The sequence below is a fragment of the Streptomyces sp. MRC013 genome, assembly GCF_023614235.1.
In the GTDB taxonomy this organism is placed as follows: domain Bacteria; phylum Actinomycetota; class Actinomycetes; order Streptomycetales; family Streptomycetaceae; genus Streptomyces.
In genome coordinates, this window is sequence record NZ_CP094264.1 from 2,624,698 (window position 1) to 2,682,368 (window position 57,671).

The 57,671-nt window shown below is 71.4% G+C and carries 47 protein-coding genes and 4 pseudogenes (2 of these 51 only partly in view); 23 read left to right on the plus strand and 28 right to left on the minus strand.

From position 1 onward, the window contains the following. Positions 1-1,120, plus strand: partial view of a serine--tRNA ligase gene (serS, locus tag LUW75_RS12085; protein ID WP_250335613.1) — the 3' portion only. It extends 158 nt beyond the left edge of the window; the window shows 1,120 of its 1,278 coding nt (coding positions 159-1,278); its start codon lies beyond the left edge, outside the window; the stop codon is at positions 1,118-1,120. Further along, positions 1,117-1,923: an HAD family hydrolase gene (locus tag LUW75_RS12090; protein WP_250335614.1), complete on the plus strand. Its 807-nt coding sequence runs from the start codon at positions 1,117-1,119 to the stop codon at positions 1,921-1,923. The genes serS and LUW75_RS12090 overlap by 4 nt, the downstream gene beginning before the upstream one ends. Positions 1,924-1,990: 67 nt before the next feature. Here LUW75_RS12090 and lpdA read toward each other — a convergent pair whose 3' ends face one another. The 5 genes from lpdA to LUW75_RS12115 form a co-directional block, all read right to left on the minus strand. Further along, the gene (gene lpdA, locus LUW75_RS12095) at positions 1,991-3,394 is read right to left on the minus strand and encodes a dihydrolipoyl dehydrogenase (RefSeq protein WP_250335615.1); all 1,404 of its coding nucleotides are present in this window, start codon (positions 3,392-3,394) and stop codon (positions 1,991-1,993) included. A gap of 119 nt (positions 3,395-3,513) precedes the next feature. Continuing rightward, positions 3,514-4,236 carry an ABC transporter permease gene (locus LUW75_RS12100; protein ID WP_250335616.1) on the minus strand — a complete coding sequence of 241 codons (723 nt, stop codon included), beginning with the start codon at positions 4,234-4,236 and terminating at the stop codon, positions 3,514-3,516. A gap of 15 nt (positions 4,237-4,251) precedes the next feature. Then, the gene (locus LUW75_RS12105; RefSeq protein ID WP_250335617.1) at positions 4,252-5,163 is read right to left on the minus strand and encodes an ABC transporter ATP-binding protein; all 912 of its coding nucleotides are present in this window, start codon (positions 5,161-5,163) and stop codon (positions 4,252-4,254) included. Next, positions 5,160-6,038, minus strand: a complete 879-nt coding sequence (locus LUW75_RS12110) for an ABC transporter permease (RefSeq protein WP_250335618.1) — start codon at positions 6,036-6,038, stop codon at positions 5,160-5,162. The genes LUW75_RS12105 and LUW75_RS12110 overlap by 4 nt, the downstream gene beginning before the upstream one ends. Further along, positions 6,035-7,006 (minus strand): ABC transporter ATP-binding protein, encoded by a 972-nt coding sequence (locus tag LUW75_RS12115; RefSeq protein WP_250337637.1) that lies wholly within the window; start codon positions 7,004-7,006, stop codon positions 6,035-6,037. Before LUW75_RS12115 ends, LUW75_RS12110 begins: the two co-directional genes overlap by 4 nt. Positions 7,007-7,235: 229 nt before the next feature. On the opposite strand from LUW75_RS12115, the gene LUW75_RS12120 reads away from it, so the two are divergent. The 3 genes and pseudogenes from LUW75_RS12120 to LUW75_RS12130 all read left to right on the plus strand — a co-directional run. Then, entirely contained in the window at positions 7,236-9,026 is a 1,791-nt protein-coding gene (locus LUW75_RS12120) for an SDR family oxidoreductase (protein WP_250335619.1), read from the plus strand. Positions 9,027-9,243: 217 nt separating this feature from the next. After that, positions 9,244-9,786, plus strand: a complete 543-nt coding sequence (locus tag LUW75_RS12125) for an RNA 2'-phosphotransferase (RefSeq protein WP_250335620.1) — start codon at positions 9,244-9,246, stop codon at positions 9,784-9,786. A gap of 53 nt (positions 9,787-9,839) precedes the next feature. Continuing rightward, a pseudogene (locus LUW75_RS12130) lies at positions 9,840-9,959 on the plus strand (LLM class flavin-dependent oxidoreductase); the annotation flags it as partial. 51 nt (positions 9,960-10,010) lie between these two features. Here the strand turns inward: LUW75_RS12130 and LUW75_RS12135 are convergent. The 4 genes and pseudogenes from LUW75_RS12135 to LUW75_RS12150 all read right to left on the minus strand — a co-directional run bounded on the left by LUW75_RS12135 (position 10,011) and on the right by LUW75_RS12150 (position 12,612). Beyond that, a pseudogene (locus tag LUW75_RS12135) lies at positions 10,011-11,228 on the minus strand (IS3 family transposase). Between the two features lie 109 nt (positions 11,229-11,337). After that, the gene (locus LUW75_RS12140; RefSeq protein WP_250335621.1) at positions 11,338-11,739 is read right to left on the minus strand and encodes a DNA-binding protein; all 402 of its coding nucleotides are present in this window, start codon (positions 11,737-11,739) and stop codon (positions 11,338-11,340) included. Then, positions 11,736-11,984, minus strand: a complete 249-nt coding sequence (locus LUW75_RS12145) for a type II toxin-antitoxin system CcdA family antitoxin (RefSeq protein WP_250335622.1) — start codon at positions 11,982-11,984, stop codon at positions 11,736-11,738. The genes LUW75_RS12140 and LUW75_RS12145 overlap by 4 nt, the downstream gene beginning before the upstream one ends. A gap of 55 nt (positions 11,985-12,039) precedes the next feature. After that, positions 12,040-12,612, minus strand: a complete 573-nt coding sequence (locus tag LUW75_RS12150) for a hypothetical protein (RefSeq protein ID WP_250335623.1) — start codon at positions 12,610-12,612, stop codon at positions 12,040-12,042. A 359-nt stretch (positions 12,613-12,971) separates the two neighbouring features. Here LUW75_RS12150 and LUW75_RS12155 point away from each other — a divergent pair, with 359 nt between their 5' ends. Together LUW75_RS12155 and LUW75_RS12160 are read left to right on the plus strand one after the other, a co-directional pair. After that, positions 12,972-13,868 carry an LLM class flavin-dependent oxidoreductase gene (locus LUW75_RS12155; RefSeq protein ID WP_250335624.1) on the plus strand — a complete coding sequence of 299 codons (897 nt, stop codon included), beginning with the start codon at positions 12,972-12,974 and terminating at the stop codon, positions 13,866-13,868. 168 nt (positions 13,869-14,036) lie between these two features. Then, positions 14,037-14,861: an HAD family hydrolase gene (locus tag LUW75_RS12160; RefSeq protein ID WP_250337638.1), complete on the plus strand. Its 825-nt coding sequence runs from the start codon at positions 14,037-14,039 to the stop codon at positions 14,859-14,861. Between the two features lie 17 nt (positions 14,862-14,878). Here the strand turns inward: LUW75_RS12160 and cydD are convergent, their stop codons facing one another. The 4 genes from cydD to hisC form a co-directional block, all read right to left on the minus strand. Further along, the gene (gene cydD, locus LUW75_RS12165) at positions 14,879-18,475 is read right to left on the minus strand and encodes a thiol reductant ABC exporter subunit CydD (protein ID WP_250335625.1); all 3,597 of its coding nucleotides are present in this window, start codon (positions 18,473-18,475) and stop codon (positions 14,879-14,881) included. Between the two features lie 25 nt (positions 18,476-18,500). Beyond that, positions 18,501-19,502: a cytochrome d ubiquinol oxidase subunit II gene (gene cydB / locus LUW75_RS12170; protein WP_250335626.1), complete on the minus strand. Its 1,002-nt coding sequence runs from the start codon at positions 19,500-19,502 to the stop codon at positions 18,501-18,503. A 16-nt stretch (positions 19,503-19,518) separates the two neighbouring features. Then, the gene (locus tag LUW75_RS12175; RefSeq protein ID WP_250335627.1) at positions 19,519-21,024 is read right to left on the minus strand and encodes a cytochrome ubiquinol oxidase subunit I; all 1,506 of its coding nucleotides are present in this window, start codon (positions 21,022-21,024) and stop codon (positions 19,519-19,521) included. Between the two features lie 527 nt (positions 21,025-21,551). After that, positions 21,552-22,637, minus strand: a complete 1,086-nt coding sequence (hisC, locus tag LUW75_RS12180) for a histidinol-phosphate transaminase (RefSeq protein ID WP_250335628.1) — start codon at positions 22,635-22,637, stop codon at positions 21,552-21,554. A gap of 403 nt (positions 22,638-23,040) precedes the next feature. On the opposite strand from hisC, the gene LUW75_RS12185 reads away from it, so the two are divergent. Both LUW75_RS12185 and LUW75_RS12190 read left to right on the plus strand, forming a co-directional pair. Next, positions 23,041-24,156 (plus strand): LacI family DNA-binding transcriptional regulator, encoded by a 1,116-nt coding sequence (locus LUW75_RS12185; protein ID WP_250335629.1) that lies wholly within the window; start codon positions 23,041-23,043, stop codon positions 24,154-24,156. Between the two features lie 258 nt (positions 24,157-24,414). Then, positions 24,415-25,626: a metallophosphoesterase gene (locus tag LUW75_RS12190; RefSeq protein ID WP_250335630.1), complete on the plus strand. Its 1,212-nt coding sequence runs from the start codon at positions 24,415-24,417 to the stop codon at positions 25,624-25,626. 491 nt (positions 25,627-26,117) lie between these two features. Here the strand turns inward: LUW75_RS12190 and thiC are convergent, their stop codons facing one another. Next, positions 26,118-27,896, minus strand: a complete 1,779-nt coding sequence (gene thiC / locus LUW75_RS12195; RefSeq protein WP_250335631.1) for a phosphomethylpyrimidine synthase ThiC — start codon at positions 27,894-27,896, stop codon at positions 26,118-26,120. A gap of 219 nt (positions 27,897-28,115) precedes the next feature. Between thiC and LUW75_RS12200 the strand changes: the two genes are divergently transcribed. Further along, positions 28,116-29,480 (plus strand): YibE/F family protein, encoded by a 1,365-nt coding sequence (locus tag LUW75_RS12200; RefSeq protein WP_462933724.1) that lies wholly within the window; start codon positions 28,116-28,118, stop codon positions 29,478-29,480. Positions 29,481-29,587: 107 nt separating this feature from the next. Here the strand turns inward: LUW75_RS12200 and LUW75_RS12205 are convergent, their stop codons facing one another. From LUW75_RS12205 to LUW75_RS12220, 4 genes are all read right to left on the minus strand, one after another. Continuing rightward, on the minus strand, positions 29,588-30,022 hold the full coding sequence (locus LUW75_RS12205; RefSeq protein ID WP_250335632.1) for an SsgA family sporulation/cell division regulator: 435 nt from the start codon (positions 30,020-30,022) through the stop codon (positions 29,588-29,590). 138 nt (positions 30,023-30,160) lie between these two features. Continuing rightward, entirely contained in the window at positions 30,161-30,703 is a 543-nt protein-coding gene (locus tag LUW75_RS12210) for a helix-turn-helix domain-containing protein (RefSeq protein ID WP_250335633.1), read from the minus strand. A gap of 239 nt (positions 30,704-30,942) precedes the next feature. After that, positions 30,943-31,164, minus strand: coding sequence for a DUF5326 family protein (locus tag LUW75_RS12215; protein WP_250335634.1), 222 nt, complete (start codon positions 31,162-31,164; stop codon positions 30,943-30,945). Positions 31,165-31,322: 158 nt separating this feature from the next. Beyond that, a complete protein-coding gene (locus tag LUW75_RS12220; RefSeq protein WP_250335635.1) occupies positions 31,323-31,640 on the minus strand; it encodes a cupin domain-containing protein in 318 nt (105 codons plus the stop codon). Positions 31,641-31,690: 50 nt separating this feature from the next. On the opposite strand from LUW75_RS12220, the gene LUW75_RS12225 reads away from it, so the two are divergent. The 5 genes from LUW75_RS12225 to LUW75_RS12245 all read left to right on the plus strand — a co-directional run bounded on the left by LUW75_RS12225 (position 31,691) and on the right by LUW75_RS12245 (position 35,664). Next, a complete protein-coding gene (locus LUW75_RS12225; RefSeq protein WP_250335636.1) occupies positions 31,691-32,071 on the plus strand; it encodes a phage holin family protein in 381 nt (126 codons plus the stop codon). Further along, positions 32,071-33,213 (plus strand): cystathionine gamma-lyase, encoded by a 1,143-nt coding sequence (locus tag LUW75_RS12230; protein WP_250335637.1) that lies wholly within the window; start codon positions 32,071-32,073, stop codon positions 33,211-33,213. The genes LUW75_RS12225 and LUW75_RS12230 overlap by 1 nt, the downstream gene beginning before the upstream one ends. Positions 33,214-33,420: 207 nt before the next feature. Then, positions 33,421-34,314 (plus strand): LysR family transcriptional regulator, encoded by an 894-nt coding sequence (locus LUW75_RS12235; protein WP_250335638.1) that lies wholly within the window; start codon positions 33,421-33,423, stop codon positions 34,312-34,314. 61 nt (positions 34,315-34,375) lie between these two features. Beyond that, positions 34,376-34,855, plus strand: a complete 480-nt coding sequence (locus tag LUW75_RS12240; protein ID WP_250335639.1) for an NUDIX domain-containing protein — start codon at positions 34,376-34,378, stop codon at positions 34,853-34,855. 356 nt (positions 34,856-35,211) lie between these two features. Continuing rightward, a complete protein-coding gene (locus LUW75_RS12245) occupies positions 35,212-35,664 on the plus strand; it encodes a GNAT family N-acetyltransferase (protein WP_250335640.1) in 453 nt (150 codons plus the stop codon). A 20-nt stretch (positions 35,665-35,684) separates the two neighbouring features. On the opposite strand, the gene LUW75_RS12250 is transcribed toward LUW75_RS12245, so the two are convergent. From LUW75_RS12250 to dnaB, 3 genes are all read right to left on the minus strand, one after another. Then, positions 35,685-37,055, minus strand: a complete 1,371-nt coding sequence (locus tag LUW75_RS12250; protein ID WP_250335641.1) for a serine hydrolase domain-containing protein — start codon at positions 37,053-37,055, stop codon at positions 35,685-35,687. Between the two features lie 722 nt (positions 37,056-37,777). Further along, entirely contained in the window at positions 37,778-38,413 is a 636-nt protein-coding gene (locus LUW75_RS12255; RefSeq protein ID WP_250335642.1) for a LysE family transporter, read from the minus strand. A gap of 292 nt (positions 38,414-38,705) precedes the next feature. After that, positions 38,706-40,190, minus strand: coding sequence for a replicative DNA helicase (gene dnaB / locus LUW75_RS12260; protein ID WP_250337640.1), 1,485 nt, complete (start codon positions 40,188-40,190; stop codon positions 38,706-38,708). Positions 40,191-40,632: 442 nt separating this feature from the next. Between dnaB and LUW75_RS12265 the strand changes: the two are divergent. Next, a pseudogene (locus LUW75_RS12265) lies at positions 40,633-41,971 on the plus strand (MATE family efflux transporter). 102 nt (positions 41,972-42,073) lie between these two features. Here the strand turns inward: LUW75_RS12265 and rplI are convergent. The 4 genes from rplI to rpsF all read right to left on the minus strand — a co-directional run bounded on the left by rplI (position 42,074) and on the right by rpsF (position 43,748). Next, positions 42,074-42,520 (minus strand): 50S ribosomal protein L9, encoded by a 447-nt coding sequence (gene rplI / locus LUW75_RS12270; RefSeq protein ID WP_010467849.1) that lies wholly within the window; start codon positions 42,518-42,520, stop codon positions 42,074-42,076. Between the two features lie 17 nt (positions 42,521-42,537). After that, complete coding sequence (gene rpsR / locus LUW75_RS12275; protein ID WP_005315025.1) at positions 42,538-42,774, minus strand: 30S ribosomal protein S18; 237 nt, start codon at positions 42,772-42,774, stop codon at positions 42,538-42,540. 44 nt (positions 42,775-42,818) lie between these two features. Further along, positions 42,819-43,385 carry a single-stranded DNA-binding protein gene (locus tag LUW75_RS12280; protein ID WP_250335643.1) on the minus strand — a complete coding sequence of 189 codons (567 nt, stop codon included), beginning with the start codon at positions 43,383-43,385 and terminating at the stop codon, positions 42,819-42,821. Between the two features lie 72 nt (positions 43,386-43,457). After that, positions 43,458-43,748: a 30S ribosomal protein S6 gene (gene rpsF, locus LUW75_RS12285; RefSeq protein WP_004950685.1), complete on the minus strand. Its 291-nt coding sequence runs from the start codon at positions 43,746-43,748 to the stop codon at positions 43,458-43,460. Between the two features lie 277 nt (positions 43,749-44,025). Here rpsF and LUW75_RS12290 point away from each other — a divergent pair, with 277 nt between their 5' ends. The 3 genes and pseudogenes from LUW75_RS12290 (at position 44,026) to LUW75_RS12300 (ending at position 46,717) form a co-directional block, all read left to right on the plus strand. Continuing rightward, a complete protein-coding gene (locus LUW75_RS12290) occupies positions 44,026-44,340 on the plus strand; it encodes a hypothetical protein (RefSeq protein ID WP_250335644.1) in 315 nt (104 codons plus the stop codon). A gap of 110 nt (positions 44,341-44,450) precedes the next feature. Next, positions 44,451-45,568 (plus strand): annotated as a pseudogene (locus tag LUW75_RS12295) (lipid II:glycine glycyltransferase FemX). A 117-nt stretch (positions 45,569-45,685) separates the two neighbouring features. Next, positions 45,686-46,717 (plus strand): alanine racemase, encoded by a 1,032-nt coding sequence (locus LUW75_RS12300; RefSeq protein ID WP_250335645.1) that lies wholly within the window; start codon positions 45,686-45,688, stop codon positions 46,715-46,717. Here LUW75_RS12300 and LUW75_RS12305 read toward each other — a convergent pair. Beyond that, positions 46,714-48,201, minus strand: coding sequence for a glycosyltransferase family 87 protein (locus LUW75_RS12305; RefSeq protein ID WP_250335646.1), 1,488 nt, complete (start codon positions 48,199-48,201; stop codon positions 46,714-46,716). The two genes, LUW75_RS12300 and LUW75_RS12305, sit on opposite strands and share 4 nt — an antisense overlap. A gap of 124 nt (positions 48,202-48,325) precedes the next feature. After that, the gene (locus LUW75_RS12310) at positions 48,326-51,058 is read right to left on the minus strand and encodes a transglycosylase domain-containing protein (RefSeq protein WP_250335647.1); all 2,733 of its coding nucleotides are present in this window, start codon (positions 51,056-51,058) and stop codon (positions 48,326-48,328) included. 357 nt (positions 51,059-51,415) lie between these two features. On the opposite strand from LUW75_RS12310, the gene LUW75_RS12315 reads away from it, so the two are divergent. From LUW75_RS12315 to LUW75_RS12325, 3 genes are all read left to right on the plus strand, one after another. Further along, positions 51,416-52,108: a PadR family transcriptional regulator gene (locus tag LUW75_RS12315; protein WP_250335648.1), complete on the plus strand. Its 693-nt coding sequence runs from the start codon at positions 51,416-51,418 to the stop codon at positions 52,106-52,108. 50 nt (positions 52,109-52,158) lie between these two features. Beyond that, positions 52,159-53,241: an inositol-3-phosphate synthase gene (locus tag LUW75_RS12320; RefSeq protein ID WP_250335649.1), complete on the plus strand. Its 1,083-nt coding sequence runs from the start codon at positions 52,159-52,161 to the stop codon at positions 53,239-53,241. Positions 53,242-53,330: 89 nt separating this feature from the next. Then, positions 53,331-54,653 carry an MFS transporter gene (locus LUW75_RS12325; protein WP_250335650.1) on the plus strand — a complete coding sequence of 441 codons (1,323 nt, stop codon included), beginning with the start codon at positions 53,331-53,333 and terminating at the stop codon, positions 54,651-54,653. 16 nt (positions 54,654-54,669) lie between these two features. Here LUW75_RS12325 and LUW75_RS12330 read toward each other — a convergent pair whose 3' ends face one another. Further along, entirely contained in the window at positions 54,670-56,112 is a 1,443-nt protein-coding gene (locus LUW75_RS12330) for a CCA tRNA nucleotidyltransferase (RefSeq protein ID WP_250335651.1), read from the minus strand. A 179-nt stretch (positions 56,113-56,291) separates the two neighbouring features. Between LUW75_RS12330 and LUW75_RS12335 the strand changes: the two genes are divergently transcribed. Beyond that, positions 56,292-57,671, plus strand: partial view of a DUF6049 family protein gene (locus tag LUW75_RS12335; RefSeq protein WP_250335652.1) — the 5' portion only. It continues 969 nt past the right edge of the window; only the first 1,380 of its 2,349 coding nucleotides appear in the window; its start codon is at positions 56,292-56,294; its stop codon lies beyond the right edge, outside the window.

Consider the following 57,671-nt stretch of genomic DNA (forward strand, 5'->3'; position numbering starts at 1 on the left):
GTCGCTCGGCAAGCTGATCCCCAAGGCGTCCCCCGAGGAGAAGGCCGAACTGCTCAGGCGGGCCGAACAGCTCAAGGCCGACGTCAAGGCCGCCGACGCCGAACAGCACGAGGCCGACGAGGAGGCCCGGCGCCTGCTGCTCCGGCTCGGCAACCTCGTCCACCCGGACGTCCCGGTGGGCGGCGAGGAGGACTTCGTCGTCCTGGAGACGCACGGCACGATCCGCGACTTCGCCGCCGAGGGCTTCGAGCCGAAGGACCACCTGGAGCTCGGCGAGGCGCTGGGCGCCATCGACGTCGAGCGCGGCGCCAAGGTGTCCGGCTCGCGCTTCTACTACCTGACGGGCGTCGGCGCCCTGCTGGAGCTCGCACTGGTCAACGCGGCAATCGCGCAGGCCACGGAGGCCGGGTTCGTCCCGATGCTCACGCCGGCGCTGGTCCGCCCGCGCGCCATGGAGGGCACCGGCTTCCTCGGCCAGGCCGCGGAGAACGTCTACCACCTGGAGAAGGACGACTTCTACCTGGTCGGCACCTCCGAAGTGCCCCTCGCCGCCTACCACATGGACGAGATCCTCGACGCCGACAGGCTGCCGCTGCGGTACGCCGGCTTCTCCCCCTGCTACCGCCGCGAGGCCGGCACGTACGGCAAGGACACCCGCGGCATCTTCCGCGTCCACCAGTTCGACAAGGTCGAGATGTTCTCGTACGTCGCGCCGGAGGACGCCGAGGCCGAGCACCGGCGGTTGCTGGAGTGGGAGAAGCAGTGGCTGACCGCGCTGGAGCTGCCGTTCCAGGTGATCGACGTGGCCAGCGGCGACCTGGGCGCCTCCGCCTCGCGCAAGTACGACTGCGAGGCGTGGATCCCGACGCAGGGCAGGTACCGCGAGCTGACCTCCGCGTCGAACTGCGACAGCTTCCAGGCCCGGCGCCTGTCCGTGCGCATGCGCGACGGCAAGAAGGTCCAGCCGCTCTCGACGCTCAACGGCACGCTGTGCGCCGTCCCGCGCACGATCGTGGCGATCCTGGAGAACCACCAGCTGGCCGACGGCTCGGTCCGGGTGCCCGGGATCCTGCGGCCGTACCTCGGCGGACGGGAGCTGCTGGAGCCCGTGGCCAGGTGAGCCCCTTCCCCTACCGGCTCGTCGCGACGGACCTCGACGGGACGCTGCTGCGTCCCGACGGGACCGTGTCGCGGCGCACCCGGGACGCGCTCGCCGCCGCCGCGGCGGCGGGCGCCGCGCACATCGTGGTCACCGGACGCTCCGTGTCCTGGACCCGCCACATCCTCGACGACCTCGGCTACGACGGCCTCGCCGTGTGCGGCCAGGGCGCCCAGGTCTACCACGCGGGCGAGCACCGGCTGCTGACGTCGGTGACGCTGGACCGGCGGCTGGCGGCGCTCGCCCTGGCGAAGCTGGAGGCCGAGATCGGTCCGCTGGCGCTGGCCGCCGGCCTCGACGGCCCGGACGGCGAGTTCCTGGTCGGTCCCGGCTACCGGCTGCAGGACGACACCGTGCCGTGCCTTCCCCTGGAGGACCCGGCGGACCTGTGGTCGGCGCCGCTGAACAAGGTGTACGTCCAGCACCCCGGCCTGGACGACGACGCCCTGGCCGCCGCCGCGCGCCGGGTCGTCGGCGACCTCGTCGACGCCGTCGTGGCGGGCGCGGGGATAGTGGAGATCCTGCCGTTGGGCCTCAGCAAGGCGACCGGTCTCTCCCTGGCGGCCCGCCGCCTGGGCCTGGGGGCGGCGGACGCGATCGCGTTCGGCGACATGCCCAACGACATCCCGATGTTCGCCTGGGCCCGGCACGGCGTCGCCATGGCCAACGCCCACGACGCCCTGAAGGACGTGGCCGACGAGGTCACCGGGGCCAACGACGCGGACGGCATCGCCGCGGTGCTGGAGCGGCTGCTCTCCCGCTGAGTCCGGGCAGGGGACGGCCGCCGGCGCGCGGCGGCCGCCCCGCGCCCGGGGTCCGGCGCGGGGGCCGTCAGAGGTTGATCATGTGCCCGGCGAGGCCGTGCACGGCGTCCTTCACCGCCTCGCCCAGCGTCGGGTGGGCGTGCACGTTGCGCGCCACCTCGTGGACCGTGAGGTCCCACCGCTGGGCCAGCGTCAGCTCGGGCAGCAGCTCCGTGACGTCGGGGCCGATCAGGTGGGCGCCGATGATCTCGCCGTACTTCGCGTCGCTGATCAGCTTCACGAAGCCCGTCGAGTACCCGAGGCCGTGCGCCTTGCCGTTCGCGGTGAAGGGGAACTTGACGACCTTGACGTCGAAGCCCTTCTCCCGCGCCTGCTCCTCCGTCCAGCCGAAGCTGGCGATCTGCGGCTGGCAGTACGTCGCGCGCGGGATCATCGGGTAGTCGAGCTCCATCGTCTCGGCGCCCGCGATCGTCTCGGCGGCCACGATCCCCATGGACTCCGCCGTGTGCGCCAGCATGAGCTTCGCGGTCACGTCGCCGATGGCGTAGACGTGCGGCACCGACGTGCGGCAGCGGCCGTCCACCTCGACGGCGCCGCGCTCCGTGAGCCGCACGCCCGTCGCCTCCAGGCCGTAGCCCGTGACGTTCGGCACGAAGCCGATCGCCTGCAGGACCATATCGGCCTCCAGCACCCGCTGCGCGCCGTCCTCGCCCGCGACCGTGACGCGGACCTGCGGACCCGACTCGTCGATCGCCTCCACGCGCGTGGAGGTCAGGACGTCGATGCCCATCCTGCGGTACTGCTTGGCGAGCTCCGCCGAGACGTCCCTGTCCTCCAGCGGTGCCATCCGGTCGAGGAACTCGACGATCGTGACCTTCACGCCGTAGTTGCGCATCACGTACGCGAACTCGATGCCGATCGCCCCGGCGCCCGCGATGACGACGGAGCCCGGCGGCTCCTCCTCGAGGATCAACTCCTCGTACGTGACCACGCGGTCGCTGCGGCGCGTACCGGGCAGCAGGCGCGGGGTGGCCCCGGTCGCGATGATGCAGTCGTCGAACGAGATCGTGGTGGTCGAGCCGTCCGCCCCGGCCACCCGGAGGGTGTGGGCGTCGAGGAACGTGCCCCGGCCCGTGAACTCGGTGATCTTGTTCTTCTTCATCAGGTAGTGGACGCCCTTGACCCGGCCGTCGGCGACCCGGCGGCTGCGCCGGAACGCCTCGCCGTAGTCGAAGGAGACCCGGCCCTCGACCCTGATGCCGAACGTCTCCGCCTCATGGGTGAAGATGTGCGCCAGCTCGGCGTTGCGCAGCAGCGCCTTGGTCGGGATGCAGCCGACGTTCAGGCAGACGCCGCCCCAGTACTTCTCCTCGACCACCGCGACGCGCTTGCCCAGCTGGGCCGCGCGGATCGCGGCGACGTAACCGCCGGGGCCTGCTCCGAGCACAACGACGTCGAAGCGGTCTGACATGGCTTGCTCCCCAGGGTGTGAGTGCGGGTCGTGCGGGCCTGTCGTGCCCGTGGCCCACAGTAATCCCGCCCGGTCCCGTCCGCCGCGCCGTCCGCCGCCCGGGGGAGGCCCCGGCGGGCCTACTCCTCGCCCGCCAGGACGAGGGTCCGCAGCTTCCGGCCGGCGAGCCAGGTGGCGGCGGCGGTCACCACGACCAGCAGGACCGCCGCGACCGGCAGCGTCACGTCGGAGGAGACGAGCCCCTCGCCGCGGGTCACCTCCTCGGCGACCGCGAGGGCCCACTGCTGGACGCTCAGCGTCCGCACCCCGGAGACGAGGCCGCCGAACAGGTTCTCCCAGACCAGCGTGTAGACGAGGCCGAGGACGACGGCGTGCCGGCTGACCGTGCCGAGGAGGAGGAAGAGGGCGCTGTACGCGATCGAGGCGACGAGCGCGGCGACGGTGTACGCGACCGCGACCTGCTGGCCGTTGCCGTTGAGGACCAGGCCGGCGACCAGGGTGGGGACGGCCGAGAAGACCATGGTCACCGCGACGGCGACCACCAGCTTGGTGAAGATGATCACGGGGCGCTTCACCGGCTTGGCGAGGAGGTAGACGACCGAACCGTCGTCGATCTCCGGGCCGATCGCGCCCGTGCCCGCGATGACGCCGATCAGCGGCACCATCGTGGCCAGCGCGAACCCGCCGAGCAGGTCGGCGGCGATCTGGTCGTCGGCGCCCTGGAAGAGGCGGACGGCCGCCGAGACGGCGACCAGCAGGGCGGGGAGGGCGAAGAGGACGGCGGCGCGGCGGCGGCCGAGCAGGCCCCGGTAGGTGAGCCGGGCGACTGTGGGGTGGTACATGGTCGAGGGCTCCCTTCAGGCCGCGACGAGGTAGGAGAAGACCGACTCGAGGGACTCGTCCGAGGGTGAGACCGTGAGCAGCCGGATGGAGTGCTCGCGGGCGACCCGCGGCAGCAGTTCGGTGAAGCGGCCGAAGTCCACCGCCTGCACGCGCAGGCCCCCCTCGCGCACGTCCACCTCGATGCCGGCGGTCGACGGGTCGGCGATGAGCGCGGCGGCCAGGGCCCGGTCGTCGCTGGAGCACACCAGGTAGCGGTGCGGGCGGTCGGTCATCAGGCGGCGGATGCGGCGGAAGTCGCCGCTGGCCGCGTGCCGCCCGGCGACGACGACCTCGATGTGGGAGGCGAGCTGCTCGACCTCCTCCAGGATGTGCGACGAGAACAGGACCGTGCGGCCGTCCGCGCCCATGTGCCGCAGCAGGTCCATCAGCTGCATGCGCTGGCGCGGGTCCATGCCGTTGAACGGTTCGTCGAGGAGGAGGACGGAGGGGTCGTGGACGAGGGCGGAGGCCATCTTCACCCGCTGCCGCATGCCCTTGCTGTACGTGCCGATCTTCCGGTCCTGCGCGTACTCCATCTCCACGGTGGCGAGCGCGCGCCGCGCCTCCGCGTCGCCGAGGCCGTGCAGTTCGGCGTTGGCGACGACGAACTCGCGTCCGGTGAGGAAGTCGTACATCGCCTCCCGCTCCGGCACGACGCCGATGTGGCGGTAGACGGACTCGTTGCGCCAGACCGGCTCCCCGTCGAGGGCGACGGTGCCGGTCGAGGGGGCGAGGAAGCCGCCCATCATGTTGATGAGGGTCGACTTGCCGGCGCCGTTGGGGCCGAGGAGGCCGGTCACGCCGGGGCCGACGGTCATGGTGACGTCGTTGACGGCGACGACGTTGCCGAACCAGCGGGACGCGTGGTCGATGCGGAGGGTGGTCACAGTCCGACCTTTCGGTAGCGGCGCATCAGGGCGGCGTACGAGCCGGCGATGAGCGCGAGGACGACCAGCAGGTACACCGTGCCGGCGGCGGTGCCCGGCCCCGTCTCGCCGGGGAAGGACGTGGTGGCGCCGAGGAAGGCGGTCTGCACGCCGTCGACGAGGGTGGTCGGCGAGAACAGGCCCAGCCAGACCACGGCGTCCGGGTTGCCGGTGGACCAGGCGATGGCCTGGACGGTGGTGACGGCGCCGTACGAGATGAACAGCACGGCGATCACGGCGGCGACGCCGAAGCCGCGGCGGGGCGTCAGGGCGGCCAGCAGCAGGCCGATCCCGCCGAAGAGGAGGGAGAGCAGCGCCACGGACACCAGCCCCTGGGCGAAGTCCCCGGTCTGCTCGGCGAAGTCCATCTTCGCCAGCAGCGCCCCCGCGTAGAGGACGAGCAGCGGGGAGGCGGTCAGGACGAACAGGGCGGACGCCATCGCGCCGTACTTGGCGAGGACGTAGTCGGCGCGCTCGATGGGACGGGAGAAGTACAGCGGGACGCTCCGGAAGCGCAGGTCGCGCGAGACGGACTGCGGCGCCTGGGAGGCCACGTACAGGGCGATGACCAGCTGCATGTAGATCGCGTAGCTCGTGTAGTCGACGCTCAGGGAGCGGGACTTCGCGAAGACGGCGATCGCGACGACGATCAGCGCCGGTACGCACATGACGCCGAAGAGGAGCATCGGCAGCACCTTCGACTTGGCGCTGCGGCCGAGGCCGTACGCCCCGCGCAGGGACTGCGCGTACAGGGACCTGCGGGCGTAGGCGCGGCCGAGGCGGGGGCCCTCGTACTCGCGGTATCCGATGTCGTGGATCCGGGTCTCGGTACTCACCGGGTCTGCACCTCCGGGGACTGGCCGGCCGCCGCCGTGCCGGGGCGGAACACCTCGGCTATGCGGTGGCGGCGCTGCTCCATGCGGACGAGGCCGAGCCCCAGCTCGGCGACGGTGTCGCGCACGATGTCGTGGATCTCCTCGCCGGCGGCCTCCAGCAGCAGGACGTGGCCCGCGCCGGGCAGGCCCTCCTCCGCGCGCGCGTGGAGCGCGACCCCGGCGGCGGTGAGCGCCGCGCGCAGGGCCGCCGTGCCGTCGGGGTGGGCGTCGGAGTCGGTGACCTCGACGGCGAGGGTCGTCGTGGTCCGGGTGAAGTCGCTGGTGGAGCTGGAGCGCAGGAGGCGGCCGCCGTCGATGACGACGACGTGGTCGCAGGTCCGCTCCAGTTCGCCGAGCAGGTGCGAGGTGACCAGCACCGAGATGCCGAAGTCCGTCCAGACCCGGCGGATCAGGCCCAGCATGTCGTCCCGGCCGACCGGGTCGAGGCCGTTCGTCGGCTCGTCGAGGAGGACCAGCCGGGGGTCGTGGACCAGCGCCTGGGCGAGCTTCACCCGCTGCTTCATGCCGGTGGAGTAGCCCCCCATGGGGCGGTACCGCTCCTCGTACAGACCGACGTGGCGCAGGATGTCGGCGGTGCGCTCGCGGGCGGAGGCGGGCGGGAGCCCCGACATGCGCGCCATGTGGACGACGAACTCGGTGGCCGAGACGTCCGGCGGCAGGCAGTCGTGCTCCGGCATGTAGCCGACGCGCTCGCGGATGGCGGGACCGTCCGTCGCCACGTCGAGACCGAGCACCTCGGCGCGGCCCTCGGTGGCGGGGGACAGGCCCAGCAGGATCTTGATCATCGTCGACTTGCCGGCTCCGTTGGCACCCACGAGTCCGGTCACGCCGGGCCCGATGTCCAGGGAGAGCCGGTCGAGGGCGGTCACCCGGGGGAACCGCTTGCTGAGGCTTTCGGTGGCGATCACAGTCACGTTCCGACCGTAGTGGCGTACGCCGCGGCGCACGTCAGCCCTGACGGCTGGATCCCCGTCCGACTCCAGGAGTACGCGCCCGTACGGGAGGGACGGGTCCCTTCGGGTTCCGCGCGGGCCGGCCGCGCATCCCCTGCGCCGCCCCCGGGCATCGTCACGTTCGTCGGTGCCGGGGGGTCGGAGGGCGGGCCGCGTGCGGCGCCCGCGGGACGGGAGGAGTGGCGTGAGTCTGCCGAGGGGCGCCCGCGAGCGCCGGATCCGTACGGGCGGGGTCGAGCTGTGCGTCGCCGAGCTGGGCGATCCGGACCGCCCGGCCGTGGTCCTGGTGCACGGCTACCCGGACTCCAAGGAGGTGTGGTCCGGGGTCGCCGCGCGGTTGGCCGACCGGTTCCACGTCGTCCTGTACGACGTGCGGGGGCACGGCCGGTCGACGGCGCCGGTGCCGCTGCGCGGGGGGTTCGCGCTGGAGAGGCTGACGGACGACTTCCTGGCGGTGGCGGACGCGGTCAGTCCCGGCCGCCCGGTCCACCTGGTGGGGCACGACTGGGGTTCGGTGCAGGGCTGGGAGTTCGCCACGGCCGGGCGCACGGAGGGCAGGATCGCCTCCTTCACGTCGGTGTCGGGGCCGTCCCTGGACCACCTCGGCCACTGGATCCGGGAGCGGGTGGGGCGGCCGACGCCGCGTCGCGCCGGCCAGGTGCTGGAGCAGGGCGCCAGATCCTGGTACGTGTACCTGCTGCACGTGCCGGTGCTTCCGGAGCTGGCCTGGCGGGGACCGCTGGGCAGGCGGTTCCCCGGCGCGCTGCGGCGGGCGGGGAAGGTGCCCGGGGAGGGCTACCCGACCGGGTCGCTGCCGTCCGACGCGGCGCACGGCACGTGGCTGTACCGGGACAACGTCCGCTCCCGTACCCGGCGGCCCCGCCCGGACCCGTACGCGCACGCGCCGGTGCAGCTGGTCACGCCGACCGGGGACCCCTTCCTGTCGGAGCGGCTCCACGACGACCTGGCCCGGTGGGCGCCGCGGCTGGTGCGGCGCACCCTGCGGGCGGGGCACTGGGTGCCGCTCACCCACCCGGACCGGCTGTCCGCGTGGATCGCCGAGTTCGTCACGGCGCAGGAGGGGGAGGATCCGGGGCTGCCGCCCGCCGTGGCGTCGGGACGGCCGTACGCCGACCGGTTCGGCGGGCAGTTGGTACTGGTGACGGGCGCGGCGAGCGGTGCCGGGCGGGCGACGGCCCTGGCGTTCGCGGAGGCCGGGGCGCGGGTGGTGGCCGTCGACCGGGACGCTCGGGGCGCGGCGCGCACGGCGGAGCGGGCACGGCTGCTCGGGGCGCCCGGCGCGTGGGCCGAGGCGGTGGACGTCGGCGACGAACGCGCGGTGGAGGAGCTCGCCGCGCGGGTCACCGCCCGGCACGGCACGGTCGACGTGCTCGTGAACGACATCGACCCCCTCCCCTCGGGGTCCCCTCCCGAGGACCGGGAGGCCCTCGGCGTCGGCCTGCGGGGGGTCGTCCACGGCTGCCGCGCCTTCGGCCGGCGCATGGCGGCGCGCGGCCAGGGCGGCCACATCGTGAACACGGTGCCGACGGCCGGGCCCCGGCCCACCGGGCCGGATGTGTACGGGGCGTGGGAGGAGGCGGCGGTACTGGCGCTCAGCGGGTCGCTGCGGGCGGAACTGGCCGGGCGGGGCGTCGGCGTCACGGCGGTCCGCGTCGGTTCCGCCACCGCGGACGCCCCGCCGGCGGCACGCCCCGCCGGGATGCCGGGGGCGGGACGGCCGCACGGGCGTACGGTACGGACGCGCACGCCGGGGGGCCGCTCGCCGGAGGCGGTCGCCGCCGCGGTCCTGCGGGCGGTGGCGGAGAACCGGGCGGTGGTGCCGGTCACGCCGGGAGCCCGTGCCGCGCGCCTGCTGTGCCGTGTCGCTCCGGGCGTGCTGCGTGCCCTGGCCGGGGGAGGCCGCGGTGAGCCGAGCGGACCGGCCCGGGGCGGCGGGCGGCGGGCGGCGGGGTGACGGGGCAGGGCGGCAGGGCCATGGGACGGACGACGGGCGACGGGCGGCGGGGCGGCCTGTTCCGCCTGCCGGGAGTGCCTCCGACGCCGCCGGGAAACGGGCCGGGTTGTCCACAGAATCGCCAACAAACCTGTGGATAAGCAGAGTTGGCTGTGGACCAAACCTGTCCCGCGGTTTTTCTGTGGCACGGCGGCGTGATCCCTGCCACGCTGCCGCCATGGACGGACGACGCACCGTGAAGGTCTCGAAGTACCTCGCGCGGCACCTGCGCCACCAACCCGAGCGGATCGGCCTCGTCCTCGACCCGCAGGGCTGGGTCGCCGTCGACGACCTGCTGCGGGCCATGGCCGGGCACGGCGTGCCGCTCAGCCGGGCCGAGCTGGAGCACGTCGTCGCGGTGAACGACAAGCGGCGCTTCGCCCTCGACGGCGACCGCGTCCGCGCGAACCAGGGCCACACCGTCGACGTGGACCTCGGCCTTCCGCCCGCCGTTCCGCCCGCGTACCTCCACCACGGCACCACCGCCCCCCGGCTGGACGCCATCCGGACCGAGGGGCTGCGTCCCATGGGCCGTCACCACGTCCACCTCTCGACCGATCCGGGGACCGCGGCGGGGGTCGGGGCCCGGCGGGGCCGGCCGGTCGTCCTCACCGTGGACGCGGGCACCATGCACGGCGACGGCCTCGTCTTCCGCGTCAGCGCCAACGGCGTCTGGCTCACGGACGGCGTTCCCCCGCGCTACCTGCGGTTCCCGGAGTGATCACGACGCCCGTGCGGCTCCCGGCTCCGTCCCGGCAGCGGGAAGCCCCGCGTATCGTCCGGGGCATGCGTCTGAGCACGGTGATCCTCCCCGTCCACCGGTGGAGCGAGGGACAGAAGATCTGGCGGCGGGCCGAGGATCTCGGGTTCCACGCCGCGTACACCTACGACCACGAGCCTTGTCCCCGGAGGGTGGGCACCGTTCGTGTCGTCGTGCGGCGGGTGTCAGGTAGCTGACTGCCGTTCGTGGGTGATCGGTGCCTGCTGCCCGGGGCGTGAGTGCCTGCGGCGGGTGTGGTGGCGGGTGGTCCAGCGGAAGACGGCCCGGCGGCAGGCGCGGACCCCGTCGAAACGGCGGGCTCCGCGGAGCGTGTCGCGCTTGAGGGCCGCGTTGAACGACTCGGCGAGGGCATTGCCCGCGCTCGTGCCCACCGTGCCCACGGACTGGGTCGCTCCCCACCCGGCGCGGGCCGCGGCGGATTCACGACACCTGTACCGCGCCCCGTGATCGCCGTGGAAGACGGCGCCGGCCAGGCTGCCGCGGACCCGAACGGCCACCCGGAGCACATCGGCGACCAGCGAGGTGCGCATACGGTCGGCGATGGACCAGCCCACCAGACGGTGTGAGAAGCAGTCGATCACCGTCGCCAGATACGGGAACCCGCCGTCGCCCACCGGCAGGCAGGTGATGTCGCCGACGTACCCGAGGTTCGGTGCGCTCGCGGTGAAGTCGCGCCGCAGCAGGTCCGGCACGGGGGCGGCGGACGGTTCGGGCACCGTGGTGACCTGGCGCCTGCGCAGCCGCAGCCCGGCGATGCCGTACTTGCGCGTCACCGCCCGACGCGCTCGTGGTTCACGCGCTCGCCGTCGTCGCGCAGCTCGGCGGTGATCCTCGGGCGGCCGTAGGTGCCGTCCCACTCGGCGTGCACGGCCCGGATCCGCTCGGCCGGCGCGGCGCTGGCCCGTTCGCGTGCGGCGCGGGCCGTGCGGCCCGTCCGCCACTTGTGAAGCCGGAGCGGGCCACCTCCAGCACCCGGCACAACCGCTTCACGCCGAAGGCGCGGTGGTGGCCTTCGATGAACGAGCGGTTGCTCACCAGGTCGTCTCTTGTGCGAAAGACTTCGTCGCCTCGCGGAGGACGTCCCCTTCCGCGGCGAGCCGGTGCATCTCCTCGCGCGCTGCCGCCGGCTCCCGGCGCAGGGCCTCGTTCTCGGCCTGAAGTTCTTCGGCCCTCGACGGGGAATCCACCGTGTCCTTCTCCGTGCTCGTACTCGTCGTGCCGCCCCCGCCTCGGCGGGCCCGTTCGGCCCGCACCCCGTTACGCGCCGTCTCGCGGCTGATCCCCAGATCCTTGCCGATGCCCTCGAAGGTGTGGCTCGGGTCCGACAGGCACAGCGCGACGGCGCCCGCCCTGAACTCGGGCGAGTGGACCGTCATCACCACAAAAGGCGCCTCCTGATCGGCCCCTGCCGGGGCCGGTCTCAGAGGTACCCACCACTCGGGGAGAGGTCCCGACGTGCATCAGGGGCACCTTGGCCCCGACCGAAGCGGATCAGAGCGCGATGAGCCGGACGCGACCACCGCACAGCTTGGCCATGTCGTCGATGTCCGACGTGAGCATGGCCACCGGGCCTGGCTGGCGGAGCGCGAGCTCGGCGACGGTGGCATCGATCGCGTACTTGTGACCGTGCAGGCCGGCCTCTTTCAGCAGGCCGGCGGCGGCTCCGGCCGCCTGTTCGGTCACCGCTTCCACCTTGACCTGGGAGAGCACCCAGTTCAGTCGGGCGGTGTTCACCCGGGCGTGCATGACTTCCACGATGGTGTTGGCACAGACCACGAGATCGGCAGCCATCGAGTGGAAGGATCGGATCATCGCGAGCACGGCCCGGTCCTGTGAGATCCAGGCGGACAGTCCTTGGGAGTCCAGCACGACGGTCTCGATGCGGTGGTTCACGCGGCGCTCGCCGACTCCTCGTGTTCGGCCGTGCCGAAGATCCTGGCCTGGGCCGCGGTCAGCTCCTCGTCGGTGAACGCGCCGTGCTCATCCTCATAGCGGCGCAGCTCCTCACCGAGAAGCTGGTGCCTGATCTGGCGGGCAACCGCCTCCGCGACGTAGCCGGAGACGTTGTCCGTGAGCCTCTTCAGCTCCGCCACCTGCTCCGTGGGCAGAGTGACCGTGATGCGGGTCGTATCAGCCATGGAGCCAGCATACTGCGGTATGCACATCATCTGCCGGGCCTCTCCCTGCGCGAGCTCAGCGCCGTCCCGCACCGAGCAGCTCACGCGGACGGCCGCCCGTCACGGACGCTCCAGGGCGCGGATCGCCCTCGTAGTACCAGGGCTTGCGCCGACGCAGCAGCGCCTCGCCGTGCTCGCTCCAGACGAACCCGGGCTTCCTCGGCAGCTTCCGGAACACGGCGTCCGCCGTCTCCGGGTGAGCGGCGGCCGGCCGGCGGATCGGCAGTGGCGTGATCGGCTCCCCACGCAGGTACGTGCGCAGCAGGTCCTGGCGCCGGCTGCGACCGGCGAGGTCCGGATCAGCGAAGAGGTCCCGCAGCATCCCGTAGTCGGCGTGGGAGTTGAGCCCGTCGGCCTGGTCGTAGATGACGCCGACGGTGTCCGAGCCCGCCAGTTCTGGCGGCAGCTCGAAGAAGGGCAGGTCCCGGCCGGGGAGCCGCTTGCGTCGGGCACGGCCGGGCCGTCCGGCGACGGCGGCCTGTTGGCGGTGGCGGTGGTAGGCGTTGAGGGGGTCCCCGGTTTCGGCAGGCGGAAGGACCAGCTCGTCACTGCCGCAGAACTCGACGAACGCAGCCCGGTCCTCCCGCATCCGCCGCCACCCCTGCCCGGTCTTCTCTGGTTGCGGAGGACCAGCTCGGGATGGTGCGTGGCCAGTCGCAGAGCCGCCTGGGCGATGTCGGTGGCGCTGGACCTGGGGTAGGCCGTCATCGCCCCGGACACCGGCCACGCCCCGCCGGCCGCGTGGACGGGCACCAGGCATGGAGGAATCCACCCTTGGACACGCCGCGGAACGCCGCCCGCCCGACGTTCGAGTACGTGCGGTACTCCAGGTCGTAACGTACCCACGACGCCGCGGTGGCGGCCTGCGACGCGGCGCCGGCGCGGATTCCCGCACCTGCTCCGCCGGCATGTCTACGGCAGCGGGAAGCCCCGCGTATCGTCCGGGGCATGCGTCTGAGCACGGTGATCCTCCCCGTCCACCGGTGGAGCGACGGACAGAAGATATGGCGGCGGGCCGAGGAGCTCGGGTTCCACGCCGCGTACACCTACGACCACCTCTCCTGGCGGACCTTCCGGGACGGTCCGTGGTTCGGGGCCGTCCCCACCCTCACCGCCGCGGCGACGGTGACGCGGAACATCCGGCTGGGCACCCTTGTGACCTCGCCGAACTTCCGCCACCCGGTCACGCTCGCCAAGGAGCTGATCTCGCTGGACGACGTCTCCGGCGGCCGGATCACCCTCGGCGTCGGCGCGGGCGGCACGGGTTTCGACGCGACGGTGCTCGGCCAGGAGGCGTGGACGCCCCGGGAGCGGGCGGACCGGTTCGCCGAGTTCGTGCCGCTCCTCGACCGGCTCCTCACCGAGGACGCCGTCACCCACGAGGGCGGTCACTACTCGGCCCGCGAGGCGCGCAACGTGCCGGGGTGCGTCCAGCGTCCGCGGCTGCCGTTCGCCGTGGCGGCCACCGGCCCGCGCGGGATGCGGCTCGCCGCACGGTACGGCCAGGCGTGGGTCACCACCGGGGACCCGAAGCTGTTCGAGACGGGTACGCCGGAGCAGTCCCTGGCGGCACTCCGCGACCAGGTGGAGAGGCTGGGCGAGGCGTGCGCCGGGATCGGCCGGGGGGTGGGAGAACTGGACAAGATCCTCCTCACCGGATTCACCCCGGAGGCGAACGGCGTCCTGGAGTCCGTGGACGCCTTCGCGGACTTCGCCGGGCGCCACGCGGAGCTGGGCTTCGACGAGATCGTGGTGCACGCGCCCGTCCCCGACTCCGTGTTCGCCGCCGACGAGGCCGTCTTCGAACGGATCGCCCTTGAGGGGCTCGCGCAGCTGAACGGCTGAGCCGCCGGCCCGGCCGGGGTGCGCCCCGGCCGGCTCGTCACCCGTTCCGCCCGGCGCCGGAGCGCGGCTCGAATGTGCGGGGTCCCGCACGTCCGTGCGCCGAAGGGGCGGCTCGTCCGGGACAATGGGTACGTGACCTCACCGACGACCTTCTCCAGCAGCCGTCCGATGTCGCGGCGGCGGCCCCGGCTGATCGCCACCGACCTCGACGGGACGCTCCTGCGCGACGACAAGTCCGTGTCGGACCGGACGGTCGCGGCGCTCGCCGCCGCCGAGGAGGCCGGCATCGAGGTCTTCTTCGTCACCGGGCGGCCCGCCCGCTGGATGGGCGTGGTCAGCGAGCACGTCCACGGCCACGGGCTGGCGATCTGCTCCAACGGGGCGGCCGTCGTCGACCTCCACGCCGGGGGGAGGATCGTCGAGGTGCGGGCGCTGGAGCGGCCGACCGCGCACGACGTCGTCGAGACCCTGCGCAGGGAGGCCCCCGGCGCCGCCTTCGCGCTGGAGTTCGCCGACGGCATCCGCCACGAGCCGGACTACCCGCCCCTCCACCTGGACGTCGCCGTCACGGTCGGCCCCGCCGAGAAGCTGCTCCACGAGGACGTGCCCGGCGCCGGGGCTCCGCTGCTGAAGCTGCTGGCCCTCCACCGCGACCTCACGCCCGACGGCTTCCTCGCCCTGGCCCGCACGGCCGCCGGACACCGCGCCACGATCACGCGCTCCAGCCCCACCGCGCTGCTGGAGGTGAGCGGTCTCGGCGTCTCCAAGGCCAGCACGCTCGCCCTGTGCTGCGCCGAGCGCGGCATCTCGGCCGACGAGGTCGTGGCCCTCGGCGACATGCCCAACGACATCGAGATGCTCACCTGGGCGGGCAGGTCCTACGCCATGGGCAACGCCCACCCGGACGTCGTCGCGGCCGCCTCCGGCCGGACCTCCGCCAACGAGGAGGACGGCGTCGCCGCCGTCATCGAGGCCATCCTCGCCGGCGACTGACGCCTCCCGCCGTGCGCCTACGGCCCGAGGACGGGGCGGGCGTCCCCACTCCGCGCGCCGCTCGGCACGGACGCGCCCACCGGTGCGCCGAGGCGCGGATCCGCCGCGCGCTCCCGCTCCCGCATCCGCCGCAGCGGCCCCTCCACGGCGACCAGGTCCTCGTGGGAACCGCGTTGGACGACCCGGCCGCCCGACAGGACCACCACCTCGTCGACGGCGTCGAGCCCGTGCGACCGGTGCGTGATGAGGACCGTGGCACGGCCGCGCGTCGCCCGCAGCAGGTCCCCGGTGAGCGCGTCGGCCGTGTCCGGGTCGAGGTGCTCGGCGGGCTCGTCGAGGACGAGGATCGGGAAGTCGGCGAGGAGCGCGCGGGCCAGGGCGAGCCGCTGCCGCTGGCCTCCGGAGAGTCGCGCGCCGTGCTCGCCGACCGGCGTGTCCAGACCGTCCGGCAGCGCGTCGACCCAGTCCAGCAGCCGCGCCCCCGCCAGCGCCCGGCGCAGTTCGCCGTCGCTCGCACCGGTCCTGGCCAGCCGCAGGTTCTCGCGGACGGTGCTGTCGAAGAGGTGGGCGTCCTGGGCGCACAGTCCGACGAACCGGCGTACGTCGTCCCCGTCGAGCGCCGTGGCGTCGGTGCCGCCGAGGCGGTACGCACCGGCCCCCGCCTCCACGAAGCGCAGCAGCACCTGCGCCAGCGTCGTCTTGCCGGCCCCGGACGCACCGACGACGGCGACCCGCCGTCCCGCCTCCAGGCGCAGGTCGAGCGAGACGAGGGCGTCCCGCTCCTGCCCCGGGTGGCGGGCCGAGACCCCGCGCAACTCCAGCGGGAAAGGGCTCGCGGGCACCGGCGCGGGCCGTTCCGGCTCCGCCACGGGAACGGGTGCGTCGAGCACCTCGAAGACCCGCTCGGCACTGCGCCGCACCCGTCGGCGGTACCGCACCGCCGACGGCATCCCCGCCACGGCCTCGAACGCGGCGAGCGGGGTGAGGACCACGACCGCCAGGGCCACCCCGTCGAGCCGCCCGTCGCGGACCGCCCCGACGCCGACCAGCGCGGCCGCCACCACGGTCAGCCCGGTGACCAGCGCGACGAGCCCGCCGCCGAGCGCCGACGCGGTGGACTGGCGCGCGGCGATCCGGGTGAGCACCCCGTCCGCCCGCCGGGCCCGTGCCACACGGTCCCGCAGCGCACCGGCCACCGTCAGCTCGGCGCAGCCGCGCAGCAGGTCGGCCACCCGGCCGGCGAGGGCGCCGCGGGCGGGGGCGAGCCGTTGCTCGGCGCGGCGGGCGACGGCGTCGCCGAGCGCCGGGACGGCGACACCCGCGAGGAGCAGGCCGGCCGCGAGGACGGCACCCGCCTCGGGCAGCAGCCACGCCGTGACCCCGACGGCGCCGGCACCGACCAGCAGCGCCGCCCCGGCGGGCAGCAGCCAGCGGAGCCAGTAGTCCTGCAGGGCGTCCACGTCGGAGACGAACCGCGACAGCAGGTCGCCGCGCCGGGTGCGGCGCAGTCCGGCCGGGGCGATGCGTTCCAGGCGCCGGTAGGCGGCCACCCGGAGGTCGGCCAGCATGCGCAGTACGGCGTCGTGCGACACGAGCCGCTCGGCGTACCGGAACACCGCCCGGCCGATGCCGAAGGCCCGGGTCGCGGTGACGGCGACCATCAGGTGGAGGACCGGCGGCTGCTCGGACGCCCGTGAGATCAGCCAGCCGGACACGGCCATGAGGCCGACGGCCGACGCGAGGGCGAGGGTCCCGAGCAGCATCGCCAGCGCGAGGCGGCCCCGCAGCCCGCCCGCCGTCGTCCGGACCCGGGCGAGGACGCGCCGCCGCGGACCGGTGGGGCCGGGGGCGGCGGGTCCCGGACGGGCGGCGGGCCGACCGCCGACGAACCCGAAGGCGTCGTCTACCATGTCGGCGCCCGCGTCGGCCACCGCGGGCGGCGCACCGGCCGCGCCCCGGCGTCCGGTCTCCGCCTCCGCGGCGGCCGGGCGCAGCGCGACCACCCGGTCCGCCACGGCGAGCAGCGCGGGACGGTGCACCACCAGCAGCACCGTCCGGCCGGCGGCGAGCCGGCGCACCGCCTCCACGACGGCGGCCTCGGTCGCGCCGTCCAGCGCGGCGGTCGGCTCGTCGAGGAGCACCACGGGCCGGTCCGCGAGGAACGCCCGGGCCAGGGCGAGCCGCTGCCGCTGCCCGGCCGACAACCCGGCGCCGTCCTCACCGAGCACCGTGCCGACGCCATCCGGCAGATCGGCGACGAAGTCGGCGCCCGCCTCCCGCAGCGCCGCCCGTACGGCGTCGTCGTCCGCGCCGGGCCTGGCCAGGCGGACGTTCTCAGCGATCGTCCCGGCGAACAGGTAGGGCCGCTGCGGCACCCAGGCCACCCGTTCCCGCCACCGTTCCGGGTCCAGCGCCACGAGGTCCACGCCCCCGGCCCGCACGGTGCCCGCGTCCGGTGCGGTGAAACCCAGCACCACGTCCAGCAGCGTGGACTTGCCCACGCCGCTCGGCCCGACCAGGGCGACCGTCTCACCCGGCTCCACCACGAGCGACGCCCGGTCCAGCGACGGCCCGGTGCGTCCCGCGTGCCGTACGGTCACCGCGTCCAGCTCGATCCGCACCGGTCCCCGGGGGAGTACCTCCGTTCCGGCTTCCCGCACCGGGGACTCCAGGACCGCGAAGACCTCCTCGGCGGCCGACAGCCCCTCCGCCGCCGCGTGGTACTCCGTGCCGACCCGGCGCAGCGGCAGGTACGCCTCGGGCGCGAGGATCAGGATGACCAGACCGGTGTACAGGTCGAGGGTGCCGTGGACGAGGCGCATGCCGATGCCGACGGCCACCAGCGCCACCGAAAGCGTCGACAGCAGCTCCAGCGCGAACGACGACAGGAAGGCGATCCGCAGGGTGCGGAGCGTCGCCTGCCGGTACTGCGCGGTGATGGAGCGGATCGACTCGGCCTGCGCCTTCGCCCGGCCGAACACCTTCAGGGTCGGTAGCCCGGCCACCACGTCGAGGAAGTGGCCGGACAGGCGGGACAGCAGCCGCCACTGGCGGTCCATGCGCGCCTGTGTGGCCCATCCGATGAGGATCATGAAGACCGGGATCAGCGGCAGGGTCACCACGATGACGGCGGCCGACACCCAGTCCTCGGTGACGATCCGTGCGAGGACGGCCGCCGGGACGACGACGGCGAGGCCCAGCTGCGGGAGGTAGCGGGCGAAGTAGTCGTCCAGCGCGTCCACGCCCCGTGTGGTCAGCGCCACCAGGGAGCCGGTCCGCTGGCCGCTCAGCCAGCCGGGACCGAGCGCTGCGGCCCGTTCCAGCAACCGGCCGCGCAGCTGGGACTTGACCGCCGTGCCGGCGCGGTGGGCGGCCAGTTCGGTCAGCCAGGAGACCAGCCCGCGGCCCACGGCGACCGCGGCGAGCAGCAGGAGCGGCGGGGCGAGGTCGTCGACGGCCGTTCCGTGGCGGAAGGCGCCGACGACGACCTCGGCGACGAGCATCGCCTGAGCGACCACCAGCACGGCCCCCACCAGGCCGAGGAAGACCACCGCCAGCAGGAAGAGGCGGGTGGTCCGGGCGTACCGGAGCAGTCGCGGGTCGATCGGTTTCACGTGAAACATCCCCTGCCGGTGGTGCCTAGTGGGTGTCGGCGATGTGCTGCGTGCCGATGCGCTTGCGGAACACCCAGTAGGTCCAGCCCTGGTAGAGCAGGACGAGCGGTGTGGCGACCGCCGCGCACCAGGTCATGATCTTCAGGGTGTACGGACTGGAGGAGGCGTTGTCCACGGTCAGGCTCCAGTCCGGATCCAGTGAGGACGGCATGACGTTCGGGAAGAGCGTCAGGAACAACACGGCGACCGTCGCGGCGATCGCGATGCCGGAGAACGCGAAGGACCACCCCTCGCGTCCCGTCCTGATGGCTGCGACGGCCCCGAGGAGCGCGGCCGCGGCAACGGCCGTCGCGGCCAGGCTCGCCCCGTCGCCGTGCTCCGCCTGCGTCCAGGCGAGGAAGGCGAAGGCGGTCACGGCGGCGGCCAGACCCAGCGTCCAGGCCAGCTTCCCGGCCCGCGCCCGGATGTCGCCGACGGTCTTGAGCGCGGTGAACACCGCACCGTGGAAGGTGAAGAGGGTCAGGGTGACCAGCCCACCGAGCAGCGCGTACGGGTTGAGCAGGTCGAAGAGGGTGCCGACGTACTCCTTCGACGCGTCGATCTCGACGCCCCGCACGATGTTGCCGAAGGCCACGCCCCACAGCACCGCGGGGATGAGGGAGGTCCAGAAGATGGCCTGCTCCCAGTTGTGCTGCCAGCGGTGCTCGGGTCGCTTGACCCGGTACTCGAAGGCGACCCCGCGCACGATCAGGCAGAGCAGGATGGCGAGGAGCGGCAGGTAGAAACCGGAGAAGAGGGTGGCGTACCAGTCCGGGAAGGCGGCGAAGGTGGCGCCGCCCGCGGTGAGCAGCCACACCTCGTTGCCGTCCCAGACGGGGCCGATGGTGTTGATCAGGACGCGCTTCTCGGTCCGGTCGCGAGCGAGCAGCCTGGTGAGGACGCCGACGCCGAAGTCGAATCCCTCCAGGAAGAAGTAGCCGGTCCACAGGACGGCTATGAGGACGAACCAGACGGTGTGGAGTTCCATGCCTCGCTCCCCTTCCTCAGTACGAGAAGGCCATGGGGCGGTCGGCGTCGCGGTCGTGGCCGCCGATCGTGGTGGGCGGGTCGAGGTCGGCTTCGGTGAGTTCCGGAGGACCGGCCTTGACGTACTTCGCGAGCAGCCTGACCTCGATCACGGCGAGCACCGCGTAGAGCAGGGTGAAGGCGGTCATCGAGATCAGGACCTCGGCCTGGGAGGTGCCGGGGGAGACCGCGTCGCTGGTGCGGAACACGCCGTACACGGCCCAGGGCTGGCGGCCCATCTCGGTGAAGATCCAACCCCAGGCGCCGGCTATCAGCGGGAAGGCCAGCGTCCACAGGGCGACGAGCCAGTACAGCCTGGTCAGCCGGTGGTCGAGGGGCTTCCCGAAGAGGACGAGGTGCGGCACGTCGTCCTCGCCCACGCGCAGGGCCCGCGGCAGGAGGAACTTCCTGCGGGTCAGCCAGAGCCCCAGGAGGCCGAGCCCGAAGGAGGCCATGCCGAAACCGATCATCCAGCGGAACGACCAGTAGGTGACGGGGATGTTGGGCCGGTAGTCACCGGGGCCGTACTTCTGCTGTGCGGCCTCGTTGGTGTCGTTGATGCCGGGCACGTGCGAGGAGAAGTCCCCGTTGGCCAGGAAGGACAGCACCCCCGGGATCTCGACGGCGACCTTGTTGTGGCCCTCGTCGACGTCCCCGTAGGCGAAGACGGAGAACGGGGCGGGGCCCTCGCCGTCCCACAGCGCCTCGGCGGCGGCCATCTTCATGGGCTGCTGCTTGAACATGACCTTGCCAAGCATGTCGCCGCTGACCGCGGTCAGCAGGCCCGCCACCACCACGGTGACCAGACCCAGCCGCAGCGAGGTCTTCATCACCGGGACGTGCTTCCGGCGGGCCAGGTGGAAGGCGGCGATGCCGACCATGAACGCGCCGCCGGTCAGGAAGGCCGCGGTCAGGGTGTGGAAGACCTGGGTGACGGCGGTGTTCTGGCTCAGGACGGCCCAGAAGTCGGTCAGCTCGGCGCGCCCCGACTCCTCGTCGATCCGGTAGCCGACCGGGTGCTGCATCCAGGAGTTGGCGGCCAGGATGAAGTAGGCGGAGAGGACGGTGCCCACCGACACCATCCATATGCAGGCGAGGTGGACGCGCTTCGGCAGCTTGTCCCAGCCGAAGATCCACAGTCCGATGAAGGTCGACTCGAAGAAGAACGCGATCAGCGCCTCGAAGGCGAGCGGCGCCCCGAAGACGTCACCGACGAACCGCGAGTAGTCCGACCAGTTCATCCCGAACTGGAACTCCTGCACGATGCCGGTGACCACGCCCATCGCGATGTTGATCAGGAAGAGCTTGCCCCAGAACCGGGTGGCCCGGAGGTACTTCTCCTTGCCGGTGCGCACCCACGCGGTCTGGAGACCGGCGGTGAGCGCGGCGAGTGAGATGGTCAGGGGGACGAAGAGGAAGTGGTAGACGGTGGTGATCCCGAACTGCCACCGCGCCAGCGTCTCCGGCGCCAGAGCCAGGTCCACGACGGTCTTCTCCTTACGGCCTAGCAGCCCTGCGGCCTCGCGGCCCCACGGCCTTCCGTCCGCCTGCCGATTCCGGTTGATCGCGGGAGGAAGCAGGCGCGCTTGTGAATGCGTTCACAATCACAAACATTATGACCCACGTGGAGCAGTAGCTCCAAGGGGGGGTCCCCTTCCTACTCTCCCGCCGCCTCGTCGGGGCCCGGGCGCCCCCGGACACGCCTCCCGATCCGCCCGCCCCGCGGCCGCGGCCACGGCAGAGCCCCCCGTGAGCGGACTGCTCACGGGGGCTCTGCCGATCGGTCTCCCCCGCCCGCCGGCCGGGCCGTGGGGCCCGCACCCGGGACGGAGGACGGGGCCGGCCGGTCCGTACGGCGCGCCCGGTACGCCCGGCGGTCCGCGCCGCCCCGCCGCCACCCGCGGCGGCGGCCCGGCCTTCCGGAAAGGACCGACGCCTCCGTACCGCCCGTACCGCTCGCGCCGACCGCGCGGCCGGGTCCGGCCGGCGCCTCAGCGCCGGCCCGCACCGCTCAGAACCTCTCCTTGCGGAACGCCTCGGCCACCCGCAGGAAGATGTCGTTCGCCTCGACCTCGCCGATCGTGACCCGGACGCCGTCGGTCGCGAAGGGCCGCACGACCACCCCCGCCTCCTCGCAGGCGGCGGCGAACTCGCCGGAGAGCCCGCCGAGCGGCAACCAGACGAAGTTGGCCTGCGTCACGGGCAGCCGCCAGCCCTGGGCCGCCAGCGCCTCGACCACCCGCGTGCGCTCGCACACCAGCGATCCGACACGGCCCTGCAGCTCGTCCTCGGCGCGCAGGGAGGCCACCGCCGCGTCCTGTGCGACCTGCGTGACGCCGAACGGCACGGCCGTCTTCCGCAGCGCGGCCGCCACCGGCTCGTGGGCGATCGCGAAACCGATGCGCATGCCCGCGAGGCCGTACGCCTTGGAGAAGGTCCTCAGCACCGCCACGTTCGGCCGGGTCCGGTAGAACTCGATGCCGTTGGGCACCTGGTCGTCCCGGATGAACTCGATGTACGCCTCGTCGAGGACGACCAGGACGTCCGACGGCACCCGGTCCAGGAACCGCTCCAGCTCGGCCCGGCGCACCACCGTCCCGGTGGGGTTGTTGGGGTTGCAGACGAAGATCAGGCGCGTGCGCTCGGTGACGGCCCCGGCCATCGCCTCCAGATCGTGCGCCCCCTCCTCGGTGAGGGGGACCATGACCGGGGTGGCCCCCGCGATCTGCGTGACGATGGGGTACGCCTCGAAGGACCGCCAGGCGAACATCACCTCGTCGCCCGGGCCGGCCGTGGACTGCACCAGCGACTGGGCGATCCCGACGGAGCCCGTACCGGTCGCCAGGTGCGTCACCGGCACCCCGAAGCGCTCGGACAGCTCGTTCATCAGCACGGTGCACGCCAGGTCCGGGTAGCGGTTGAGGTTCGCCGCCGCGGCCAGCGCCTTCTCCATGACGCCCGGGAGCGGCGGGTACGGGTTCTCGTTGGAGGACAGCTTGTACGCAACGCGGCCTTCGGCGGCGGTGGCCGGCTTCCCCGGCTTGTAGGTGGGGATCTTGTCCAGCACAGCGCGCAGCTTGGGGCTTGTCTCGCTCACTGTGGTCCTCCTCGACCGTGTGTGCACCATGGATACTGCACACCTTATGAGGATTCCGTCCGCCTGCGAATGGCCGCGTGGGATCGATACGCGGTGCGGAGCGGGCCGGAGCGGCGGCCGGGTCCCGTCGCCTCCCGCTGCGTGGGGGCGCGCGCCCTACTGGCGCGAGCGGGTGATTCGCGCCGTGGTGCGCGTCCCCCGTAGAGGTGAGTTGAGTGCCTTCCGCCCCCGCACCCGGCGGCTCGCCCTATGGGGGTCGGCAGCTGCCCACCTGCCGAAAAACCCGCCAACATCCTTGTATTTCAATGAGCTTGACGGACTCGGACCTTGCAGAAACGTACCTGCAGAGACCGGATCACACACTCGTCGCGGTCCGTTGCCGTCCCCTTACTATCAGCACGCCATGACAGCAGCAGGGAAGCACCAGGTGAGCCGGGCGCAGGCCCGGGGGAGCCGGCAGGCGCGCGCGGGCATCCGGGATGTGGCCGCCGCGGCCGGCGTCTCCATCACGACTGTCTCCGACGCGCTCAACGGCAAGGGCCGGCTCCCGGACGCCACCCGCCGCCACGTCCGCGAGGTGGCCGACCGGCTGGGCTACCGGCCCTCCGCGGCCGCCCGCACGCTCCGTACCGGCAAGTCGGGCCTCATCGGCCTGACCGTGACGACCTACGGGGATGAACCTTTCACCTTCACCGAGTTCGCGTACTTCGCCGAGATGGCCAGGGCGGCCACCTCGGCCGCGCTCGCCCGCGGCTACGCCCTCGTCATCCTGCCCGCCACCTCACGCCGCAGCCCGGCCGACGTCTGGTCGAACGTGGCCCTCGACGGCACGGTCGTCGTCGACCCGTCCGACCACGATCCCGTCGTCGCCGAACTCGTCCGGCAGGGCCTGCCCGTCGTCTCGGACGGCCGCCCCGCCGGCTCGCTCCCGGTGACCGCCTGGGTCGACAACGACCACGAGGCGGCCGTCCTCGGCCTCCTCGACCACCTCGCCGAGGCCGGCGCCCGTCGCGTCGGCCTGCTCACCGGCACCACCACCGACACGTACACGCGGCTGTCCACCACCGCGTACCTCAACTGGTGCGAGCGTGCCGGCCAGGACCCCGTGTACGAGGCGTACCCGGCCCACGACCCGTGTGCCGGCGCCGTCGCCGCGGACCGGCTGCTGGCCCGTCCCGACCGCCCGGACGCCGTGTACGGGCTGTTCGACCCGAACGGTACCGACCTGCTGGCCGCGGCACGGCGGTACGGACTGCGCGTCCCCGACGACCTGCTGCTCGTCTGCTGCAGCGAATCGACCGTGTACGCCGCGACCGAACCGCCGGTCACCACCCTGTCGCTCAAGCCGCGCCGCATCGGCACCGCCGTCGTCCAGTTGCTCATCGACGCGATCGAGGGTGTGGAGCACGATCGGCCTGTCGGGCAGGTGATACCGACGGAGCTGATCGTCCGGACGTCGTCGCAGCGCAGGCCGCCGCGCACGACGGTGAGTCCGCCGCGCCGACCGCACCGGGAGTAGGACACCTCCGGCCGGACCCGAGCGGAACGGGGCAGAATCCTCAACGGGCAGGCGAAGGCCGGGCAACGCCCGGGTGAGCACCCCTTCCCCCTCGGGTCAAAACCTGAAAATCAGGACGAGAACCCCGAGGAGTCGGACGTGCTCCCCGATTCATCACCCCTGGTGCGTCACAGAGCACAAGCCTCATTCCTATGATGGGCGCACGACAGCGCGGACCGCTCCGACCAGGCCGGCCCGCGATGTGAGGGCGTCGCGACGGTGGTGGAGGGGTCGATGACTCAGGGGGCCGGTCAGGGACCCGTGGTGCGGACGGCGACGTTGCGCGACTTCCGCGTACCGCCGTATGCCCAGGTGCCCGTGGAGGGCCACTCCGAACATCCGCAGCCCCGGCCCGCCCCGCACCACCCGGCGCCCCGGCAGGCGGCGAGGGAAGCCCTGCAGCACGCTCCCGAGCAGCCGCCCCGGCCCCGTACGGCCCCCCCGCCGCACCCGGGCAACGCTCTCCCCGACGACGGGTACCCGGACGGCTACACCCCGACCGAGCGCGACCTGCCGGTCATCAACCGGGGGGACACGCTCCAGGTCTCCGTCGCCGCGCCGCCCGACCCGGCGGCCGCCGCCACTCCGCTCGTCGGGCAGGGCCCCGGACCGGGCCCGCTGTACGTCGTGGGCGACGTCCACGGCTACTTCGACGAGCTCCTCGTCGCCCTGCGCGAGCAGGGCCTCGTCGACGGGGACGGCCACTGGACGGCCGGCAACGCCCGCCTGTGGTTCCTCGGCGACTTCACGGACCGCGGTCCGGACGGCATCGGCGTCATCGACCTCGTCATGCGGCTCTCCGCCGAGGCCGCGGCCGCGGGCGGCTACTGCAAGGCCCTGATGGGCAACCACGAGCTGCTGCTGCTCGGCGCGAAGCGATTCGGCGACACCCCGGTGAACTCCGGTGCCGGGACGGCCACTTTCCAGGCGGCCTGGCTGCTCAACGGTGGCCAGAAGAGCGACATGGACCGCCTGCAGGACGTCCACGTCCAGTGGATGTCCCGCCTGGACGCGATCGTCGAGCAGGACGGCCACCTGCTGCTGCACTCCGACACCACGGCGTACCTGGAGTACGGTGACACCGTCGAGGACGTGAACGACACCGTCCACGAGATCCTCACCCGCAACGACGCCGACGAGTGCTGGGACCTGTTCCGCAAGTTCACCAAGCGGTTCGCGTTCCGCGACGAGGGCGGCGCCAACGCCGTGCGCGAACTGCTCGACACCTACGGCGGGCAGCGCGTCGTCCACGGCCACAGTCCCATCCCGTACCTGCTGGGCGAGGTCGGGACCGAGGACGCGGAGGGCGAGGGCACCGGCCCCGTCGTCGAAGGCCCCCACGTGTACGCGGACGGCCTCGCCGTCGCCATGGACGGCGGTGTGACCATGGCCGGGAAGCTGCTCGTCCAGCAGCTGCCGCTCCCTCACTGAGCGCACCGGGAAGGGGAGTTCCAGAGCCTCCGCCGCCTTCGCGGTACACCGGCTCTCCCCGGCGCCCTCCACGCCGCCTCTCCGCGGGCCCCGCGCCTCGGAAGCGCGGGGGCCTCGCGGAAGCGGTCCCGGGGGGCCGCCTCGTCCGCGAGCGCTTCCCGACGGAGCACCACGCATGACGCCCGGTCCGCCCGGGCCCGGCGGCCGTGGTCCGTCGGCCCGCCGCCCATTCCCGGAACCACCCGCGCCGCGGGGCGGGCGGGCGGGCCGCGCGACGGGACCACCCGTACGGACGGCCGGCACCGCGTCCCGTCGAGCACGGCGTCCCGCTCCTCCGCCTCCGCTCGATCACCGAGTCGGCCGGCGCGTCCGCCTCCGTTCCCGGGGCGGCCGCCCCTGACCCGGCGCCGACTCCACCGGCCCCGGCCGGCCCGGTCCGCGGCCTTCGGGCCACGGGCCGGACCGGCGAACGGACCGACGGGCCACTCGGGTCAGTCGGCCAGCGGCAGGTAGACGCGGTTGCCCGCCTCGGCGAACTCCTTGGACTTCTCCGCCATCCCGGCTTCGATCTCCTCCTGCCCGAGGCCGCCGCCGTGCTCCCGCCGGATGTCCTGCGAGATCCTCATCGAGCAGAACTTCGGCCCGCACATCGAGCAGAAGTGCGCGGTCTTCGCGGGTTCCGCCGGCAGCGTCTCGTCGTGGAACTCACGCGCCGTCTCCGGGTCGAGGGCCAGGTTGAACTGGTCCTCCCAGCGGAACTCGAACCGCGCGTCCGACAGCGCGTCGTCCCACTCCTGCGCGCCGGGGTGGCCCTTGGCGAGGTCCGCCGCGTGCGCCGCGATCTTGTACGTGATGACGCCGGTCTTCACATCGTCGCGGTTGGGCAGGCCCAGGTGCTCCTTGGGCGTGACGTAGCAGAGCATCGCGGTGCCCCACCATGCGATCATCGCCGCGCCGATGCCGGACGTGATGTGGTCGTACGCCGGTGCGACGTCCGTGGTCAGCGGGCCGAGCGTGTAGAACGGCGCCTCCTCGCAGATCTCCTGCTGGAGGTCGACGTTCTCCTTGATCTTGTGCATCGGGACATGGCCCGGGCCCTCGATCATCGTCTGGACGCCGTGCGCCTTGGCGATCCGGTTGAGCTCGCCCAGCGTGCGCAGCTCCGCGAACTGCGCCTCGTCGTTGGCGTCGGCGATGGAGCCGGGCCGCAGGCCGTCACCGAGCGAGAACGTCACGTCGTACGCGGCGAGGATCTCGCAGAGCTCCTCGAAGTTCTCGTACAGGAACGACTCCTTGTGGTGCGCCAGGCACCACGCGGCCATGATCGAGCCGCCGCGCGAGACGATGCCGGTCTTGCGGCGGGCCGTCAGGGGCACGTACCGCAGCAGCACGCCCGCGTGGACCGTCATGTAGTCGACGCCCTGCTCGGCCTGCTCGACGACGGTGTCCTTGTAGATCTCCCAGGTCAGTTCCTCGGCCTTGCCGTCGACCTTCTCCAGCGCCTGGTAGAGCGGCACGGTGCCGATCGGCACGGGGGAGTTGCGCAGCACCCACTCGCGGGTGGTGTGGATGTTGCGGCCCGTGGAGAGGTCCATGACCGTGTCGGCGCCCCAGCGGGTCGCCCAGGTCATCTTCTCCACCTCCTCCTCGATGGAGGAGGTGACCGCGGAGTTGCCGATGTTCGCGTTGACCTTCACCAGGAACCGCTTGCCGATGACCATCGGCTCGATCTCCGGGTGGTTGACGTTGGCGGGCAGCACGGCCCGGCCGGCCGCGATCTCCTCCCGCACGACCTCCGGGGACACGTTCTCGCGGATCGCGACGAACTCCATCTCCGGTGTGATCTCGCCCCTGCGGGCGTACGCGAGCTGCGTCACCGCCTGCCCGTCCCGGCCGCGCCGCGGCCGGCGCGACCGGCCGGGGAACACGGCGTCGAGGTTGCGCAGCCCGTCCCGCGACGAGGCGTGCTTGATGCCGTCGTCCTCCGGACGGACGGGGCGGCCGGTGTACTCCTCGGTGTCGCCGCGCGCGGTGATCCAGCTCTCCCGGAGGGGCGGGAGGCCGCGGCGTACGTCGGTTTCGACATTCGGGTCGGTGTACGGCCCGGACGTGTCGTACAGGGTCACGTCCTTGCCGTTGGTGAGGTGCACCTTGCGGACCGGCACGCGGATGTCGGGGCGCGAACCCTCGACGTACCCCTTGTGCCAGCCGATGGACTTCCCGCTCTCCTCGGTGCCGGAGGCAGGCGTGCGTGCGTCCTGAACGGTCATCCTGACCTACTCCCTACGCCGGCATTACCCGGTAACAGGTTCGGCGGTCGACGCAGCCGCTTCCATCGGCGATGTTTCACATGAAACATCGCGGGGACGGAGGTCAGCGTCCTCTCAGCCCGGTGCTCCGAGCTCCCGCGTGTACAAAGGTGCGACCACGCTAGCGTCATTCCGGCCACGCTGAACAGAGGGCCCCTTCGTTCTTGCGATGATCGGTCGGTGACTTCCTCGCATCAGCACCCGGAAAACGGGTCGGGACACGGCCCCGAGCACGGTCCTGGGCACCGCCCGGATCCCGAAGCGCTCGCTCACGTCCACGCACATGCCCACGGACCGGCCGCTCCCGTCTCCAAGCATCTGCGCAAGGTCATCGCCGCAGTGCTGATCCCCTTCGCCACGGCGGTGCTCGTCGGCCTCGCGGTGCTGTGGCCGGGCGGCGCCCCGCCACACGAACGTACCGGTGTCGGGTTCGACCGGCAGACCGAGACGGGCGAGGTCGTCCGCGTCGAGCGGGTCGACTGCAAGGACGTGAACGCCGCTCAGGTCCCACCGACCGGTGACACCAGCACCCCTCAGGGCCGGGAGGCGGTCAACGCCCAGCAGGGGCAGTGCAAGCGCGCCACCATCGAGGTGACCAGTGGTCAGGACAAGGGCCGGCGGTTCGTCGAGATCGTCCAGCCCGACGCACCGCGGCAACTGGAGGAGGGCCAGGGCGTGGTCGTGGCGTACGCGCCGGATGCTCCGGAGGACCTTCAGTACTCGGTGACGGACGTCGACCGGAAGTTCCCGTTGCTACTGCTGTCGGCGGTCTTCGCCCTGGCGGTGGTGGCGGTGGGCCGACTGCGCGGTGTGATGGCGCTGATCGCGCTCGGGACCAGCTTCGTCCTCCTGACCCTCTTCATCCTGCCGGCGATCCTCCAGGGGTCGAACCCGCTGGTCGTCGCTGTGGTCGGGTCGAGTGCGATCATGCTCATCGCGCTGTATCTCAGTCACGGGTTGAGCGCCCGTACGTCGGTCGCGGTGCTCGGCACGTTGATCTCTCTGCTGATCATCGGCCTGCTCGGCTCGCTGTTCATCGGCTGGGCCCGGCTCAGCGGCAACACGGACGACTACACGGGCCTGATCCACGGGCTGTACCCGAACATCGACATGTCCGGCCTGCTCCTCGCCGGCGTCATCATCGGTTCGCTCGGGGTGCTCGACGACGTGACGGTCACTCAGACTTCGGCGGTGTGGGAGCTGCACCAGGCGGATCCGGCGATGGGGCCGCGCGCGTTGTACCGGGCGGGCATCCGGATCGGGCGGGACCACATCGCCTCTGTGGTGAACACCCTGGTGCTGGCGTACGCGGGTGCGGCACTGCCCTTGTTGCTGCTGTTCTCGATCGCTCAGAGCAGTGTGGGGACGGTGGCCAACAGCGAGCTGGTGGCCCAGGAGATCGTCCGTACGCTGGTCGGTTCGATCGGGCTGGTGGCATCGGTGCCGGTGACGACGGGCCTGGCGGCTCTGGTCGTCTCGGCCGATCGGGCCCCGGGGGCCTCGGCCTCGGCGCGTACGGGCCGGGGGCGACGTCGCAGGAAGTAGCGACGGGCGGTACCGGCGGAAGGGCGCGGTGGACGGCCGCCCATCCGGACGGGCCCGATTCCCCCGGTGGAGCCGGGCCCGTCCGGCTCCAGGACGTCACCGGCCCCTCAGCCGGCGTTCTCGTCGGCGAGGATGCGGCCGAGCACCTCGTCCAGGCCCTCGTCGAAGTCGCCCAGCGAGCGCTCCTGTCCCAGGGGCACCAGTTTGTCGGTGCGGTCGAGGAAGGCGACGAGAGGCGGCGCGCTGGCCCGGAACAGCGCTTGGTCGGCGCCGACGCGCAGTCGGATGTGGACGTCGGAGAGCTCCTCGGCCTCGGACGGCTCGATCCGCACGTCGCCGTCACCGGTGGCGTCGTTGATCCCGTCGACGAGCAGCTCGCGCCCGAAGGTCCAGGTCACCGGTGCGTCGCCGGGCAGGTGGAACGTCATCCGGACCGCGAAGGGGTCCTTGGTCTCGTACCCGAGCTCGACCGGGATCCTGAAGGAGAGCTCCTCCGAGACGATGAAGCTCATCAGGACCTCGGCCTGAACCGACTCGCGCATCACGTACCCCGCTGTAGATGAATGTCTCGATGCAGTTCTGAAAACAGTAGCCATGACAAAACTGGCCAGGATTGATCCCTCCTGGCCCTCTTGACGTAATGCTCCTGCAAGCGCTATCAGACCACAAGGAGTGATTTTTCAGATACTGATAGAGACAGCGAGCGATCGGAGGAACTCCCCGATCTCATTGCGCAGCCGCTCCGCTTCGAGGAGCATGCTTTCATCCTGAATCAGGGGTACGGAAACAACCCTGGCCCGGGCTTTTTCCCGGCGGTCCGTCCACTTCTGGTGGGAGGGGGCGGGCCCTGCGGCAGGGTGGTCGGAGACCGCCAGGAGTTCGATCTCGCCGTCCCGGTAGACGGCGAAGCAGACGGGGGCACCGACCGTGTCCCACCCGTGCACCAGGAAATCTTCGATCTTGCCGCGACGATTCTGCAGGGAACCCGCCTCAGCCAGTCTCCTGGCGGCGTCGCCCAGGGTGAACAGCCCTTTCTCACGCGTCAGGTAGCCCTCGTGCGTCAGGGTGCGCAGCAGGTGGTAGGCCGTGGCCAGAGGCAGTCCGGTCTCGCGTGCGAGTTGCTTGGCCGGGGCCCCGCTCTCGTGGGATCCGACGGCCTCCAGCAGTCTGAGCGCCCGCTGCACCGAGCCGATCAGGGTTGGGGCGGTGGAAGGAGAAGCCATGACCGAAGGTCACCCCCAGGGCATGTTGCCCACGAGCGATCGCCGCTGACACCGCCGTACGCGTCTGCTTCTCTTTCACAGCACGCACATACAGTCGCAACAGTCGTACAAACCGCTGGTAAGGCGTTCAGTCAGCCCCTGAATTCAAGGGCCGCGGAATCCCTGCCACTCTAATGGCAGGCCCCGTTCCGGAGTGAGTTCCACCGGATCCGTTCCCCCGGCCGGGCTAACGACCTCCTTCACCAGCCGCCGTCTGAGGACGGCGGCGATTTCCTGAACTTCCGTACGACGTAAACCAGTCCGCCGACGAGGGCCACGAAGGCCAGCGCCTTGAACAGCAGACTCACCACGAAGTAAGCAACGGTCGCGAGCGCACCGCCGAAGAGGACGACGGCGGCCACGGGTATCGCCACCCACTTCACCCACCACGGAAGCCCCGCGAGAAGTCCCCTTACCGCCATAACCTGCCTCGTCTCTGCGTCGCAACGGTGAACACCTCCGATGCTAGGGAGGTGGGGGCCTCCGGCGGGGATCCGCTTCCCCCGTAATCCCCTGACCCTTCCCCTAGGGAGGACCGGGCGGACCGGGGACCGAACCCTGCCCTTCGGCGGAAGGGACGTCAGCTCTCGGGCGGGGAGAACACCACGAGGACCCGCAGGTCCTCGGTGATGTGGTGGAACCTGTGCGGCACCCCCGCCGGGACGTAGACGACGCTGCCGCGTCCCACCTGCGTGGTCTCCGTCCCGACCGTGATCGAGCCCCGACCGCTGACGACGAGGTAGACCTCGTCCTCCTTGTGCGGCTGCTGCGGATCCAGTTGCCCGGCGTCGAGCCCGTACAGCCCCACGGACATGCTCCGCTCACGCAGGAACTGGAGGTACGCACCGTCGTTGGCGACGCGCTCGGCTTCGAGCTCGTCCAGTCGGAATGCCTTCATCGCCCGTTCGCCTCTGCCTCGGTCCGATCATGTCTGCCACGATCAGACACATGATGAATTTCGTAGTCAAGACGCTCGCGAACGCGGGTGCTCTGGCGGTGGCGGTCTGGCTGCTGCAGGACATCACCCTCACCGGCGAGAGCACCGGCCGCAAGGCGCTGGCACTGTTCCTCGTCGCCCTCGTCTTCGGCGTGGTCAACACCCTCGTCAAGCCTCTTGTGAAGTTGCTCACGCTCCCTCTGTTCGTTCTCACCCTCGGTCTGTTCACGCTGGTCGTGAACGCGCTGATGCTGCTGCTGACCTCGTGGCTCGCCGAGAAGCTGGACCTCGGCTTCCACGTGGAGGGCTTCTGGACCGCGGTCCTGGGTGGTCTGATCGTCTCGGTCGTGTCCTGGGCGCTGAACGTCGTCCTCCCGGACGGACGCGACTGATGGAGACGCCCCCCGGCTGGGGCGACGGCACCCTCGCCGTGCGGGCCGGGCTACCGGAGCCGCACAAGCACGAACCGACCCTGCCGGGTCCGGTCTTCGCCGCGCATTTCCACCTGCCGGGCGAGCCCACCGGTCCCTACACCTACGGGCGCGACGAGAACCCGACCTGGACGCTGCTGGAGCGCGCCATCGGGGAGCTGGAGGCTCCCGGGGACGGTGCGGTGGAGACCGTGGTCTTCGCCTCCGGCATGGCCGCGATCTCCTCGGTGCTGTTCTCCCGGCTCGGGGCCGGCGACACCGTGGTCCTCCCGGCCGACGGCTACCAGGCCCTGGCCCTCGTGGGCGAGCAGTTGGAGGCCTACGGGATCGAGGTGCGCAGCGCACCGACAGGTGGCGACGCGCAGTTGTCCGTCCTGGACGGTGCGAAGCTGTTGTGGCTGGAGACGCCGTCCAATCCCGGCCTCGACGTGTGCGACATCAGGCGGATGGTGACGGCGGCCCACGCCGCCGGCGCCCTGGTCGCCGTGGACAACACCCTCGCCACGCCCCTGGGGCAGCGCCCCTTGGCGCTCGGCGCGGACTTCTCGGTGGCCAGCGACACCAAGGGCATGACCGGACACGGTGACCTCCTGCTCGGCCACGTCACCTGCCGCGACGCGGAGCTCGCCGCCGGCGTGCGTCGCTGGCGGAAGATCGTCGGAGCGATTCCGGGTCCGATGGAGGCATGGCTCGCCCATCGCTCCCTCGCCACCCTCCAGCTACGGGCCGACCGGCAGTGCGCCAACGCACTGGTGCTGGCCCGGGCGCTGGCGGCGCGAGACGACGTGGCGCACCTGCGCTACCCGGGACTTCCCGGCGACCCCTCGCACGAGGTGGCGTCAGGGCAGATGCGCCGTTTCGGGTCGGTGGTGTCGTTCGTCCTGGACGACCGGCAGCGCGCGGAACGGTTCCTGGAGACGCTGCGCCTGGTGGACGACGCGACCAGCTTCGGCGGAGTACGGTCGACGGCCGAGCGGCGGGGCCGGTGGGGTGGCGACGCCGTGCCGCCGGGCTTCGTCCGCTTCTCGGTCGGCGCGGAGGACCCCGACGACCTCGTCGCGGACGTGCTCCGCGCCCTGGACGCGACGGCCGGGCTCCGCTGACGGGAGGGCGTACGTCGCGAGCCGTGCGGAACGGGCGGTCCGAACCTCCCCCCTGGTGGCTCGGACCGCCCCGTATCCGTGCCCGGTACCGCTCCGAACCAGGCAGTTTGACTCTACGTCAGATTCCGATCACACGAACGACAGGTGCCTATCGACATATTTATAGTTGTACGGGTCCGGGGGGCGCCGGCCGGGGGGAGGGAGGGCATGGATCTCAGCCTGCTGCGGACCTTCGTCACGGTGTACCGAGCCGGCTCCTTCACCCGTGCCGCAGCCCTCCTCGGCCTCTCCCAGCCCGCTGTGACCAGTCAGATCCGCGCCCTGGAACGGCATCTCGGCCGGACCCTCTTCCTGCGGCAGGCCCGTGGTGTCACCCCCACGGCGGTCGGTGACGAACTCGCCCACCGGGCCGCCCCTCATCTGGACGCGCTCGTGGAGATCGCCGAGACCGGCCCGTACGGGCGGGTCGGGGCTCGAACCCTCCACCTCGCCGGACCGCCCGAGATCGTCTCGCTTCGGGCGTTACCCGCTCTGACGACCCTCGTGTCCGAGGGCCTCACCCTGCGGACCGCTGTGTTCACCGCATCCGAGGAGAGCCTCGACGGTCTGGCCGCCGGGCACCACGACCTGGTCGTCTCCACGGCACGGCCACGGGGCGGGCCGCTGACGGCGACACCGCTGTGCGACGAGGAACACGTACTGGTGGCCGCACCACGCTGGGCCGCCCGGCTGGCGCAGGACACGCCGCACGAAGGTTCCACGATCCTGAACCGGTTACCGGTGATCGAGGTCCACGAGTCACTGCCGTTCGTGGCCCGGTACTGGTCCGCCGTCTTCGAGTCGAAACCCGCCGTGTCCGCCGCGGTCGTCGTCCCCGACCTGCGGGCCGTCCTGGAGAGCGCCGTCTCCGGCGCGGGCCTCGCCGTCCTCCCCCGCTATCTGTGCGAGGGAGCCCTGGAGAGCGGCTGCCTCGTCGCGCTGCTGGAGCCACCCGTCCCGCCCCTGCGGACGTACTTCCTCGCCGTCCGCGTCGGCACGCTGGCCCTGCCCCACATCGCCAGGGCCCAGGAGACACTGCTGCGGGCGGCGATCGAGTGGTGACCACCGACGGCCGCAACCCTGCCGGCGTTTCAAGGGGAACACCGCGGGCCATTGTCATGCCATGACCGAACGTCCAGTGGTCAAGCGCACCGCACGGGCCGTCCTTCTCGACGGTGACGACCTGATCCTGATCAAGCGCACCAAGCCGGGAATGGATCCCTACTGGCTCACGCCGGGCGGAGGCGTCGAGCCGAGCGACGCGACCGTCGTGGACGCCCTGCACCGGGAGGTCCACGAGGAACTCGGTGCGAAGGTCACGGACGTGGTTCCCTGCTTCGTCGACACCGTCGAGCACATCGAGGACGGCGGTGTCTCCGGGGTGAAGGTGCAGCACTTCTTCGTCTGCCGCCTGGCGTCCATGGACCCGAGCCGACGGCACGGACCCGAGGTGGACGAACCGGTCGGCGAGTACGAGATCGTCCGCGTGCCGTTCAGCCGGGTCGGCATCGCCGCCGTACACCTGGTCCCTCTGTCACTGCGCCACTACCTGGACGGCAACATCGAAGGCGTACGTGCCATGCACGCCCCCGATCTCGGTTGACCGGCCCACCGTCCGGGCGGTGACGAGCCGCCTCACGGACCGCAGCCGAGGCACGCGGAGCGGTCGGTGATCTCGCCTTCACCCCCGCACCGGGAGCGTCCGACACCGGTACGAGCCGTCGGGGGCCTGCGTGTCGAGGCCGGGAGGGCGGACAGGGAACCGCGTTTCACGTGAAACCGCCCGCTCGCCGGACCGTTCCCGTCGGGTGCAGCCCTGTTCGCGGGCGGGGACCATCCGTGCCGCGAGCCTCCGCAGGAGGTCTGACGAACCGGCCGACGAGGCGGGCTCCTCTCACCGGTCAGGAGCGTCGGAAGCACTCGGCGCCTCGACGTGAACGGCGGGATAGCCTCCCCCTCATGGATGATTTCGACATCAGGCGTGCGTCTGCGGCTGACGTTCCCGCCATTGTGGCGATGCTCGCCGACGATCCGCTCGGCGCCCAGCGGGAGTCGCCCGATGACCTCTCCCCCTACCTCAAGGCCTTCGAGCGGGTGGCCGCGGACCCGAACCAGCACCTGGTCGTCGCCGTCCGCGACGGGCAGGCCGTCGGCACCCTCCACCTGACCGTCATTCCGGGGCTGTCCCGGCGCGGCGCCACCCGCTCCCTCATTGAGGCGGTGCGGGTGCACGCCGACGCGCGTGGCTGTGGGCTCGGTACACGACTGATCCAATGGGCCATCGCGGAGTCGCGCCGCCACGACTGCGTCTTGGTCCAACTCACGTCGGACGCATCCCGTACGGACGCCCACCGCTTCTACGACCGTCTGGGCTTCATCGCCTCACACATCGGTTTCAAGCTGGCCCTCTGAACGCCGTTTCACGTGAAACGTCAGCGCGCGCCCCGCCAGCCCCCTTCGTCCACACCACCCGGGACGGCGTCCTCCGGCCCGTACGGTTCACGGGTGAACACGAACGACCCCAGGTCCAAGTGGCTCACCGAACCGTCCTCGCGGCGGACCACCCGGAGCACCTCCCCGTCGTAGTAGCCGTCGAGTCCGAGCCACGTGCCGTCCGGAAGCGGCCGGAACCGGGAGCCCCGGCCGACATCGCGCAGGGGCTGCAGTTCCACACCACCGTCCGCGAGCGCCTTCAGTCCGTAGGCGTAGGTTCCCCAGTACCAGGAACCGGTCAAGCAGAGTGTCGGAGCATCATCCTCCGGCAGGGGGCGCCACGGTTCCGGGAACCGGGGCTCCGCCTCGACGACGATCCGTACGAGGTCGGAGACGAGCGCGCCGAGCTGCGGTCCGGACGTCGCATTGGCCAGGACGACCGCGGCGACGTCATCGTCCACACTCAGCCAGAGGCCGGCGACGAAACCCGGCAGCGAACCGGAGTGGCCGACGAGCGTCCGACCGTCCCGCCGTATCAGCTGCACACCCAGCCCGTAGCCTCCGTCCCAGTTCTCCGTAATGGGCGGTGCGGCAGGCGTGCGCATCTCCCGTACGGACTCCGCGGACAGCACCCGAGCGTCCCCTCCGGCAAGGAACGAGGCGAACCGGCAGAGGTCGGCGGTGGTCGACCACAATTGCCCGGCCGGAGCCATCAGGCCCAGGTCCTCGGCTGGTTCCGGCAGGAGCACATCCGCCCACGGGTGGACCGCCCAGCCCTTCGCATACGGTGCCACCGGCTGTGACGTCGTCCGGTGCATGCCCAGCGGTTCCAGGATCTCGGCGCGCAGCGCCTCCTCCCACGGAATGCCGCGCACCGCGGACACCAGCGAACCCAGCAGGGCGTAACCGGTGTTGGAGTAGTGGTGACCGCGCCCCGGCGGGTGTGCGAACGGCCGCTCCCCGAGGACGTCGGCAAGACCGGGACGCAGTCCACCCGGTGTCCGTTCCCACCAGGGAGCCGGCGACTCGGCCGACAGGCCGGCGGTGTGGCTCAGAAGCTGGGCGATGGTCACACCGCCCACGCCCGTGTCCGGCAGGTGCTTCTCCAGTGGGTCCTCCAGCCCGAGCACCCCCTCGTCCCGCAACCGCATCACCAGAACGGCGGTGAAGGTCTTGGTGATCGAACCGACCCGGTACTGCGTGTCGGTGGCGGACGCGACGTCGCCCCACGCGCCCGCCCACACCATCCGGCCGCCGCGGGCGATCGCCCCGACGAGTGAGGGCGTCCGGCCTTCGGACTGGCCGACGGCGATCCGGTGGAGCAGCGAGCGCTCCGTGGCGGGCAGGAGCGGTACGGAGGATGATGTCATGAGCCCAGATGTACAGCACGGCGCGAAATCTGTGGACCTCCGAGGAGCGTCGGCATCGACGGCCTGGTCGATTGAGGAGGCTCACACGGTCGTGACGCCGGGCGAGGAGGTCGTGCCTGTCATCGGACGACGACTCCGACGTCGCGGAGGACCGGTTCTCCGCGCGCGGAACCGTGGCGGGCGGCATCCTGCCGGAGTCGGCCGTGCGGTACCGGATCCAGGTCGTCTCCGGCCGCTCAGGACCGACACTTCGTCGACGGGTGGGGAACTGCTCGATGAAAGGCGCCGCCTCTTCGGCTGGGTCCACCGGCGCCGCTCCGGAACCGACTGGCGAAGGGCCGGACAGCCGCCCCAAGGGCAGCGGCGTGGAATCCCCGCGAGCGCGGCCTGGTCGCCGGAGAACGACAGCGCGCACCGGGCCGCTTCCCGGTGCGGCACTGTCCGGAGCGGACGGCACCGCGGAACGCGAGCTCCGCGACCGGTTGGCGCGAATCGTCCCCCGGGGAGCCCGGCCCGAAGACCGCGCGTCCGCACTGACCGGCTCCTGTACGGCACCCGCTCGTACGCACCGCCTTTCCCGGTGTCACAAGGGGTCGAGCCCCATGTGGCGGCGGGCGCCGGGGGCCGGTGGGCAGCCGTCAGCGTCCACAGGGCCGTCCGCGGGATGCGGACGACGATGTCGGTCACCGCGGTGCCCACCGCAACCCCGGGTGATGCGGTCCTCAGACCATCGGCACCAGCAGGTGAGCGGCGAGCACGATGATCAGGACGCTGGACGCCAAAGCGGTGGTCAGCCTGCTACGGGCGCCGATCAGCGCCCGTCCGAGCAACGCTCCGCCTCCGGCGAGGAGGACCTGCCAGCCGGCGGACGCGACGAACGCGGCGGCCGCGAACGAAGCCGCCTCCAGCCCGCCCGGTCGTCCGTCCGTCCCTCCGCCCAGGACGAGCGCGGTGAAGTAGACGACGGTCAGGGGGTTCATCAGAGTGATCCCCAGGAACGTCAGGTACGCCCGCCCGGGCCGGAGCGCCCCGCCCTCCACCTCACCCCCCGCCGCGTGCCGCCTCCGGTACCGCCCGACCGTGATCACCGCGCCTCGCAGCGCCAGCCCGATCAGGAGCAAGGCGGAGGTCCAGCGCAGCGGCACCGCGACCGGTTCCAGCAACGGCGTGAGCACCGAACCGCCCACCGTCGCGATCAGCGCGTAGACCCCGTCGGCGGTGGCCACGCCCAGGCCCGCGCAGACACCGGTCCTCAGGGACGACCGCGCGGTCACCGCCACCAGGTACACCCCGACGGCGCCTACCGGCAGGGCGATCCCGAACCCGGCGACAGCCCCGGCGACCAGCGCGCTGATCACGCGACCGCAGACATCGTCCCCGATCGCCTGCCGACCTGCTGTCGACCCGGCCGGCGTGTGGCGGGAATCGACAGCGGAGGGCGGGAGCAGGCAGTCGTCATGCTCCTCATCCTCGACACCCCTGCAAGACAGCGGCAACCGGTTTTCGCCCCCGGAGGCACGCGCCACCGCGCCCTCCCGGCCGACCGCACCCTCCACCACCGGCTACGGAACAGACCCGGACGTTCTGCAGCCCCTCACGACACGACAGCGGAGAAAACGACGCGAAGGCAGGGAACCCGCACCACGGGCATCAGGTCTGGGCCATGTCGACGAAGCGGGAGTAGTGGCCCTGGAAGGCCACGGTGATGGTGGCCGTGGGACCGTTGCGGTGCTTGGCCACGATGAGGTCCGCCTCGCCGGCGCGGGGCGACTCCTTCTCGTAGGCGTCCTCGCGGTGGAGCAGGATCACCATGTCCGCGTCCTGCTCGATCGAACCGGACTCCCGCAGGTCGGAGACCATCGGCTTCTTGTCCGTACGCTGCTCGGGACCCCGGTTCAGCTGGGACAGGGCGATGACCGGGAGCTCCAGCTCCTTCGCGAGGAGTTTGAGGTTGCGCGACATGTCCGAAACCTCCTGTTGACGGCTCTCGGCGCGTCGGGAGCCGCCGGACTGCATCAGCTGGAGGTAGTCGATGACCACCAGCTTGAGATTGTTCCGCTGCTTCAGTCGGCGGCACTTGGCGCGGATCTCCATCATCGACAGGTTCGGGGAGTCATCGATGTAGAGAGGGGCCTGCGAGACGTCCGGCATGCGCCGGGCCAGCCTGGTCCAGTCCTCGTCCGTCATCGTCCCGGACCGCATGTGGTGCAGCGCCACCCGGGCCTCGGCGGACAGCAGGCGCATCGCGATCTCGTTGCGGCCCATCTCCAGGGAGAAGATGACGCTCGGCAGGTTGTGCTTGATCGAGCAGGCGCGGGCGAAGTCCAGCGCCAGCGTCGACTTGCCCATGGCGGGACGTGCCGCGATGACGATCATCTGGCCGGGGTGAAGGCCGTTGGTGAGGGAGTCGAAGTCGGTGAAGCCGGTCGGTACGCCGGTCATCTCGCCGCTGCGGGAGCCGATCGCCTCGATCTCGTCGAGGGCGCCTTCCATGATGTCGCTGAGCGGGAGGTAGTCCTCGCTGGTGCGCTGCTCGGTGACGGCGTAGATCTCGGCCTGCGCCTGGTTGACGATCTCGTCGACGTCGCCGTCCGCGGCGTATCCCATCTGCGTGATCTTGGTGCCGGCCTCCACGAGGCGGCGCAGCACCGCGCGCTCGTGGACGATCTCCGCGTAGTACGAGGCGTTGGCCGCGGTCGGCACGGACTGCACCAGGGTGTGCAGGTACGACGCGCCGCCCACTCTGGTGATCTCACCACGCTTGGTGAGCTCGGCGCCCACGGTGATGGGGTCGGCAGGCTCGCCCTTGGCGTAGAGGTCGAGGATCGCCTGGTAGATCGTCTCGTGGGCGGGGCGGTAGAAGTCGTGGCCCTTGAGGGTCTCCACGACGTCCGCGATGGCGTCCTTGGAGAGGAGCATGCCGCCGAGCACGGACTGCTCGGCGTCCAGGTCCTGCGGGGGAACGCGTTCGAAGCCGCCGGCGCCGCTGTCCCAGGGACCGCTCTCGGCTCCCCGCTCGTGCTGCTCCTCGCGGCCGCGGCCTCCGCCTCGCCCGCCGAGGGGCGCTTCGGCTGCGCGCTGACGGGAGACGGGCAGACGGTCGCTCGGGCCTCTGCCGGTCCAGGGGTCGTCCAAGGGCTCCGGAATGGTCACCGGCCCACCTCCTCCCGTCCGCACCGCGGACCTTGGCGTGTCAGTCTTTCTACGCCACGGCTCTGACAAACAAGAGGCACCAACTCCACCTCGCGGCACGTCGGGCGCCGGACCACGGTAGGCCCGCGGGCACCGACAGCCAATCTGGTTATCCACAGGGCCTGTGGGCGAACGTCTCCATACTGTGGAGAACTTGCCGGATCCTGTGCACGGACCGGGGGACAGCCGTGTGGACAAACTCATAGCGACATCCACAGAGCTACTCTGACCTGCGGTTTTTCCATCCACCGGCTGTGGGGGAGAAAAACTTTTCCCGAAGGCTCAAGATCTGCGCAAACAGCGCACACGACTACCGCCGAGCCATAGGTCGGTAAGAGTCCACTCCGTGTTGCACCTCTTACCTGTGGACGATTACATTGAGCGCATGCCCCAGGCTTCCCCGGCTCCCGAGAACCTCCGCCGCTCCTACGACCGCGAGATCCTCGGCCTCGCCGTACCGGCCTTCGGGGCGCTCGTCGCCGAGCCTCTGTTCGTCCTCGTCGACAGTGCCGTCATCGGCCGTCTCGGCACCCCCCAACTGGCCGGCCTGGGCGTCGCGGCAGCCCTGCTCTCGACGGCCGTCAGCGTCTTCGTCTTCCTCGCCTACGCCACGACGGCGGCCGTGGCCCGACGTGTCGGCGCGGGCGACCTCCCGACGGCGATCCGCCAGGGCATGGACGGCATCTGGCTCGCTTTCCTCCTCGGCCTGGCGGTCATCGCGGTCACCCTGCCGACGGCCTCCCGGGTCGTCGAGGTGTTCGGGGCATCCGGCACCGCCGCCCCTCACGCCGCGACGTATCTCAGGATCTCCAGCCTCGGCATTCCCGCGATGCTCGTCGTGCTCGCCGCCACCGGTGTCCTGCGCGGACTCCAGGACACCAGGACCCCGCTGTACGTCGCCATCGCCGGCTTCGGCGCCAATGCCGCTCTGAATGTGGTGCTGGTCTACGGCGCAGGGCTCGGAATCGCCGGCTCCGCCTGGGGAACCGTGATCGCGCAGTGCGGCATGGCCGCCGCATACCTCGTCGTCGTCGTCCGCGGGGCCCGGCGCCACGGCGCCTCCCTTTGGCCTGACGCGGCAGGTATCCGGGCTTGCGCCCGGGCCGGGGTCCCCCCTCCTCGTGCGCACCCTCTCCCTGCGCGCCGTGCTGATGATCGCGACCGCCATCGCAGCCCGACTCGGTGACGTCCCGGTGGCCGCGCACCAGGTCATCCTGTCGCTGTGGAGCCTGATGGCTTTCGCCCTCGACGCCATCGCCATCGCGGGGCAGGCCATCATCGGCCGCTACCTGGGCGCCGGGGACACCGAAGGCGCCCGTGCGGTCTGCCGCCGCATGGTGTGGTGGGGCGTCGTCTCGGGGGCGGTTCTCGGCATCCTCCTCGCGGCCACCCGTCCACTGTTCGTTCCGGTCTTCACCGGGGACGACGCCGTACGGGAGGCACTGCTGTCCGCGCTGCTGGTCGTGGCGCTCTCCCAGCCTGTCGCCGGGGTCGTCTTCGTCCTGGACGGAGTCCTGATGGGAGCCGGGGACGGCCCGTACCTGGCGGGCGCAATGGTGGTCACGCTGGCCGTCTTCACTCCGGCCGCCCTGCTCGTCCCGGAGTTCGACGGCGGGCTGACGGCTCTGTGGTGGGCGATGACCCTGATGATGACCGTCCGGATGGTCACACTGTGGCTGCGGATGCGCTCCGGCCGCTGGCTGGTCCCCGGCGCCGCCCGCTGACGGGCCGGCGTTCGGCAGGACGTGTGTTTCACGTGAAACACGGAGAAGGGCCGCACCCGAGCGGGTGCGGCCCTTCAACGCTCAGCTCTGCGAAGGCAGCGCTCAGGCGGCGACAACCTCGACACCGAGGTTCGCGGCGACCTCGGGGTGCAGGCGCACGGAGACCTGGTGCGAGCCCAGGGTCTTGATCGGCGCCCCGAGCTCGACCCGGCGCTTGTCGACGTCCGGACCACCGGCGGACTTGATCGCGGAGGCGATGTCAGCCGGGGTGACGGAGCCGAACAGACGGCCCGCGTCGCCGGAGCGAACGGCCAGACGCACCTTGACGGACTCGAGCTGGGCCTTGATCTGGTTGGCCTGCTCGATGGTCGCGATCTCGTGGATCTTGCGGGCGCGGCGGATCTGCGCCACGTCCTTCTCGCCGCCCTTGGTCCAGCGGATCGCGAAACCGCGCGGGACCAGGTAGTTGCGAGCGTAGCCGTCCTTGACGTCGACGACGTCGCCGGCCGCACCGAGGCCGGAGACCTCGTGGGTAAGGATGATCTTCATCAGTAGGTCACCCTTCCTTATCGCGCGGTGGACGTGTAGGGCAGCAGCGCCATCTCACGGCTGTTCTTGACGGCCGTGGCGACGTCACGCTGGTGCTGCGTGCAGTTGCCGGTCACGCGACGGGCACGGATCTTGCCGCGGTCGGAAATGAACTTCCGCAGCATGTTCGTGTCCTTGTAGTCCACGTACGCGGTCTTGTCCTTGCAGAACGCGCAGACCTTCTTCTTAGGCTTGCGCACAGGCGGCTTCGCCATGGTGTTTCTCCTGTGTGATCAAGAAGTGGGTTACGAGCCCGGCCCTAGAAGGGGGGCTCGTCCGAGTAGCCGCCGGAGCCGCCGCCCCAGCCGCCCTGGCCGCCCTGCTGGCCGCCGGCCGGCGCGCCACCGCCGGCCCAGGGGTCGTCGGCGGGAGCGCCGCCGCCCTGCTGGCCGCCCGGAGCACCGCCCCAGCCGCCCTGGCCGCCCTGCTGGCCGCCGCCGTAGCCGCCCTGGCCGCCGCGGCCCGTGGTCTTGGTGACCTTGGCCGTGGCGTTCTTGAGGCTCGGGCCGACCTCCTCGACGTCCAGCTCGAAGACCGTGCGCTTGACGCCCTCGCGGTCCTCGTAGGACCGCTGCTTCAACCGGCCCTGCACGACGACGCGCATGCCTCGCTGGAGCGACTCGGCGACGTTCTCGGCCGCCTGGCGCCAGACCGAGCAGGTCAGGAAGAGGCTCTCGCCGTCCTTCCACTCATTGGTCTGACGGTCGAAGGTGCGGGGGGTGGACGCGACGCGGAACTTCGCGACCGCCGCACCGGAAGGGGTGAAGCGCAGCTCGGGGTCGTCGACAAGATTGCCGACGACCGTGATGACGGTCTCGCCTGCCATGGGGAACCTCTCGGCGGGTTTGCTTCTGGCTGCTTGCTGCTACTCGGACCCGATGACCAGTGAGCGGAAGGCTCAGTGGGTCTCGGGGCGGAGGACCTTGGTCCGGAGGACCGACTCGTTCAGGTTCATCTGGCGGTCGAGCTCCTTGACGACCGCAGGCTCGGCCTGCAGGTCGATGACCGAGTAGATGCCCTCGGGCTTCTTCTTGATCTCGTAAGCGAGACGACGACGGCCCCAGGTGTCGACCTTCTCGACCTTTCCGTTGCCCTCGCGGACGACGGAGAGGAAGTTCTCGATCAGCGGGGAGACAGCGCGCTCCTCGAGATCGGGGTCGAGGATGACCATCACCTCGTAGTGACGCATGTGGAACCCACCTCCTTTGGACTCAGCGGCCACGGTCGTTCCGTGGCAGGAGGGTCGTGATGCGTACGCAACGGTAGTCGTGCCCACTGACAACGCCCGCGGACGACGGCCGGGGACCGGCTCGCTTCCGGGCGTGGGCAGACACCGGTGCAGACCGTACAGAGTACCCGCACGGCGGCTTCCGGTTGAAATCCGGTGGTCGGAGGACGCAACCTGTACGCATCGGGTGCGGGCGGCGCCGCAGCGCGCCGCCCTCCGACAAGCCGGGAGGTGCCTCATGGCTCAGGCATTCCAGCGTCACCGCCCCTCTTCCCTCCTCGCCACGGACGGCAAGCCCCATCCGCTCCAGGACACCCTGATGGCGGTGACCCTGGTGTTGGGCGCGCTCGCCTTCGTCACGGCCCATTTCCACGGCCTCCACCTGATCAGTTCGTGGGCCGGCCTCATCGGCGTCCTCACGGGCGCCTACGGCCAGTACGTCTCCGAGACCACCCGGGAGCGCACGTTCCTGATCATCGGGCTGGGCGCGGCGGCGGTCGGCTTCTTCCTGGGGATGGCCCGCGGCGGCCTGTTCGGCGGCGTGATCGGCTAGCTCCCCGCGGTGCGGGCCCGGTCGGGGCGCTCCCCCGTGCCAGTAGGCTTCGGCGCGAGAGCTGGAACCCCTGTACCGACGGGGGACACACCTGCCGAGGAGCGCCCCGCATGAGCCTGACCCTGAGGACCATCAGCCGAGAGCAGCATCTGGCGTACATCCAGAGCCTTCCGGCCGCGAGTCACTGCCAGGTTCCGGCGTGGGCCGACGTCAAGACCGAGTGGCGCTCGGAGAACCTGGGCTGGTTCGACCGGGACGGCCAACTGGTCGGCGCCGGCCTGGTGCTGTACCGCCAGCTCCCGAAGATCAAGCGGTACCTCGCCTACCTCCCCGAGGGCCCGGTGATCAACTGGTACGCGCCGAACCTGGACGACTGGCTGCGGCCGATGCTCCAGCACCTCAAGCACCAGGGCGCCTTCTCCGTCAAGATGGGCCCGCCGGTCGTGATCCGCCGCTGGGACGCCTCGGCGATCAAGGCGGGCATCCAGGACCCCGAGGTCAAGCGCCTGCGCGACGTGGAGGCGACGCACATCGAGCCGCGCGCCTTCGAGGTGTCCGACCGGTTGCGCAAGATGGGCTGGCAGCAGGGCGAGGACGGCGGCGCCGGCTTCGGCGACGTCCAGCCCCGCTACGTCTTCCAGGTGCCGCTGGCCAACCGCTCCCTGGACGACGTCCTCAAGGGCTTCAACCAGCTGTGGCGGAGGAACATCAAGAAGGCCGAGAAGGCCGGCGTCGAGGTGGTCCAGGGGGGTACGAGGACCTGCCCGAGTGGCAGCGGCTGTACGAGATCACGGCCGTCCGGGACCGCTTCCGGCCGCGCCCGCTGTCGTACTTCCAGCGCATGTGGACCGTCCTCAACGACGAGGACCCCAACCGCATGCGCCTCTACTTCGCGCGGCACAACGGTGTGAACCTCTCCGCCGCGACCATGCTCGTGGTCGGCGGGCACGTCTGGTACTCGTACGGTGCCTCCGACAACATCGGCCGCGAGGTCCGCCCGTCGAACGCCATGCAGTGGCGCATGCTGCGCGACGCCTACGCCATGGGCGCGACCGTGTACGACCTGCGCGGCATCTCGGACTCGCTCGACGAGACCGACCACCTCTTCGGTCTGATCCAGTTCAAGGTGGGCACCGGCGGCGAGGCCGTCGAGTACATCGGCGAATGGGACTTCCCGCTCAACAAGCTGCTGCACAAGGCGCTGGACATCTACATGTCGCGCCGCTGACACCGTCGCGCTTCCGTACGCTCGTACGCGTCCCGCACACCCCGTTCACCCCGACACCCACACCCACACCCACACCCACAGCCACAGCCACAGCCACAGGAAGGGTCCGGACCGACCATGGCGCTCACCCTGTACGTCGACACCGCTCGCTGGCGGGCGCATCAGAAGTCCGTGATCGACCAGTTCCCCGGCATCGTCCCGGTCTGCAAGGGGAACGGCTACGGCTTCGGCCACGAGCGCCTCGCGGAGGAGGTGAACCGCTTCGGCGCCGACACCCTCGCCGTCGGCACCACCTACGAGGCGGCCCGCATGAAGGACTGGTTCGGCGGCGACCTGCTGGTGCTGACGCCGTTCCGGCGGGGTGAGGAACCGGTTCCGCTGCCGGACCGGGTGATCCGGTCCGTGTCGTCCGTCGACGGCGTGCACGCCCTCGTCGGCGCCCGCGTCGTCGTCGAGTGCATGAGCTCGATGAAGCGGCACGGCATCGGCGAGCACGAGCTGGGCCAGCTGCACACCGCCGTCGAGGACGTCCGCCTGGAGGGCTTCGCCCTGCACCTGCCGCTGGACCGCGTCGGCGGCTCGGACGCCGTCGAGGAGGTCATCGGCTGGATGGACCGGCTGCGGGCGGCCCGGCTGCCGCTGCACACGATGTTCGTCAGCCACCTGCGTGCGGAGGAGCTGGCCCGCCTCCAGCAGCAGTTCCCGCAGACCCGGTTCCGCGTCCGCGTCGGCACGCGGCTGTGGCTGGGCGACCACGAGGCGACGGAGTACCGGGGCGCCGTCCTGGACGTCACCCGCGTCACCAGGGGCGACCGCTTCGGCTACCGGCAGCAGCGGGTGCCGTCCGACGGCTGGCTGGTGGTCGTCGCCGGCGGCACCTCGCACGGCGTGGGCCTGGAGGCGCCGAAGGCCATGCACGGCGTGATGCCGCGCGCCAAGGGAGTCGCCCGCGCCGGCCTCGCCACGGTCAACCGGAACCTCTCCCCGTTCGTGTGGGCGGGCAAGCAGCGCTGGTTCGCGGAGCCGCCGCACATGCAGGTGTCGATCCTCTTCGTCCCGGCGGACGCGCAGGAGCCGAAGGTCGGCGACGAGCTGGTGGCCCACCTGCGGCACACCACGACCCAGTACGACCGGATCGTCGACCGCTAGGCGGCCGGACGGGCGGACGGATCCGCCGGCCGCCTAGCGGTGCCGCCCGTCCGGCGCGCCGACCCGGCGGCGGCCCGGCCGACCGCGAAGACGTCCTCGGCACCGTCCAGGACCCCTCCGGACGGGTCGTCGGAGCCGTCCCGCCGGACGGGGTCCCGCTCGGGCCGCAGGGCGTCCCGCACGATCAGGGCGCACAGGTACAGCGTCCCGGCCAGGTGCAGGACGATCGCGAAGTGGTAGCCGTCCTGCGGCAGGCCCTGCTTGTGCTCCGTCGTGACGTACACCAGGTACATCCAGATGCCGAGGAAGTAGGCCACCTCGCACGCCTGCCAGACGAGGAAGCCCCGCCAGCGCGGCCGGGCCAGCGCCGCCAGCGGGACCAGCCACAGCACGTACTGCGGCGAGTAGACCTTGTTCGTCAGGATGAACGCCGCCACGACCAGGAAGGCGAGCTGTGCGAAGCGGGGGCGGCGCGGCGCCGCCAGCGCCAGGACGGCGATCCCGGCGCAGGCCAGGAGCATCAGCGCGCTCGCGATCGTGTTGACCGTCTCGATCCGCGGGTCCAGGCCGAAGCGCTGTGTGAGGATCAGCCAGAACGAGCCGAAGTCGACGTTCCGCTCCCGGCTGAAGACGTAGAACCGCTTCCAGCCCTCCGGCGCGAGCACCATGACGGGCAGGTTCACCACCAGCCACGCGCCCGCGGAACCCAGCAGGGCAACGGCGAACTCCCGCCACCTCCCGGCCCGCCAGCACAGCACCAGGAGCGGTCCGAGCAGCAGGAACGGGTAGAGCTTCGCGGCCGTGGCGAGGCCGAGCAGCACACCGAAGGCCAGGGCGCGGCCGCGGCTCCACATGAGCATCGCCGCGGCGGTCAGGGCGAGGGCGAGCAGGTCCCAGTTGATGGTGGCGGTCAGCGCGAGGGCCGGTGCGAGGGCGACCAGCAGGGCGTCCCAGGGGCGCCGCCGGTGCGTCCTCGCAACGCACACCGCGAGCACCGCGGTGCAGACCAGCAGCATGCCCGCGTTGACCGCCCAGTACATCTGCTCCCGGTGCTGCAAGTCGCCGCCGCCGGGCGTCAACCAGGCCGCGACCTGCATGAACAGACCGGTGAGCACCGGGTACTCCAGGTACTGCATGTCACCGGCGAACCGGTCGGCGTAGGGGATGAGCCCCTCGGAGAAACCGCGCGCCACGAACAGGTGCGGGATGTCGGAGTAGCAGGCGTGGGTGTACTGGGAGGCGGCGCCGCGGAACCAGGCCCAGTTGTAGCAGGGCAGCTTCTGCACCATGCCGAGCGCGAACGCGCCGATCGCGACGAGCGCGACGACCCGCACGGGGGTGAGGACGTCCGTGCCGAGCCGGGCGCGGCGTCCGACGGGGCCGCCGATCACCTCGCTGCCCGCGGCGGCGACCTCGTCTTGGCGGGTGGGGCACACGACGGGCCGCCCGTCGCCGGGGGCGCTCGTCTTCTGGGGGCTCGGCATGGGGGACATCCTGCCGTACGGGGCCCGAAACGCGGCGAGGGCCGCCGCACCCGGCACGCGAGCGCGTGCGGTGCGGCGGCCCTCGCCGGGGCCTGTCGCCGGCGGTCCGGCGGGAGCGACCCGGCTAGCCGTCCACTCCGCCGAACCAGCCGCCCGAGCCCCCGCTGCCGTTGCCGTTGCCGTTGCCGCCGTTGGGCGGCGGCTGACTCGTCTCGCCGCCTTCCGTGGTCCCGCCCTCGGTGCTGCCGCCGTCGCCTCCGGTCGTACCGCCGTTGTCGGTGCCGTCCGTCGTTCCGCCCTCGGTGGTGCCGCCCGATCCGGTCTCGCAGTCCCAGTCGAGCGGACCGCAGCTCTTGCTGGGCTTCCCGGTCTCCCCGGGCGGGCTCGACGACGGCGACGAGGACGGCGAGTCCGACGGCGACGGGGTCGCGGACGGCTTCTCGCTCGGCGTCGGCTCGGGGCTCTCGGCACCGCCGCCGTACACGGGCTGGGCGCCCAGGTCCTCCGGCGCGGGGAACCGCTCGACCGACATGCCCTTGTGGACCTCGGTCATGTACGCCTTCCAGATCTCGGACGGGAACGACGAACCGTGGACCTTCTTGCGGCCGCCGGTACCGAACATCTCCTCGAACTTACGGTTCTTGTTGGAGGCGTCGTCGTCCAGGCGGTACATGTCGATCGCCGTCACCATCTGCGGGGTGTAGCCGACGAACCAGGCCGACTTGTTGCCGTCCGTGGTGCCGGTCTTGCCGGCCGCGGGGCGGTCCGGGAGGCGGGCCTTCGTGCCGGTGCCCTTCTCGACGACGTCGACGAGCACGTCGGTGACGTTGCTGCTGACGGCGGTCGAGAAGGCGCGGCTCGGCTTGTCCTCGTGCTGGTAGATCACGGCGCCGTTCTTCTTCACCTGGGTGACGGAGTGCGGGTCGCGCTGCTCGCCGTTGGACGCGAAGGTCGCGTAGGCGGAGGCCATGCGGATGGCGCTCGGGTCGGAGATGCCGATGGAGAACGACGGGACGTTGCCCTTGGCGAGGCTGCTCTCCAGCAGGCCGGCCTCGATCGCGGTCTTCCTGACCTCCTTGATGCCGATGTCCATGCCGAGCTGGACGAACGGCGAGTTGGCGGAGTGGATCATCGCCTCGCGGAGGTTGATGTCGGGGTAGCTCCTGTCGTCGTCGTTGACCTGGAGCCACTCCCTGTCGTTCTCGTCCCTCCAGATGCTGCCGTCGTAGTCGCGGATCTTCAGCTTGTTCTTGCCGTTGTAGATCGCCGTGTCGGGGTCGATCAGCGTACGGTCCTCGGGTCCCTGCTCCCGGCCCTTGCGGGGGTCCCGGACGCCGTACTTCATGCCCGCGGCGAGGACGAACGGCTTGAACGTCGAACCGACCTGGGCGCCGGTCTGGTCGGCGTTGTTGGTGAAGTGCTTCGTCGCGTCGGTGCCGCCGTAGATGGCGACGATGGCCCCCGTCTTCGGGTCGACGGTGGCGCCGCCGAACTGCACGTGCGTGTCGGTGTCGGGGCGCTTCTCCGGGTCGATGCTCTCGGCGTAGACCTTCTTGATGGTCTTCTCGAGGGCCTCGACCTTCTTCTTGTCGAAGGTCGTCCTGATCTCGTAGCCGCCCAGGGACAGGTCCTCGGCGGTGATGCCCCGGTCGTTGTTGTTGATGAAGTACGCCTTGGCGAGGTCGACGAGGTAGCCGACCTGCCCGCTGAGCTTCGCCTGCTTCTGCAGGGGCTTGACCTCCGGGAAGGTCGTGATCGACGCCCGCTTGGCGGGGGCCAGCTTCCCGTCCTTGACCATCTCGTCGAGAATCCAGCGCCAGCGCTCCGTCGCGCGCGCGGTGTTGGCCTCGGCGGTCGCCCTGGGGTCGATCTCGGGCGCGCCGGCCGGGTCGTAGTAGGTGGAGCCCTTCAGGAGCGCGGCGAGGAACGCGCACTGGCTCTCGTCGAGGTCCTTGGCGTCCTTGCCGAAGTACGTGCGGGCGGCCGCCTGGATGCCGTAGGCGCCCCGCCCGAAGTAGGAGGTGTTCAGGTAGCCGGCCATGATCTCCTTCTTGGTCAACTTGTTGTTGACCTTGATGGAGATGAACAGCTCCTGGAACTTCCGCTCCAGCGTCTGGGACTGGTTGTTCAGCCGGTTGTTCTTGACGTACTGCTGGGTGATGGTCGAGCCGCCCTGGGTCTGCCCGCCGGTGGCCATGTTGAACAGGGCGCGGCCGATGCCCATCGGGTCGATGCCGGCGTCGGTCCAGAAGGTCTTGTTCTCGGCGGAGACCACGGCGTCCTGGATCCCCGTCGGGATCTCGCTGTAGTCGATGATCTGCCGGTTGACCTCACCGCCGGTGGCGGCCATCTGCGAGCCGTCCGCCCAGTAGTAGACGTTGTTCTCGGCCGTGGCCGCCTTGTCCTGGTCCGGCAGGCCCACCCACGCGTACGCGACGGTCGCGGCGCCCATCATCGTCGCGACGAAGGTCAGGAAGGCCCCCGTCACGAGCTTCCAGGACGGGACCCAGCGGCGCCAGCCGTACCTGCCGTGGCGGGGGTAGTCGATCAGCCGCTTCCTGCCCGGACCGCCGCCCCCGGGGCCCCGCCCCCCGCCGCCGGCGCCGCGGCGTCCGCCGCCGTGGCCGCCGGTGCCGCCCGCGCCCCCGGCGGAACGTCGCCGGCCACCGCGCTGGGCGGCCCGTCGCGCCTCGGCGCGGCCGCCGTACGGCCGCTCCCCGCCGTACGCGTCGGAGGGAGATCCTGTACTGACATCCCGCGCCGGGGCCGATCGGCGGCCAGGCTGCTGGGCAGCGCGCCGGGCCGCGGCGCGGCCGCCACCCTGCGGCTGCGGCGGTTTGCGACGGTGCTCGCTCATCGAACGACTACTCCTCGGGCAGGCGTTTACGCCTGGAAGCGGCAGCTGAGTTCCGGTCCCCCCGAAATGGATCGGACGAGCCCGCCGGGGCCGCCCGCCATGCACTCACGACGGGGACGCCCCCCCGTCCTCGCGTGGTTCCCGGTGGTATGCATGCCGCACAGACTACGCACGGTCAAAACCGCCCTTGAGCCGAAGTTCACCCCAAACCAGGCAACTCGCTTACAACGAATCACCGATGTGACGCCGTTCACGATCGTTCCGCTTGTCGATGTGGAACCGTCGTTCTATCGTCAGGATGTATCGAGTCGATACATCAGGACGGCATAAAGAGCGTCACGGAGGAGGAAGCGGCTGGTGAGCAGACGCTCCGGCATCCTGGAGTTCGCCGTCCTCGGTCTGCTCCGAGAAGCCCCGATGCACGGATACGAGCTGCGCAAGCGGCTCAACACCTCGCTGGGCATCTTCCGTGCGTTCAGCTACGGCACCCTCTACCCCTGCCTCAAAACCCTGGTCGCAAACGGCTGGTTGGCCGAGGAGCCGGGCAGCGCTCCCGAGGACGCCCTCGCCGCCTCCCTCGCAGGACGACGCGCGAAGATCGTCTACCGGTTGACCGCCGAAGGTAAGGAGCACTTCGAGGAGCTCCTGGCCCACACGGGACCGGACTCCTGGGAGGACGAGCACTTCGCGGCCCGCTTCGCCTTCTTCGGCCAGACGGAGCGCGAGGTGCGGATGCGGGTGCTGGAAGGCCGCCGCAGCCGCCTGGAGGAACGGCTGGAGAAGATGCGCGCCTCCCTGGCGCGCACCCGCGAGCGGCTGGACGACTACACGCTCGAACTCCAACGACACGGCATGGAGTCCGTGGAGCGCGAGGTGCGCTGGCTGAACGAGCTCATCGAGAGCGAACGGGCGGGCCGGGACCAGCGACGGCCCGGGCCGGAGACGTCGGCGGACCCCGTGGAGCAGAACAAGAGATCTGGAGAGACGGGCGGCCTGCCCCGGCACGGGGGCGGTACCCGGCCGGATCCGTCCGACGACACCACCAAGTGAAGCCCTGCGCACCGCAGGGTTTCGTCGAGAACAAACAGGGAGCAACCGGAATGGGTTCGGTTCGCGTAGCCATCGTCGGCGTGGGCAACTGCGCCGCCTCGCTGGTGCAGGGCGTCGAGTACTACAAGGACGCCGACCCGGCGGGCAAGGTGCCGGGGCTGATGCACGTCCAGTTCGGCGACTACCACGTGCGGGACGTCGAGTTCGTCGCGGCCTTCGACGTGGACGCGAAGAAGGTGGGTCTCGACCTCGCCGACGCCATCGGCGCCAGCGAGAACAACACCATCAAGATCTGCGACGTGCCGACCACCGGCGTGACGGTCCAGCGCGGCCACACCCTGGACGGTCTCGGCAAGTACTACCGCCAGACCATCGAGGAGTCCGCCGAGGAGCCGGTCGACGTCGTCCAGGTCCTCAAGGACCAGCGGGTGGACGTCCTCGTCTGCTACCTGCCGGTCGGTTCCGAGGACGCGGCGAAGTTCTACGCGCAGTGCGCCATCGACGCCAAGGTCGCCTTCGTCAACGCCCTCCCGGTGTTCATCGCCGGCACCAAGGAGTGGGCCGACAAGTTCACCGAGGCCGGTGTGCCGATCGTCGGCGACGACATCAAGTCGCAGGTCGGCGCTACCATCACCCACCGCGTCATGGCGAAGCTGTTCGAGGACCGGGGCGTCGTCCTGGACCGCACGATGCAGCTGAACGTCGGCGGCAACATGGACTTCAAGAACATGCTCGAGCGTGAGCGGCTGGAGTCCAAGAAGATCTCCAAGACGCAGGCCGTCACCTCCCAGATCCCCGACCGGGACATGGGCGAGCGCAATGTCCACATCGGCCCGTCCGACTACGTGGCCTGGCTCGACGACCGCAAGTGGGCTTACGTCCGCCTTGAGGGTCGCGCCTTCGGTGACGTCCCCCTGAACCTCGAGTACAAGCTCGAGGTGTGGGACTCCCCGAACTCGGCGGGTGTCATCATCGACGCCCTGCGCGCCGCGAAGATCGCCAAGGACCGCGGCGTCGGCGGCCCGATCCTCTCCGCGTCCTCGTACTTCATGAAGTCCCCGCCGGTGCAGTACTTCGACGACGAGGCCCGCGAGAACGTCGAGAAGTTCATCAAGGGCGAGGTCGAGCGCTAAGACCGACCCCGCAGGAGGACCCTCCTCCAGGTGCTGAGGCCCCCGCGGCGCGTGCCCGGGGGCCTCACCCGTGTGTGAGGCTTGCCGCCATGCCCGTCGTACGTGATCTGCGCGTACTCCTGCGCCTGACGAACTTCCGCCGGCTCCTCGCCGTACGGCTCCTCTCCCAGGGCGCCGACGGTGTCTACCAGGTCGCGCTGGCCGCCTACGTGGTCTTCTCACCGGAGCGGCAGGCGTCGCCCGCCGCGATCGCCTCCGCCATGGCGGTCCTACTGCTCCCGTACTCCCTGGTCGGCCCGTTCGCCGGCGTGCTGCTCGACCGCTGGCGTCGCCGCCAGGTGCTGCTGTACGGCAATCTGCTCCGAGCGGCCCTGGCCGGGGGAACCGCGCTGCTGGTCCTGGTGCCGGTGCCCGGCTGGCTCTTCTACGCCTCCGCCCTCTCCGTGACCGCCGTCAACCGCTTCGTCCTGGCGGCTCTCTCCGCCTCCCTGCCACGGGTCGTCGACGGGGACCGCCTGGTGATCGCCAACTCCCTCTCCCCGACCGCGGGCACCCTGGCCGCCACCGCCGGCGGCGGTGCGGCCTTCCTGGTGCGGCTGACCACCGGCTCGGACGCCGTCGTCGTCCTCCTGGGTGCCGCGCTCTACCTCTCGTCGGCGCTGACCTGCCTCCGTATGGAGCGCGGACTTCTCGGACCGGATCCGGACGCCGTCCCGGCGCGGATCGGCGCGGCACTGGCGTCGACCGCCCGCGGGCTGCGGAGCGGGCTGCGCCACCTGTCGGAGCGCCGGCCCGCCGCCCGGGCGCTGGCCGCGATGGCCCTCGTCCGGTTCTGCTACGGGGCGCTGACCGTGATGGTGCTGATGCTCAGCCGGTACGCCTGGACGTCGACCGAGGCCGGAGGGCTGGCCCTGCTGGGGCTCGCGGTCGCCCTCTCCGGTGCGGGGTTCTTCGTCGCGGCGGTGGTCACCCCCTGGGCGACGGCGAGACTGGGCGTGGGCGGCTGGATGGCCGGATGTGCCGGAACGGCTGCGGTACTGGAGCCGGCCCTGGGTCTCCCGTTCGCCCCGGTGACCACGATGGCCGCCGTCTTCGTCCTCGGTTTCACCACCCAGGCGATCAAGATCTCCACGGACACGGTCGTACAGAAGGCGGTCGACGACGCCTATCGAGGGCGGATCTTCTCCCTCTACGACATGCTCTTCAACGTCGCGTTCGTCGCCGCCGCCGGTGCGGCCTCCCTCGTCCTGCCCGCGGACGGGCGTTCCCCTCTGCTGGTCCTCGCCGTCGCCGGGTTCTACGCGCTCTGCGCCTTGGCCCTCACCCGCCGGACCCGGAAGGGCGGTGTTTCACGTGAAACACCGCCCTTCCGGGTCCGGGGGCTTCCCGGCCCGAGGTCGTGTTCCACGTGAAACACGGCCGGTGGGATCAGCCCTGGGAGGCCCACCACTCCTTGAGCGCGGAGACGGCCGCCTCGTGCCCCATCGGGCCGTTCTCCAGCCGGAGCTCCAACAAGAACTTGTACGCCCGCCCCACGACGGGGCCGGGGCGGACGCCGAGGACTTCCTGAATCTGGTTGCCGTCCAGATCCGGGCGGATCGAGTTCAGCTCCTCCTGCTCCTGTAGTTGCGCGATGCGCTGCTCCAGGCCGTCGTAGGCCCGGGACAGGGCGCTCGCCTTGCGCTTGTTCCGAGTCGTGCAGTCGGAGCGGGTCAGTTTGTGGAGCCGGTCCAGTAGGGGACCGGCATCGCGGACGTACCGTCGGACGGCGGAGTCGGTCCACTCACCGGTGCCGTACCCGTGGAACCGCAGGTGCAGTTCCACCAGCCGCGAGACGTCCTTGACCGTCTCGTTGGAGTACTTCAGCTCGGTCAGTCGCTTCTTGGTCATCTTGGCGCCCACCACCTCGTGATGGTGGAAGGAGACCCTGCCGTCCGGCTCGAAGCGCCGTGTACGCGGCTTACCGATGTCGTGCAGGAGCGCCGCCAGCCTCAGTACGAGGTCGGGGCCGCCCTCCTCCAGGGCGATCGCCTGCTCCAGCACGGTCAGCGAGTGCTCGTACACGTCCTTGTGCCGGTGGTGCTCGTCGCTCTCCAGACGCAGAGCGGGCAGTTCGGGCAGCACACGGTCCGCGAGACCGGTGTCGACGAGCAGCGCCAGCCCCTTGCGGGGGTGCGCGGACAGGATCAGCTTGTTCAACTCGTCCCGCACCCGCTCCGCGGAGACGATGCCGAGCCGCTCGGCCATCTCCGTCATGGCGGTGACGACCTCGGGGACCACCTCGAAGTCGAGTTGGGCCGCGAAACGGGCCGCACGCATCATCCGCAGGGGGTCGTCGGAGAAGGATGCCTCCGGGGTGCCCGGGGTGCGGAGCACTCGTGCGGCGAGATCCTCCAGCCCCCCGTGCGGATCGACGAACTCCTTCTCGGGCAGGGCGACGGCCATCGCGTTGACGGTGAAGTCACGGCGTACGAGATCTTCCTCGATCGATTCCCCGTAGGACACCTCGGGCTTGCGCGAGGTGCGGTCATATGCCTCGGAGCGGTAGGTCGTCACCTCGATCTGGTAACCGCCCTTCTGGGCTCCCACGGTGCCGAACGCGATCCCGACCTCCCAGACCGCCTCGGCCCAAGGCCGGACGATCTTGAGTACGTCCTCGGGGCGGGCGTCGGTGGTGAAGTCCAGATCGTTGCCGAGCCTGCCGAGCAGAGCGTCCCGTACCGAGCCTCCGACCAGCGCGAGGCGGAACCCCGCCTCCTGGAAACGGCGGGCGAGGTCGTCGGCGACCGGTGACACACGCAGCAGCTCACTGACCGCGCGTCGTTGCACCTGGCTCAGGGCAGTCGGGTTGTCTTCGTTGGCGTTCGGCACAACAGAACAGGGTACGTGCCCCCGCCACGGGCGGCCTCCCGGATTCCCACGCACCGCCGCCCTCCCCGGACGGGCGTACGGCCCTCCACAGCACTGCGCCGCGCCACATCTCGTTACCATGCCTGGACGCAAGGAGCGGCAGGACCCAACGGCACCAGACAAGAGGGACGGACGAACGCGTGGCCGAAGCGGCAGACCTCCAGGGTATCGATCCCTCCCCTGCCCGCCGCCGGCTGCGGCGGGTGGCCGCAGTCGGCGCCGCCGTCCCCCTCCTGGCCGGGCTCGTGCAGCTGCCCCTCCCACCCGCCGCTGCCGCGACGGCGCCGACGTCCGCATCGGCGACGCCGACGACTGCCGCGGCAGAGACCCTGACCGTCGCTGTGTCCCTGGACACACTCTCGCCGAGCGCACCGGTCAAAGGGGACAACCTCACACTGAGCGGCACGGTGACCAACGGGGGCAAGGAGACGGTGAGCCAGGCGCAGATCGATGTGCGCCTCGGTGCGCGGCTCTCCAGCCGCGGCGCGATCGAGGACGCCGCACGACGCGCCGGCTTCTCCCAGGGCAGGGACGGAAGACCCCTGGGTGACGCGCACCTCGTGCGGCTCCCCGAGATCCCGTCCGGCACCAGCCGCGAGTTCACCCTGACCGTGCCGGTCGACAAGCTCGGTCTCGACGATCCCGGTGTATACCAGGTGGGCGTCTCCCTCTCCGGCCGCACGCCGAGCGAGCCGTACGATCAGGTGCTGGGCATCGACCGGACCTTCCTGCCCTGGCAGCCGACCGCCGCGAAGAGCAGGACGCAGATCAGCGTCCTGTGGCCGCTGATCTCCTCGCCCCGCCTCTCCGCCGAGACGGGCTCCGACAACCAGCAGACGCCGGTGTTCGAGAGCGACGGCCTGGCCGCGGAACTGGCGCCCGGCGGTCGGCTGGAGCGAATGGTCGCGCTCGGGGCCGAACTGCCCGTCACCTGGGTCATCGACCCGGACCTGCTGGCCACCGCCGAGGCCATGACCAGCGAGTACCGGGTCAGGAACGAGGACACCACCGTCGCGGGCAGGAACCAGGCCGTCGCGAAGCGGTGGCTGAACTCCCTGGGTGAGGCCGTGCGGGGCGACAAGGTGATCGCGCTTCCGTACGGCGACCCCGACCTCGCGTCTCTCGCCCACCGGGGCAGGCGCGTCTCGGGCTCCCTGAGCCACCTGCGTCCGGCGACGGAACTGGCCGAGTCGACGGTCGAGACGATCCTCCACGTGAAACCGTCCGTCGAGTACGCCTGGCCCGCCAACGGAGCCGTCGACCCGTCGATCGTCGATGTGGCGACCTCGGCCGGGGCCGACAGGGTGATCACCCGCAGCGACAGCATGCGGGAACGCCTTTCGTACACACCGAACGCCGCCCGTCCGATCGGCGGCGGGACGACCGCGGTCGTCTCCGACGCGCTGCTGTCCACCGCCTTCGAAGGCGACATGTCCCGCGCGGGCGACTCCACGACGGCGATCCAGAGATTCCTCGCGCACACGCTCACCGTCACCCATGAGCGACCGGACACAGGCCGC

Excerpts from the sequence above, each read along its gene's own strand:
- LUW75_RS12310 (WP_250335647.1), bottom strand. The coding sequence starts at position 51,058 with ATGAGCGAGCACCGTCGCAAACCGCCGCAGCCGCAGGGTGGCGGCCGC.
- LUW75_RS12125 (WP_250335620.1), top strand. The coding sequence starts at position 9,244 with ATGGACGGACGACGCACCGTGAAGGTCTCGAAGTACCTCGCGCGGCAC.
- LUW75_RS12205 (WP_250335632.1), bottom strand. The coding sequence starts at position 30,022 with ATGCGCGAGTCGGTTCAGGCCGAGGTCCTGATGAGCTTCATCGTCTCG.
- LUW75_RS12145 (WP_250335622.1), bottom strand. The coding sequence starts at position 11,984 with ATGGCTGATACGACCCGCATCACGGTCACTCTGCCCACGGAGCAGGTG.
- lpdA (WP_250335615.1), bottom strand. The coding sequence starts at position 3,394 with ATGTCAGACCGCTTCGACGTCGTTGTGCTCGGAGCAGGCCCCGGCGGT.
- LUW75_RS12215 (WP_250335634.1), bottom strand. The coding sequence starts at position 31,164 with ATGGCGGTAAGGGGACTTCTCGCGGGGCTTCCGTGGTGGGTGAAGTGG.
- LUW75_RS12155 (WP_250335624.1), top strand. The coding sequence starts at position 12,972 with ATGCGTCTGAGCACGGTGATCCTCCCCGTCCACCGGTGGAGCGACGGA.
- rpsF (WP_004950685.1), bottom strand. The coding sequence starts at position 43,748 with ATGCGTCACTACGAGGTGATGGTCATCCTCGACCCCGATCTCGAGGAG.
- LUW75_RS12150 (WP_250335623.1), bottom strand. The coding sequence starts at position 12,612 with ATGCGGGAGGACCGGGCTGCGTTCGTCGAGTTCTGCGGCAGTGACGAG.
- LUW75_RS12160 (WP_250337638.1), top strand. The coding sequence starts at position 14,037 with ATGTCGCGGCGGCGGCCCCGGCTGATCGCCACCGACCTCGACGGGACG.
- LUW75_RS12245 (WP_250335640.1), top strand. The coding sequence starts at position 35,212 with ATGGATGATTTCGACATCAGGCGTGCGTCTGCGGCTGACGTTCCCGCC.
- LUW75_RS12280 (WP_250335643.1), bottom strand. The coding sequence starts at position 43,385 with ATGGCAGGCGAGACCGTCATCACGGTCGTCGGCAATCTTGTCGACGAC.
- LUW75_RS12290 (WP_250335644.1), top strand. The coding sequence starts at position 44,026 with ATGGCTCAGGCATTCCAGCGTCACCGCCCCTCTTCCCTCCTCGCCACG.
- rplI (WP_010467849.1), bottom strand. The coding sequence starts at position 42,520 with ATGAAGATCATCCTTACCCACGAGGTCTCCGGCCTCGGTGCGGCCGGC.
- LUW75_RS12225 (WP_250335636.1), top strand. The coding sequence starts at position 31,691 with ATGATGAATTTCGTAGTCAAGACGCTCGCGAACGCGGGTGCTCTGGCG.
- rpsR (WP_005315025.1), bottom strand. The coding sequence starts at position 42,774 with ATGGCGAAGCCGCCTGTGCGCAAGCCTAAGAAGAAGGTCTGCGCGTTC.
- LUW75_RS12210 (WP_250335633.1), bottom strand. The coding sequence starts at position 30,703 with ATGGCTTCTCCTTCCACCGCCCCAACCCTGATCGGCTCGGTGCAGCGG.
- LUW75_RS12235 (WP_250335638.1), top strand. The coding sequence starts at position 33,421 with ATGGATCTCAGCCTGCTGCGGACCTTCGTCACGGTGTACCGAGCCGGC.
- LUW75_RS12185 (WP_250335629.1), top strand. The coding sequence starts at position 23,041 with ATGACAGCAGCAGGGAAGCACCAGGTGAGCCGGGCGCAGGCCCGGGGG.
- LUW75_RS12240 (WP_250335639.1), top strand. The coding sequence starts at position 34,376 with ATGACCGAACGTCCAGTGGTCAAGCGCACCGCACGGGCCGTCCTTCTC.
- thiC (WP_250335631.1), bottom strand. The coding sequence starts at position 27,896 with ATGACCGTTCAGGACGCACGCACGCCTGCCTCCGGCACCGAGGAGAGC.
- LUW75_RS12305 (WP_250335646.1), bottom strand. The coding sequence starts at position 48,201 with ATGCCGAGCCCCCAGAAGACGAGCGCCCCCGGCGACGGGCGGCCCGTC.
- LUW75_RS12220 (WP_250335635.1), bottom strand. The coding sequence starts at position 31,640 with ATGAAGGCATTCCGACTGGACGAGCTCGAAGCCGAGCGCGTCGCCAAC.
- LUW75_RS12100 (WP_250335616.1), bottom strand. The coding sequence starts at position 4,236 with ATGTACCACCCCACAGTCGCCCGGCTCACCTACCGGGGCCTGCTCGGC.
- LUW75_RS12250 (WP_250335641.1), bottom strand. The coding sequence starts at position 37,055 with ATGACATCATCCTCCGTACCGCTCCTGCCCGCCACGGAGCGCTCGCTG.
- LUW75_RS12320 (WP_250335649.1), top strand. The coding sequence starts at position 52,159 with ATGGGTTCGGTTCGCGTAGCCATCGTCGGCGTGGGCAACTGCGCCGCC.
- LUW75_RS12230 (WP_250335637.1), top strand. The coding sequence starts at position 32,071 with ATGGAGACGCCCCCCGGCTGGGGCGACGGCACCCTCGCCGTGCGGGCC.
- LUW75_RS12300 (WP_250335645.1), top strand. The coding sequence starts at position 45,686 with ATGGCGCTCACCCTGTACGTCGACACCGCTCGCTGGCGGGCGCATCAG.
- LUW75_RS12325 (WP_250335650.1), top strand. The coding sequence starts at position 53,331 with ATGCCCGTCGTACGTGATCTGCGCGTACTCCTGCGCCTGACGAACTTC.
- cydB (WP_250335626.1), bottom strand. The coding sequence starts at position 19,502 with ATGGAACTCCACACCGTCTGGTTCGTCCTCATAGCCGTCCTGTGGACC.